The sequence below is a fragment of the Ectopseudomonas guguanensis genome (genome assembly GCF_900104265.1).
Taxonomy (GTDB): Bacteria; Pseudomonadota; Gammaproteobacteria; order Pseudomonadales; family Pseudomonadaceae; genus Aquipseudomonas; species Aquipseudomonas guguanensis.
This window is the reverse complement of sequence record NZ_FNJJ01000017.1, coordinates 57,672-112,384: the sequence shown is the minus strand read 5'-3', so window position 1 is coordinate 112,384 and position 54,713 is coordinate 57,672. Positions and strand designations below refer to the sequence as shown.

The following is a 54,713-nucleotide window of genomic DNA, read 5'->3' as shown; positions in this document are numbered from 1 at the left end:
AAGGCGCCGTGCGTATCGTTGGCACCAACGCCCTGCGCGAAGCGCGCAACCGCGCGGTATTCATCCGCCGCGCCGAGGAGATTCTCGGCCATCAGGTCGAGGTGATTTCCGGCCGCGAGGAAGCGCGCCTGATCTACCTCGGCGTCTCTCACAGCATCGCCGATACCCCAGGCAAGCGCCTGGTCGCCGATATCGGTGGCGGCAGCACCGAATTCATCATCGGTCAGCGTTTCGAGCCGCTGCTGCGCGAAAGCCTGCAGATGGGCTGCGTCAGCTTCACCCAGCGTTATTTCAAGGACGGCAAGATCACTCCGGCACGCTATGCCCAGGCCTACACCGCTGCCCGCCTGGAGCTGATGGGCATCGAGCAGGGGCTGCGTCGCCTGGGCTGGGAGGATGCCGTTGGCGCCTCGGGCACCATCAAGGCCATCGGCCTGGCGACCAAGGCTGCCGGCCTGGGCAATGGCGAGGTCACCGCCGAGGGCCTGGCGTGGCTCAAGCGCAAGCTGTTCAAGCTGGGCGAGGTGGAGAAGATCGACCTGGACGGCATCAAGCCGGATCGTCGCAGCATCTTCCCCGCCGGCCTGGCTATTCTCGAAGCCATTTTCGATGCCTGCGACATTCAGCGCATGAGCCATTCCGAAGGCGCGCTGCGTGAAGGCGTGCTGTATGACCTGCTCGGCCGCCACCAGCACGAGGACGTGCGCGAGCGCACCCTGGCAGCGTTCATGGAGCGCTATCACGTCGATACCGACCAGGCGGCACGGGTGGAGGCCAAGGCGCTGTCGGCGCTGGACAAGGTCGCAGCCGACTGGGGCCTTAACGACGACTGGCACCGAGAACTGCTGAGCTGGGGCGCCAAGGTGCACGAAGTGGGCCTGGACATCGCCCACTACCAGTATCACAAGCACGGCGCCTACCTGATCGAACACTCGGACCTGGCCGGCTTCTCGCGCCAGGACCAGCAGATGCTCGCGCTGCTGGTGCGCGGCCACCGGCGCAATATCCCCAGGGACAAGTTCGCCGAGTTCGGCGAGGAAGGCGTCAAGCTGATACGCCTGTGCGTGCTGCTGCGCTTCGCCATCCTCTTCCACCACATCCGCGGCACCCAGGACATGCCACAGGTGCAGTTCGCGGCCGGCGAAAACAGCCTGGAAATTCAGTTCCCCGATGGCTGGCTGGCAGCCAACCCGCTGACTCAGGCCGATTTCGAAGCCGAAGCGGAGTGGCTCAAGCGTATCGACCTGACCTTGAGCGTGCGTTGAGCGCCCGGTGCGCATGGCGCACCCTACGGCGCGGCTAGGCCTGTAGGGCGGGTGATGCGTAGGGCGGGTGAAACCCGCCACCCAACAAGACTGAAATAAGCCCGTTCTTCTTAGACGAGGGTGCGCGACCGCTGCGCCCTCAACCGTAAATGGGAGAAGGCCATCACTGCGGCACGCGCCCTTACACGCCCTCTCCCGCCCTTCGGGCACCCCGCTCCGCACCCTGGCCTGATCGCCAGCGATCAGGCGCTCATCGGCGCAGGAAGCGGTGCGTTGCAAATCTACAGCAGGCGGCCCTCTAAACCCTCTCCCGCCTTTCGGGCACCCTCTCCCGCAAGCGGGAGAGGGTCATCAGAGGGCTGCAAGCAGCCGCTTTTAACGAGCGACGACGACCGGGGCGGTGAGTTTTTCCAGCAGGCCGGACTGCGCGCTGCGCGGGTTCTGGTTGCCAGTCGGCTGCTGACGCACATAGCGACCATCGGGCTGCAGCACCCAGGCCTGGGTGTTGTCGGTCAGGTAGCTTTCCAGCTCCTTCTTCACCCGGGTAATGAGCTTCTTGCCCTCGACCGGGAAGCAGGTCTCCACACGCTTGTCGAGGTTGCGCTCCATCCAGTCGGCACTGGACAGGTAAATCTTCTCGTCACCCCCGTTGAGGAAGTAGAACACCCGCGTGTGCTCGAGGAAGCGGCCGATGATCGAGCGCACCTGGATGTTGTGCGACACCCCGGCGATGCCCGGACGCAGGCAGCACATGCCGCGCACCACGAGGTCGATCTTCACCCCGGTCTGGCTGGCCTTGTACAGCGCGCGGATCACCTTGGGATCGGTCAGCGAGTTGAACTTGGCGATGATCTGCGCCGGCTTGCCTTCGGCCGCCGCGGCGGTTTCCTTGGCGATCAGGTCAAGCAGGGTCTTCTTCAGGGTGAAGGGCGCATGCAGCAGCTTCTTCATGCGCAGGGTCTTGCCCATGCCGATCAGCTGGCTGAACAGCTTGGCCACGTCCTCGCCGAGCGCCACGTCGGCGGTGAGCAGGCTGTAGTCGGTGTACAGCTTGGCATTGCCGGCGTGGTAGTTGCCGGTGCCGAGGTGGGCGTAGCGGACGATCTCGCCGTTCTCGCGACGCAGGATCAGCATCATCTTGGCGTGGGTCTTGAAGCCGACCACACCGTAGATCACCACCGCGCCGGCCTGCTGCAGGCGGCTGGCCAGCTGCAGGTTGGACTCCTCGTCGAAACGCGCTCGCAGCTCGATCACCGCGGTGACTTCCTTGCCGTTTCGCGCCGCTTCCACCAGGGCATCGACGATCTCCGAGTTGGCCCCGGAGCGATACAGGGTCTGCTTGATCGCCAGCACGTGCGGGTCCTTGGCTGCCTGGCGCAGCAGGTCGACCACCGGCGTGAAGGACTCGAAGGGGTGCAGCAGCAGGATGTCCTGCTTGCTGACCACGTTGAAGATGTTCTCCGAATTCTGCAACAGCTTGGGGATCACCGGGGTGAAAGGCGCGTGCTGCAGCTCCGGGTGGTTGTCCAGGCCGGTGATGCTGAACAGGCGAGTGAGGTTGACCGGGCCATTGACCTGGTACAGCTCGCTCTCGGTCAGGCCGAATTGCTTGAGCAGGTGGTCGCGCAGGTGTTTCGGGCAGGTGTCGACCACTTCCAGGCGCACCGCATCGCCATAACGACGGCTGAACAGCTCGCCACGCAGCGCGCGCGCCAGGTCCTCGACGTCCTCGGTGTCCACCGACAGGTCGGCGTTACGGGTCAGGCGGAACTGGTAGCAGCCCTTGACCTTCATGCCCTGGAACAGGTCGTCGGCGTGGGCGTGGATCATCGACGAGAGGAACACGTAGTTGTCGCCGGGGCCGCCGACTTCCTCTGGCACCTTGATGATACGCGGTAGCAGGCGCGGCGCCGGGATGATGGCCAGGCCCGAGTCGCGACCGAAGGCGTCGATGCCTTCCAGCTCGACGATGAAGTTGAGGCTCTTGTTCACCAACAGCGGGAACGGGTGGGTCGGGTCGAGGCCGATGGGGGTGATGATCGGCGCGATCTCGTCGCGGAAATAGCGGCGCACCCAGGTCTTGAGCTTGGTGGTCCAGAACCGCCGACGAATGAAGTTGATGTTGTGCTTGGCCAGCGCCGGGAACAGGGTGTCGTTGAGGATGGCGTACTGCCGGTCCACCTGCTCGTGCACCAGCTCGCTGATGCGCGCCAGCGCCTGGTGCGGCTGCAGGCCGTCGGCGCCGGCCTGTTCACGGGCGAAGTTGATCTGCTTCTTCAGGCCGGCGACGCGGATCTCGAAGAACTCGTCGAGGTTGCTGGAGAAGATCAGCAGGAACTTCAGGCGTTCGAGCAAGGGATAGGACTCGTCCAGCGCCTGCTCCAGCACCCGGATATTGAACTGCAGCTGCGACAGTTCACGGTGGATGTACAGGCTGCTGTCATCCAGGCTGGGAATCGGAGCCGGCGGCGGGGTTTCCACCACTGGCGTCTCGGCGACCACCTCGGCCTGAGGCAGATCATTGTCGAGCACTTCGCTGTTGAGTCCTTCGCTGTTCATCGCTGGGTTCCTGAGGGCGTCATCGCCCTTGTTTTAGCAGTTCCGCCGCCCGTACGGCGAAATAGGTGAGGATGCCATCAGCGCCGGCACGTTTGAAGGCGGTGAGCGATTCCAGTATGACCGCCTCACTCAGCCAGCCGTTCTGGATCGCGGCCATGTGCATGGCGTACTCGCCACTGACCTGGTAGACGAATGTGGGCACCTTGTAGGCATCCTTCACCCGCCAGAGGATGTCCAGGTAGGGCATGCCAGGTTTGACCATGACCATGTCGGCGCCCTCGGCCAGGTCGGCCGCCACCTCGTGCAGCGCCTCGTTGCCGTTGGCCGGGTCCATCTGGTAGCCGAGCTTGTTGCCCTTGCCGAGGTTGGCTGCCGAGCCCACCGCATCGCGGAACGGGCCGTAGTAGGCGCTGGCGTACTTGGCCGAGTAGGCCATGATGCGCACGTTGACGTGCTCGGCCAGCTCCAGCGCCTCGCGGATCGCCTGCACACGGCCATCCATCATGTCCGAAGGCGCCACCACCTGCGCACCGGCCTCGGCATGCGACAGCGCCTGCTTGACCAGCGCATCGACGGTGATGTCGTTCTGCACGTAGCCGGACTCGTCGAGGATGCCGTCCTGACCATGAGTAGTGAACGGGTCGAGGGCCACATCACTGATCACCCCGAGCTCGGGGAATTTCGCCCGCAGGGCACGGATCGCGCGCTGGGCGATACCGTCCGGGTTCCAGGCTTCCGCGCCATCGAGAGACTTCTTCTCCAGCGGGGTGACCGGGAACAGCGCCAGCGCCGGAATGCCCAGCTCGACCCAGTGTTCGGCTTCCTTGAGCAGCAGGTCAATGGACAGGCGCTCGACACCCGGCATCGACGGCACGGCTTCGCGGCGGTTTTCGCCGTCGAGGACGAACACCGGCAGGATCAGATCATCGACGCTCAGGCGATTTTCGCGAACCAGACGGCGGGAGAAATCGTCGCGGCGGTTGCGACGCAGGCGGGTGGCGGGGAACAGACGATTGGCGGGGGTAACGCTCACGGCAGACTCCAGAGCCCGCACGGGCGGGCCAGTGTGACGGTTATAAGCGACCATTATGACCAAATGATGACGGTCACATGACCGCGTGCGACGGCGGGTCGCACAGCAGTCGCGCATTGTGGCATGGGCCGCCACCTTCCGGGTTCCTCGCGGTCGGAGTAGTCTTCAGCACCACATCATCGAGCGCACGGCATGCTCCAAGAGCTTATCCGCCAGTTTGGCTACCCGGCACTGATACTCGGCACCTTCCTCGAGGGTGAAGTATCCCTGCTGCTGGCCGCCTACATGGCCGTGCGCAACGTGCTGGAGATCGAATGGGTGGCGCTGTGCGCCTTCCTCGGCACCTTCGCCAGCGATCAGCTGTGGTACTACCTCGGCCGTCGTCATGGCCGCGCGCTGCTGGCGCGCAAACCACGCTGGCAACCGCTGGGCGAACGCGCCAGCGCGCTGATAAAGCGTTACCCGGACCTGTGGGTGCTGTGTTTCCGCTTCCTCTATGGTCTGCGCACGGTGATGCCGCTGACCATCGGCCTGTCCGGCTATTCCTGGCGCCGTTATCTGCTGCTCGACGCCATCGGCGCCGGCGTCTGGGCTGGCGGCATCAGCCTGCTGGCCTACAGCCTGGGCAATGCCATGGGCGGTTTGCTGGAAGAGTTGCGCAACTATCAGGTGATCCTGCTCGCGGCCGTGGTGCTGCTACTGTCCCTCGCCTGGCTAAACCGGTGGCGTCAGCGCCGGCGCGGCTGAACCGCGGGCCAGCCAGATGCCGAGCAGGCTGGCCAGGCTGTAAGCGACAAGCCAGGCCCAGGCACTGGCATCCAACCTCAGCATGCCCAGTTCACCGGCCAGCCAGAACGCCGGCAGGTTGCTCGCCAGGCGCAGGCACTCCATCTGCCAGGCATTGCTGCGGTTCTCCAGCCACAGGCCGATGCTGCAAAGACCCAGCGCCATCCATAGACAGGCCAGCAGCACCGCACCGATCGAAAGCACATCGCCCTGTGCCAGCAGCCATACGCCGGCCAGCAAGTAGCAGACGAACTGCAGTAGTGCATAGACCTGCGCGCCACGCCCCAGCGGCACCTCGAACTTGCGGAAGTTGCTCAGGTCCGCCTTGACCTGCGGATAGCGCGCGGCCACGTCGGCCGGACGCCACCCGGTGGGCATGAACCAGATGCGCAGGCGGTCCCACCAGGATCCGGCGCGCCGGGCATCGCTCCACAGCCCGGCGTAGACCTGCAGATTGGCCCACAGCGGATTCCAGCTGGCCAGCGGCACGGTCACGCCGAAGATCACCGGTTCCTCGTCCAGCTCCTCCTGAAAGGTGCCAAAAAGCCGGTCCCATACAATGAACACACCGCCGTAATTGCGATCCATGTAGATAGGATTCTGCGCATGGTGAACCCGATGATTGGACGGGGTGATGAACAGCCATTCGAACCAGCCCAGCTTTGGAATATGGCGGGTGTGCACCCAGAACTGGTAGAGCAGATTCAGCGCCGCCACCGTGAGAAACACCAGTGGCGGCACGCCGAGCACGGCCATCGGCAGGTAGAAGATCCAGCCGAAGATGAAGCCGGTGCTGGTCTGGCGCAAGGCGGTGGAGAGGTTGTAGTCCTCGCTCTGGTGATGCACCGCATGCGCGGCCCAGAGCACGTTGCGCTCATGGCCCAGGCGGTGGTTCCAGTAATAGCAGAAGTCGTAGAGGACGAAGGCGAAAACCCAGACCCAGAGGCTGCCTTCGGAGAGTTCGAACAGCGCCAGCTGCTCCCAGGCGAAGGCGTAGGTGAGCAGGCCGACCACCTTGGTGAGGATCCCGGTGGCCTGCGACAGCACGCCGGCACTGAGGCTGTTCAGGGCATCGGCCAGGCGATAGGTGCGCATGCCGCGCCAGCGGTCAGCGAGTAACTCCAGGCCGATCAGCAGGAAGAAGAAGGGCACTGCGTAGAGAACGTAATTCATGACCGCGCCATATCGTTGTACTTGTGTCGGGAATGAGCTGTTATTCATCCTATGCGCAGCTTCGCCAGGCTTCGCGGCGGCAGGTGACAGCCCGAGTGGCATTTGGCGACAACCCAGGAATCGGTAACACCCGCGCCCGCTTCAAGGTCGCGTCTTTCCTCACCAGGAGTCGAGCATGAGCAAGAAAGTGGCAGTGATTCTGTCCGGCTGTGGCGTCTACGACGGCGCCGAGATCCATGAAAGCGTGATCACCCTGCTGCGCCTCGATCAGCGCGGCGCAGTGGTGCAGTGCTTCGCTCCCAACGTGCCGCAGCTGCACGTGGTCGATCACTACAGCGGCGACGAGATGGACGAGACGCGCAACGTGCTGGTGGAATCGGCGCGCATAGCCCGCGGCAAGATCAAGGACGTGAAAGAGCTGCACGTGGCCGAGTTCGATGCGCTGATCCTGCCGGGCGGTTTCGGCGTGGCGAAGAACCTCTCCGACTTCGCCACCAGTGGCGCGAACTGCACCGTGCAGCCGGACGTGCTGGCCGCGTGCAAGGCCTTCGTCGACGCCGGCAAGCCGGTCGGCCTGATGTGCATCGCGCCGGCGCTGGCGGCGAAGATCTTCGGCGCCGGCGTGGTATGCACCATCGGCAGCGACCACGACACCGCCGCGGCCCTGACCCAGATGGGCGCCGAGCACCACGAGTGCGAGGTCAGCGACATCGTCGAGGATGAGCAACGCAAGCTGGTGACCACGCCCGCTTACATGCTCGCCCAGTCCATCGCCGAGGCGGCATCGGGCATCAACAAGATGGTCGACCGCGTACTGGAACTGACGCACCACTGACCCAGGTGGGCTGAAGCCCACCCTACGAAACTGAAGCCCACCCTACCGGCCGGAACCCTGGAGTTTGTAGGGTGGGCTTCAGCCCACGCTCATAGATACGGAAGCTGAAGCGCAACGCCGCCCGCCCCACCCTGCCAGCCAGCGCCTCTAAAGGGCGCTTCGGTCATTGGCCAGGGCAGTCCGGCCGCGCCGCTGGTCAAGCCGCTCGTGCTGCGGCAGCGTGGCGACAGGATTTTCCGGAGCCCCTGCCATGACCCAGCCCTTCGTCCTCAGCCCCGACCTGCAGCAGGCGGTGGCCAGCTTCTTCCAGCGCATCCCCTTCAATCAGGTGCTCGGCATCGAGCTCGACGAACTCAGCCCCGAGCGGGTGACCATGCACCTGCCGATGAAGCCCGAGCTGATCGGCAACTTCGTCCACGGCATCCTGCACGGCGGGGTGATTTCCTCGCTGCTCGACGTCTGTGGCGGCGCCATGGCGCTGATCGGCGCCTTCGCCAACCACCAGCACCTGCCTGCAGCCGAGCGCATGAGCAAGCTGTCCAGGCTCGGCACCATAGACCTGCGCATCGACTACCTGCGCCCTGGCCGCGGTCAGCGCTTCACCGCCACGGCCCTGCCGCTGCGCGCGGGCAACAAGGTGGCGGTGATTCGCATGGAGCTGCATAACGACGAAGGCGTGCTGGTGGCCGTGGGCACCGGTACCTATCTGTGTGGCTGACAGAGCGTTTGTCATCCCCGGATTTCATCCGGGCTACAGCACTGAACGGATGCCTCTGTAGGAGCGAGCTCTGCTCGCGAAGCGCCCAGCCTCAGGAAATTCGCGAGCAGAGCTCGCTCCTACGGTCATTGCCTAGTTAGCCTGCCGCTAGCGACTCAAGCGCGTAAGAATCCGATCCAGCGCATTGGCAAAGGCCTGGCGGTCCTTTTCCGAATAGGGCGCCTGGCCACCGCCGACCTGGCCCTGCTCACGCAAATCGGTAAACAGATTGCGCACCGCCAGGCGCTCGCCCATGTTGCGCTCGTCGAACTCGCGCCCGCGTGGGTCGAGCGCAGCCACGCCCTTCTTCACCAGGCGGTCGGCAAGCGGCACGTCACTGCAGATCACCAGTTCGCCGGGCACGGCATGCTCGACCAGATGATCGTCGGCCGCATCCGGCCCGCTGGGCACCACGACCAGTTTCACGCAGGCGAAATTCGGCCGCGCCACGGCCTGCCCGGCCACCAGCACCACCTCGAACCCCCGCTTGAGGGCGAACTTGACCACCTGATCCCGCGCCGCCCGAGGGCAGGCGTCGGCGTCGATCCATACGCGCATGCAGCAACTTCCGCAGAAAAAACCAGCGCCCAGTATGCCAGCGCGAACGCCTCAGGCGTTGTAGAACGGCTGGCAGCGCTCGCGCACCGCGCGCGACAGGTTGTCGTCGGCCAGTTCGATCAGGTCCAGCTCCACCTCGTCCGGCAGCAGCTCGGCAACCAGCGCCGCCAGGCGCCGCTGGCCACGCACGTCGGCACCGGAAATGGCCAGCAGCAGTCTTGGCTGCGGGCCGATGGCCGGGTCACGCAACGCCGCGAGAAAGGCCTCGCGTACTGCAAGCTGGGCACAGGCCGCAGACAGCGCCTGCTCCAGGGTGGGATGACGCAGAGCGGCCAACGCCAGATCAGGACTGTCGGCGTAATGAGTGGAATGGATCGAGGAAGACATGCGTGCACTCGGCAAAGGAATTGGAAGCAGCCTAGGTGCACTGAGACTCGCTGTCGTGGCAGCGGTTCACGCTATTGGATAACGGGGCGGTAAAACCGCCCCGCGTCACGCCTTCAAGCCTGCTCGGCCAGGCGTCGGCGCTCACCCAGCAGGCTGCGCCCGTACAGCAGCGCAATACCGGCCAGGGCCAGGCCCTGCGCCGCAAGACTCCAGGCGTCGGCGTGAATGCCCAGCCAGTCGAACTCGAAGAAGGCCACCGGGCGCGTGCCGAGCACGCCGGCTTCCTGCAGCGCGGCCACGCCATGGCCGGCGAAGACCACGGACAGCACGCACAGCAGCACCGCATTGATGCCGAAGAAGGTCGCCAGCGGCAGCTTGCGCGAGCCGCGCAGGATCACCCAGGCCAGGCCGAGCAAGAGCACCAGAGCAGCGGCAGCACCGGCCAGCACGGCACCGTGCCCGGCAGGGCCGGCCTGCAGCCAGAGGGTTTCGTAGAACAGGATGACTTCGAACAGCTCGCGATAGACCGAGAAGAACGCCAGCACGGCGAAGCCGAAACGTCCGCCGCCGCCCACCAGGCTGCTCTTGATGTAATCCTGCCAGGCCGCGGCATGGCGGCGGTCATGCATCCAAACGCCGACCCACAGCAGCACGACGCTGGCGAACAGCGCGGTGATACCTTCGAGCAGTTCGCGCTGGGCGCCGCTGACGTCGATCACGTAAGCCGCCACCGCCCAGGTGGCGACCCCGGCGAGCAGTGCCAGCCCCCAGCCGATGTGCACGCTGCGCACCGCCTGCTGCTGCCCGGTGTTGCGCAGGAAGGCGAGAATCGCCGCCAGCACGAGAATGGCTTCCAGGCCTTCACGCAGCAGAATCAGCAGGCTGGCGAAGAAACTCAGGCTACCGTCCATGGCGCCATCGGCGAGCAGCGCGGCGGACTTGTCCAGCTCGACCTTGGCCAGCTCGAGCGCCTGAGCCGCCTGCGCAACGCCGGCGCCATCCTGCAGCGCCTGCCGGTAGGCCATCAGGGCTCGCTCGGTGGTCTTGCGCTGCACCGCATCGAGGTTGTCGAGGGCGCTTTCGACCAACTCGAAACCTTCCAGATAGGCACCGACGGAAAGGTCATAGGCCTGCTCGCGGTCACCATCGCGGTAGGCCTGCAGGCTGCGCTCCAGGGTTTCCCGGGTGTAGCCGATCAGTTGCTGCGGGCCGCGCTGCTCCAGCACCGGATGCGCGCGCTGGGCGCGGAACGCGGCGACATCGCCCCCGGCAGCGGCGATCTCGGCAGGCGTGCGGCCGGCCAGTTCGCTCATGGCGAAAGGTGCCTGACCCTGCGCCGACGCAGCGGTGAAGCCAGCGATATAAACAGCCAGATCCCAGCGCTGACGGTCGTCGAGCTGGTCGGCGAAGGCTGGCATGTCGGTGCCCTCGATGCCCAGGCCGAGGGTGTTGTAGAGATCGTAAAGGCTCAGCCGATCCAGGCGCGCGGCGTCGCGCAGATTGGCTGGCGGCGGCTCCAGACCGATGCCGGCCGGCCCGTCGCCGAGGCCGCTATCGCCATGGCATACCGAGCAGTGCTGGGCGTAGAGCGGCGCACCACGCTCCGGGTCCGGAGTCAGCAGCGGCGTCAGCGACACCTGGTAAAGATCGGCCAGGCGCGCGCCCAGCTGCCGGGCAGCGCTGGAGACTTCCTCACCGGGCCTGCGCTGGGTAACGGCCTGGCGCAGCTCGGCCACGCCCTGCTCCAGCTCGGCACGCCCTGCCTGGGCCGGCAAGGCGACAATCAGCCCCTGCAGCACATCGAGAAATTCCAGCTGCTCCTGGTATTCGCCAGCGTCGACGACCTGGCCACCCGCGACGGTGGAAGGGTAGTCAGCGCCGATGTAGCCAATCAGTTGCAGCGCCTGGGCGGCGCCATCCAGCGGTTCGCCAACGGCAATAAAGCTGAGGCCGGCCAGCAACGGCAGCATCAGCCAGGAAAGGGGGAAACGAAAGCGGATCATTAATGCATCCCAAACGAGAATGGGTGGCATTAAATTGTTGCCGGCCTAACGACTCAGCACAAGAACAATCTGAAATATCTCGTAACATTCAGCCGAACGGAGCGGCGCCGCGACTGGCCTCGACCGACATCCGGTCGAGGCCGAACGAGCGTCAGACAGCGGCGCGCTTGACCGTGGCCAGCAGGCCGGCAGCGGCGGCGAACAACGCGGCGAAGCTGCGATTCATCACCCGCTGCTGGCGGGGCGTACGCAGCAGGCGCAGCACACGCGAGGCAAGGCCGGTGTAGCCGGCCATGACGATCAGGTCCACAGTGATCATGGTCACGCCCATCACCAGGTACTGCGCCACCAGCGGTGCATGCGGATCGATGAACTGCGGCAGTACCGCGAGCATGAAGACGATCGCCTTGGGGTTGCTGAAGTTGACCAGGAAACCGCGCAGCACCAGGGTCAGCGGACGGCCGATGGGACGTTCGGCGGCACCGCTGTCCAGATCGCTGGGCAGGGCGACCCATTGTTTGTAGGCGAGGAACACCAGGTAGGCCACACCGAACCACTTGATCAGGCTGAAGGCCAGGGCCGAGGTGGCCAGGATGGCACCCACACCCGCGGCGACGATGGCGATCTGCAGCGCCAGGCCGAGCTGCAGGCCGAGCGCGTTCCAGTAGCCGCGCCAGAAACCGTACTGCATGCCGGCGGACATCGAGGCCACGGCGCCGGCACCCGGCGACAGGCTGATGACCCAGCAGGCGACGAAGAAAGCGAGCCAGGTTTCCAATGCCATGATGCGTACCTCGAGAAGCTGAAATCAGGGGAGAGCGATACAGCCTACTCCTGCCCCCGCACTCAGCGCCAGCGGCGCACCGACTTCTGGAAGAACAGGCTGTTGGGCACCTGCAACAATGCGCCGGCGGCGTTTTCGTCGAGGTCCTGCAAGGTGGTGTAGAACAGGTTGATGGCGATCACCCGACCCTTCACGCCAGGCTTGTCGGCGCTGTCGATGACCTCGACGATGTCGCCCAGACGAAACGGGCCCATGGTGAAGATCAGCAGCGCGCAGAACATGTTCGACAGCACGCTCCAGATGGCGAAGAAGGCCACCGCGGCGACGGCGGTGAAACCGGTCAGCGCCGTCCACAGCACGGTCGCCGAAACGCCCAGGCGCTCCAGCACCATGAGCAGCGCGCTGCCCATGATCAGCCAGCGCACCAGGCCGCGCAGCGGCTGCAGCACTTCGGCCGGCAGCAGGCTGTAGCGCTCGCCGAGGCGGCTGATGGCGCGCGTGAGGATGCGCTGGGCGAGCCATGCCAGGAGGATGATCAGCAGCACCTGGCCGGTGCGAATCAGCGGGTCGCGCCAGGCCATCAACAGTTCAAGCTGTTCCATCACTCGGCCTCCTCCAGTTGCTGCTGCAAGGCCTCCAGGGTTTCCAGGGCCAGCAGCCAGGCTTCCTCCAGCTCGGCTTCACGCGCCTTGAGCTGCGCCTGTTCGGCCAGGCGCTGGCGCAGCTCTTCCTTGCGCGCGGACTCGTACAGGCCGCTGTCGCCCAACTGGCTTTCCACGGCGGCGAGCTTTTCCTGCACCTTGCCCAGTTCCTGCTCGAGCTTGTCGGCCTGTCTCTTGTGCGGCGCCAGCTGCTGGCGCAGCGCCGCGGCGGCCTGGCGCTGGGCGCGCTTGTCGGTTTTCTCGGCACCGGCGGCCGGCGCTGCGACCGGCTGCTGGCGGGCGCGGAAATCCACCAGCCAGCGCGCATAGTCGTCCAGATCGCCCTCGAACGGCTGGATGCGCCCGTCAGCCACCAGGAGGAATTCGTCGGTGGTGCTTTTCAGTAGATGACGGTCGTGGGAGACCACCAGCACCGCGCCGGAAAACTCCTGCAGGGCCATGGTCAGCGCCAGGCGCATTTCCAGGTCGAGGTGGTTGGTCGGCTCGTCCAACAGCAGCAGGTTGGGTTTCTGCCAGGCGATCAGCGCCAGGGCCAGGCGCGCCTTCTCGCCACCGGAGAAATTCAGCACCGGCTCGTCGCAGCGCTCGCCACGAAAATCGAAGCCGCCGATGAAATCACGCAGGGTCTGCTCGCGCTCGCTCGGCGCCAGGCGCTGCAAGTGCAGCAGCGGGCTGGCCTTGGGATCGAGGGCATCGAGCTGATGCTGGGCGAAATAGCCGATGGCCAGGTTCTCGCCACGCGCCAGCTCCCCGCCGAGCACGGCGAGATCGCCGGCCAGGGTCTTGATCAGGGTCGATTTGCCCGCGCCGTTCGGGCCGAGCAGGCCGATGCGCGCGCCGGGTGCCAGGCTCAGCTTGACCTTCTCCAGCACCGTCTTGTCGCCGTAACCCAGGCGCGCCTCGGACAGGTTCAGCAATGGGCTGGAGACCTTGTCCGCCTCGCGGAAAACGAAGTCGAAAGGCGAGTCGACATGCGCCGGCGCCAGCTCTTCCAGGCGCTCCAGCGCCTTGATGCGACTCTGTGCCTGGCGCGCCTTGGTCGCCTTGGCCTTGAAGCGGCGGATGAAGTCTTCCATGTGCGCACGCTGCGCCTGCTGCTTCTCGAAGGCCTGCTGCTGCTGCGCCAGGCGTTCGGCGCGGGTGCGCTCGAAGGCCGAGTAGCCGCCGCGGTACAGGGTCAGCTTCTGCTGCTCGAGGTGCGCCACGTGATCGACCACGGCGTCGAGGAAATCGCGGTCATGGGAGATCAGCAGCAGCGTGCCGGGATAGCCCTTGAGCCACTCCTCCAGCCAGAGGATGGCGTCGAGGTCGAGGTGGTTGGTCGGCTCGTCGAGCAGCAACAGCTCGGACGGGCACATCAGCGCCTGGGCCAGATTCAGGCGCATGCGCCAGCCACCGGAGAAGTCGCCGACGCGCCTGTCCATCTGCTCGCTGGTGAACCCCAGGCCGGCCAGCAGCTTGCGCGCCCGCGAATCGGCGCTGTAGCCCTGGGCGTTGTCCAGTTCGTTGTGCAAGCGGGCAATCGCGCTGCCGTCATGGGCGGCCTCGGCCCGGGCCAGCTCGGCCTGGATCGTGCGCAGGTGGGCGTCACCGTCGAGCACGTAGTCCACCGCCAGACGCTCGAGGTTATCGACCTCCTGGCGCATGTGGGCGATACGCCAGTCCGGCGGCAGCTGACAGTCGCCGGCGTCGGGGCCGAGCTCACCGCGCAGCAGGGCGAACAGGCTGGATTTGCCGGCGCCGTTGGCGCCGATCAGACCGACCTTCTGGCCGGCGTGCAGGGTCAGCTCGGCGCCTTCGAGCAGGCGTTGCGGACCACGCTGTAGAGTGAGGTTCTGGAGTCGGATCATAATGGCCGCGGAGTCTACCAAATCGCCCCGGAGGCCGCGTGCAGGATCTGTGGAGTTTCGCCCTCGAACTCTACGCCAGACCGGGCGTGGAACAGGCCTGCCTGGAGCTGCAGGACGCAGGCTGCGACGTCTGCCTGCTGTTGACCGGCGCCTGGCTGCAGGGCCGCGGCGTACGCTGCCTGGATGAACGCCTGCGCGCATTGACGGAAGTGGCCGGCCCCTGGCAACGCGAGGTGGTCTCGCCCTTGCGGCAGACGCGCCGTCACTGGCGCACGGCGGCAGGCCAGGATGCGCAACTCGCCGCCCTGCGCGAACAGATCAGGAAGCTGGAACTGCAGGCCGAGCGGGTGCTGCTCGAGCGACTACAGACGCTGGCCGAGAACTGGCCGGACGACGAGGTGCAAGGCGACTGGCTGCTTGCCCTGGCAGGCGATAACAGCGCCGCGCTGCAGGTGCTGCGCGGCGCCGCTCGTCTCGCTTAGGACGCGCTCGGAACAGCCGGTGCGGCAGCCCCGTTGCCGGCGGCAGGTGCGGCGGGCGCAGCCGGAGCAGCAGGTGCCGCGGCCGGCTTGGCGGCAGCGGGCTTGGCCGGAGCCTTCTTCACCGGCGCCTTGGCGGCGGCCGGTTTCTTCGCCGCGGCCGGCTTGCTGGCGGGTTTAGCGGCTGGCTTGGCTGCAGCTGGCTTGGCTGCCGGCTTGCTGGCCGGGGTTGCCGGCGCTTTCGCGGCGGCGGGCTTCGCTGCCGGCTTGGCGGCAGCGGGTTTGGCGGCAGCCTTGGTTGTGGCCGGCTTGGCCGCTGCAGACTTGCCGGCAGCGGGTTTGGCGGCGGGCTGGCTGGCCGGTTTGGCTGCAGCAGGCTTGGTCGCCGCCTTCTTCACCGGTGCCTTGGCCGCTGCGGGTTGCTTCGCTGCGGCCGGCTTGGCTGCCGGTGCTGCGGCCTTGGTTTCGCGCGCGTCAAGCGCCTTGCCGGCGGCTTCCTTCACCTTACCCACCCCCTGCGCCAGCTTCAGGCTCTCCTGAGCGTCACGCTTGAGCTGGGCGATATAACCACGGGTTTCGCTCTGGCGGGCCTTGAGCGCATCGAGCAGCTCTTCCAGCTCGGCGACTGCGTCCTTGGCCTTGGCCTGTGCCTTGGCCTTGCCGGCAACGGCGGCGTCCTGCAGCTTGCTGCGGGCCTTGTGCAGTTTTTCCTGAGCCTTGCCGCGCTGCTTCTCCAGCTTGGCGAGCAGTTTCTCGGCATCGATCAGCGCTTGCGAGCAGGCATTTTCGAGATGCTCGAGCAGGCTGGCAGACAGTTGATGGAGCAGGTGCAACGGGGTAGTCACGGACTTCTTCTTGGCCGACATGGCGCGCCTCCTGGCGGATGTGGATGCGCCCATACTAGACGCAGGCGAGGCGCCTCGCCATAGGCCTTTTGGCGATCACGGCACGGGCACCGCTCGCCTGGCATAATCGTAGGCATATCCATCGGGAGAGATCGTCATGAGCCGCGCCGTACTCGCCGCCCTCGCCATCTGTTGCAGCCTCGGCGTGCAGGCCGACCAGCATCAGCAGGACCTGGCTTACAGCCTCGGCGTACGCCTCGGCGAGCGCCTGCACGACGAGGTGCCCGACCTGCCGCTGAACGAACTGCTCGAAGGCTTGCGCCAGGCCTACGAGGGCAAACCGCTGCGGCTCGACGCCGGGCGTATCGAGCAACTGCTCGATGAGCACGAGGCGCGTATCGAGGCCTCGCCACAGCGCCAGGCCAAGGCCATCGAGGCCGAGCAGCGTTTTCTCGCCGCGGAAAGTCGCCGCCCTGGTGTCAGGGCGCTGACCAATGGCGTGCTGGTGACCGAGCTCAATCCCGGCAGCGGAGCCAAGCCCACTGCGCGCAGCCGGGTACAGGTGAGTTATCGCGGCGAGCTGGCCGACGGCAGCGTCTTCGACGAGAGCATTACACCGCAGTGGTTCCGCCTCGACAGCCTGATCGCCGGCTGGCGCAGTGCGCTGCTGCAGATGCCGAAGGGCGCGCACTGGCGCCTGGTGATCCCATCGGATCAGGCATACGGGGAAGAAGGCGCGGGCGACCTGATACCGCCCCACGCGCCTCTGGTGTTCGACCTGCGCCTGCTGGACGTGGCCAACTGAGCGCTGCCCTGATCCACAATGAAAAGCCCGGACTCAGATCCGGAATGCTGTTCACTTAAAAAAACGGTCTAGCTCGATCAGTCCCCTCGCCCCTCCGGGGAGAGGGTTAGGGCGGGCCGCGTTCGGCGAGGGGGGAACTGGCAGTTTTACGGAGTCTTCTGCCCTCTCCCCCAGCCCCTCTCCCATAAATGGGAGAGGGGAGCCAATCGTGTGCAACCTTAGTTGAACAGTTTTACGGACTCAGAACCGGGCTTTTTTGACATCGAGCGGTCAGAGCGCTTCGGCTGCCTGTTCCTGATGGGCGTTGTGCAGCACCTCGATCAGGCAGTCTTCCAGCTCGAAACGCTCGTGCAACAACTTCCCAAGGCGATTGAGCTCGGTCACCAGCGAGGCGTTGTCGCGGCAGTCACCGTTGTCGCAGCGGTCATTGAAGGCCAACGCGACCTCGGTGATGGCTTCGATGCGTGGGTAGATCTGCTTGGCCAGCTCCAGGCCGCGCTTGTCGTTGAAGGCCTTGGCCTCGCTGGTCAGCTGCTCGTAGACCTCGAAGTGGCCGGCCGAGACGTAGTCCACCAGCAACTCGCAGAAGCCCTGCACGGACTCGCAATTGATGGTCGGAGCCTGCGGCGCCTTGGTCAGGGCGGTGTAGGCCTGCACCAGCTCGCGACGCTCACCCAGCCAACGATCGATCAACTGGTGAACCCCACCCCAACGTTCCTGTGCGTTCCGACAACTCTCAAGCATGATGAACCTCGCTTCCCTTATCGATAATGCCGGTTATACATCCGCTCCCGAGACGTTTTGTAGCCTGCCATCCTTGACGCCCCTGCGGGCCATCGCCGCGACGTTAAGACATTCCCGCCGATTTTCCGTCAATCGCTGCCTGGTCTTGGGAAGGCAACCGCAAAATGGCGTTTTTCCGACGCTTTGTGCGAGCCAGATTATGCCCGCAGGCAAACACCATCAAGGCATCGCCACGAGAAAATTTCATACGAGCGTTTAATCGAGAAGCCACGAGCGGCGTGGCTTCGTGCAATTCGCATTCTCAGTTGCGACGCAGCAGCTGCAACAGGCAGAAACCGAGCATGCCAATGAAACCGAGCAGGCTCCACTCGGGAATGCTCATGCCGAACAGCGTCCACTTCACTTCGGCGCAATCGGCACTGCCCTGGAATACGAGGCGCACGATGTCCTGCATCGGCAGGGCCTGCATCATGAACTCCAGGCTCGGCAGGCAGGCTTCGAGCTGGTCGGCCGGTACGCTCTGCAACCAGATCTGCCGGCCTGCGGTGGCAGCACCAGCAGCCGCGAACAACAGGGCGAGAACAGCGTAGATACGCTGGCCGACACGCCCCGGGCCATGAATCGCGGCAACCAGGCAGACCACGCCGAACAGGATCACGCAGATGCGCTGCACCACGCACATCGGACAGGGCTCCAGACCGACGACGTGTTCCAGGTACAGCGCAGCCGCCATCAGCAGTACGCAGCCGATGAATGCCAGGAAAAACAGGGGACGCGGACTGGCCAATTGCATGGTGGCTCCGGGAGGGAAATCGAGGGCAGTACGGTAGAGGAAAGCGAGGGCGCCTTTCAAGGCGCCGCGTGGCTCGGCGCAGGGCGTTCATCATGCCGGAACGCCCCTCCGTCCGCCCGGCCAGCCTGCCGCGGCAATCGGCCGCAACCCTTCAGGTGCTCGCGCCCTGCGGTTGCGGCAGCGGTGGCAGCCCTTGATGCAGCAGGCCGAGGCTCTCCAGCAGCAGTTGGTTGCTGCGCTCGAGTTCGCCCAGTTGCGCCAGCAGGCGCGCCAGTTCGGCACAGGTTTCCGGGTGGCGCTCGAGCTTCAAGCTGGTTTCGAAGTAGTCACGCGCCTTGCCCCACAGCTGGTTCTGCAGGCACAGGCGGCCCAGGGTCAGCAACAGGGCCGGGTCCTGCGGATGCTGCTTGAGCCAGAGTTCGGCGGTCTGCAACTGACGCGCCGGGTCGGCGCCGCGCAGCACGCCATAGAAGCGCGCCAGGCGGCTGTCGTAGCTGCGCTTGAGACTGCCGCGCAGCACTTCCTCGGCCTCCTCCTGAGCGCCCAGACGGCGCAGCTGCTCGACATAGGTGGCGATCAGCTCGGGCTCCTGGCGCAGCGGCGCGGACAGCTGCTGCCAGGCTTGCGTCAGCGGCTGCAGCGCCGTTTCGCCCTGACCCTGACCGGCAAGGCCGGCATCGGCGAGACGGCCGCGCCAGGTTTCGCGCTCCAGCTCGTCGAGCTCTGCGGCGGGCAGTGCCTTCTCCTTGCGCAGCTCAGGCAGCAGGCCGAGCAGGGCCGACCAGTCCTGGCGCTGCAGATACAGGCGCTGCAACTGCCTCAGCACCAGGTGGTGCCCGGGATGCCGCTGACGCATGGCCTGCAGGGTTTCCAGCGCCGCGTCGCTGTCGCCACGGCTGCGCTGCAGCTCGGCGTGGGTCAGGGCGATCGCCAGTTCGGCCTGTGGCTGCCTGTTCAGCGCACGCTCGAGCAATGCGTCGCTCTGTTCGTGCTCGCCCAGCTTGTTCGCCGCGCGGGCGGCGCCCAGGTAATACATCAACGGCTGGCTGTCGGCCTCGGCGGCACGAGTCAACTGGCGCTGGGCACGCGCCCAGCGGCCTTCGGCCAGATCCAGCATGCCCTGCTCGGAAGCCTGCCGCACACGACGAGTGCGGTGCAGACGCGACCAGGGGTTGGCCAGACGCGTCGAGCTGAGCAGCAGGCGCAAAGTCCACTTGATCAGGTAGTAGAGCACCACCACGACCACCAGCAGGCCAAGGAACGCCCACAGGCCAGACTGATAACGGAAACCCTTGTAGGCGAACAGCACGTAGCCGCGGTCAGCCTCGATGGCCAGGCTGAGCAGGTAAAGCCCGGCGGCGATGGCCAGAAACAACAGAAGCCAGAGCAGGCGTTTCATTGCGCCTCCCCGGCCGCGGCGGCCCCCTGCCGGCGTTGCGCCTGCTTGCGTTGCAGGTAAGCCTGCAGCGCATCGATCGACTCGCTCAGATCCGGCACCTTGACCTCGACGCTGGCATCGGCCAGTTCGCCGAAGCGCTGGCGCAGGGCGCGGCTGTCCGGGTTGTCCAGATTGAAATGTGCGTCGAGGATTTCCTCGGCCTGCTTCAGCGATTGCTTGTACACACCGGTCTGGCCATGCAGCGCGGCCCACTGCGCCTGTTCCAGCGCCAGCGACAGGCTCAGGCGCACCTGCGACAGGCTCTGCCCGGACAGCAGGGGTCGCACGTTGCGATCGGCATCGAATTCGATGCGGAAGTAATCGGAGAGCTTCTTCGCCCACTCACTCCACCAGGCGCTGCCATCGCCCTCGGCGGCCAGCTCGGAGAGCACGTCGCCCTGGCCTTCGAAGGTCGGCGCCAGCGGGTTGAGGGTGGCGGCCTGCTCGCGCAGGGCGCCCAGTTGCAGGAACAGACCGACGCGATCCGGCCGCGCCGTGGTGCGCAGCGCTTCCAGGCTGCGACTGAGCTGTTCGCGAGCGGCGAAGGCGGCAGGATCGTCCTGGTCACGCAGGATATCGTCAGCCGCCAGCACCAGCGCCTCGGCCGTGGCCACGTCCTGCAGGGCAGACAGGCGCAGGGTGGCCAGGCGCAGCAGGTGCTCGGCTTCATCCAGGCGCCAGTCCTGGCGGCTGCCATCGAGCACGCTTTCCAGGCGCTGGCTCATGCGCTGCTGGTCGCTCTGCAGGTTGGCCAGCAGACGGCGGCGCTCGTCCAGCTCGGCGGCACTGGGCAGGGCGGACAGGCGCGAGTCCAGACGCTGGGCCAGCTCGTCGACCTTCTTCGCACTGTCGTCACGGGTACGCTGCAGATCCTCGGCCTGCTGCTGATCCCTGCGCTGCATGTCCTGCAGCTGCCAGAGACTCCAGCCGCCGGCAGCGGCACCCGCCAGGCCGATCAGCAGAGCGAAGGCGGCAAGCCCGGTCGCGGCGCCATTACGCGATGGCTTGACGGGAGAAGGTGCGGGGTTGGGTGTCACGGCTTCGCCGGCCGTTTGTTCTTCTGGCGTCTTCGGGGTGGATGCTTCGCTCACGTATCCGTCCTTTTAGAGGGCGGCAGCCGGAAACTGCTCCAGGGCTGCCTGCAAGGCCGCGGCACTGGCGCCGCGACAGTCCACAACGATCTGCGCACCCGCTGCGCGTGCCTGTTCGGCGACACGCGGGCTGGGTACGAACAAGGGTAGCCGAGCCAACGCCGGCCAGTCATCGCCAGCCAGCCGCAGCAGATGTTCGAAACCCTGTCCACTGCTGACAACCAGGCCGTTAAGGCGTTCCGCTCGCACGCACCGGCCAAGCTCGCCCGGCGCGTACTGCGGCAGAGCGCGGCGATACAGTGGCAGATAGTCGACCGCCACGCCTTGGCCGCGCAAGCGCTCGGCAAGGAATTCTCGGCCACCTTCGCCACGCAGGATCAGCACCCGCGGTGCAGAAGCTGCAGCAAGCGCCTGGTGCAGCGCAGGCAGGGCCAGCAGCGCTTCGCTGTCATCGCCCGAGTCGGGGAAGTGAACGCGCAGCCCCTGCTCGGCGAGCACCGCGGCGGTGGCAGCACCGACACTGAACCAGGGCAGATCGGGCGTCGGTGTCGCATATCGCGCCAGCAGTTGCAGGCCAATGCGCGCGGCCGGCTTGCTGACCACGATCACCGCGCAGTAACGCTGCAGCTCGGCGAAGGTGCTGCGCTGTTCGGCGGTCTCGGCCAGCGCCTCGATGGCCAGCAGCGGCATGCAGTGGCTGGCCACACCCTGCGCGGCCAGGGTCTGCGCCAGCGCCGCACAGTCCTCGGCAGGACGCGTCAGCAACAGGCGCCAGGCGCTCAAGGGTGGCCGGCCTCGCCGTACACGGCCTTGAGAATGGCGTCGGCGCCCTGCGCCAGCAGCGCCTCGGCCACGCGCACGCCCAGGGCCTCGGCATCGCTGCTGGCGGCGCGCTCCTCGGCGCGTAGCAGCAGGCCGCCGTCGGGCTGGCCGACCAGGCCACGCAGCCACAGCTGGTCACCTTCGAGCAGCGCGTAGCAGGCGATAGGCACCTGGCAACCGCCATTGAGGTGCTTGTTCAATGCGCGCTCGGCAGTCACCCGCAGGGCTGTCTCGTGATGGTGCAGGGGCGCCAGCAGCGCATGCACGTCGCTGTCGGCACTGCGGCACTCGATGCCCACGGCGCCCTGGCCGCCGGCGGGCAGGCTGTCTTCGGCGCTGATCGAACTGCGGATGCGATCCTCGAACCCCAGGCGGATCAGTCCGGCAGCGGCGAGGATGATGGCGTCGTACTCGCCGGCATCGAGCTTGGCCAGACGGGTGTTGACGTTGCCGCGCAGGAACTGGATTTTCAGATCGGGGCGGCGCGCCAGCAGCTGGGCCTGGCGACGCAGGCTGGAGGTGCCGACCACGCTGCCGGCTGGCAGTGCGTCGAGGCTGTCGTAGGTGTTGGAGACGAAGGCGTCGCGCGGGTCTTCGCGCTCGCAGATGCAGTACAGGCCCAGGCCCTCGGGGAAGTCCATCGGCACGTCCTTCATCGAGTGCACGGCGATGTCGGCCTCGTTCTCCAGCAGGGCGGTTTCCAGTTCCTTGACGAACAGCCCCTTGCCGCCGATCTTCGCCAGCGGCGCATCGAGCAGCTTGTCGCCGCGGCTGACCATGGGCACCAGGCTGACCTTGAGCCCGGGATGGGCCTGCTCCAGACGGGCTTTGACATACTCGGCCTGCCAAAGGGCCAGGGCGCTCTTGCGGGTGGCGATGCGGATTTCGCGGGACATGGGGCAGTTCCAGAAAACGGATTGCCGCGAATGATAACAGCAGCTTCAGGCTTCAGGCTTCAGGCTTCAGGCTTCAGGCTTCAGGCTTCAGGCTTCAGGCTTCAGGCTTCAGGCTTCAGGCTTCAGGCTTCAGGCTTCAGGCCAGTCAGTGTGCAAGGCGGCGCAGAACCCGCGTCAAAAGCTTTTCGCTTTCAACCTGCAGCTTGAAGCTTGCGGCCGCTCTCAAAGGCTCTGCATCAACTTGCGCACACCGGCCACGTGGCGACGGCTGACCACCAGCGAATCGCCATCCAGCCCTTTCAGGAACAGCTGGAAATGCCCAAGCGGCGTGCGCTGCAGGCGCTCGATACGCTCGCGCGCCACCAGCGCATTACGGTGGATGCGCACGAAGCGGTCGCCGAATTCGTCCTCCAGTGCCTTGAGCGGTTCGTCCAGCAGCACTTCACCACCCGCATGGCGCAGGGTCACGTACTTGTGATCGGCGATGAAATACACCACGTGGTCCAGCGGGATCAGCTCGATGCCCTTGCGCGTGCGCGCGCTGATGTGGCTTCGCGGGCCGCCGCCGGTTTCCGCGGCCGGCCGGGTCAGGGCTGCCAGCTGCACACGATTGGGCCGCTCGGCCTTCTTCAACGCCTCGCTGAGGCTTTCCGGGCGCACAGGCTTGACCAGATAGCCAACGGCACTGACCTGGAACGCCTCCAGGGCGAATTCGTCGTGCGCCGTGCAGAAGATCACCGCCGGCGGCGCTTCGCGCTCGCAGAGTTTCGCGGCGACCTGCAGGCCGTCGAGGCCGGGCATGCGGATATCCAGCAGGACCACATCCGGCTTGAGGCTATCGATCAGGGTCAGGGCTTCCTCGCCGTTGCTGGCGGCGGGCTCCAGGACCCGGTAACCCTCGAGCTCACCGACCATGCGGCTGAGGCGCTCGCGGGCAAGGGGTTCGTCATCGACGATCAGGACATTCATATTGCTCTGGCTTCCTGCGTGAGTCTCGCACAAGGATAGCGTAGACAGCTGTAATGACGGCCGTCACGGCGCTCCACGCTGAGACTCGCGCGCGGCCCAAAAAGTGCCGCCAGACGCGCATCGATATTACTCAGCGCTTGGTGCGTTCCCCGCGACGGGTGCTGTTCGCCCCGCTCTTCATACGGATTGCTGACACACAAGCTGAACACACCATCCTGGTAATCCGCTTCGACCCGCACCAGACCACCTTCGATGCGTGGCTGGATGCCATAGATCAGCGCATTCTCCAACAGAGGCTGCAGGGTCAGCTGGGGAATCGGCAGATCCTCCGGCACGCCATCGACCTCCCACTGCAACTGTAGTCGCTCACCGAGCCGATAGTGCTCGATCGACAGATATCGTTTCGCCAGCTCCAGTTCCTCCTTCCACGGCACCAGCGTGCCGGGTTTGGCCAGGCTGGCACGAAACAGATCGGACAGATCCAGCACTGCCTGCTCGGCCTTGTACGGGTCGAGCGTGACCAGACTGGCGATGCTGTTGAGGCTGTTGAACAGAAAATGCGGGCGAATCCGCGCCTGCAACGATTCGATGCGGGCGCGCAGTTCGGCCTGCTCCTGCCGGCGCCATTGGCTCTGCAGATAGAAATAGCGTAGCAGCAGTGCGGACATGATCAGGCTGATCAGGGCATGGCGCAGGTAAAGATTCACCTCGCCACTGCGTGGCAGCGGCCCGCCCAGGTCGTAGTAGTCGGCCACCGCCGTGCAGCTCAGGGTCAGCAGCACCACCAGGGCGCAGCACAGGCAGCCCGCCAGGGCCGGGCGCAGACGGGCCAGCAGCGGCCGCAGGCGGCACAGCACGGCGGCCGAAAGCAGCACGATCCACTGCACGAACAGCGAGGTCAGGGCCAGGCGCACCCAGTCGAAACCCGGCGTCATCGGCTCGGCGAGTACCAGCACCAGTACCAGCAACTCGGCCAGCAGCACCATGCTCAGCAGCGCTTCGGGCTGGCACAGTTCCGGGACGAAGAAGTCGTCGATAGCGGCGTTGTGTTTGTTCTTGGCAAGCGATTGTGTGTGCATCGACGCAGTTTCCGTGTCGCCCTGCGAGCCGGCAAGCCAGACGGCTCCAGCCGGACAAAATAAAGCACCGAAATGCCGTCTTCGCGACGAAAATGTGAAGCAGCCGACAACGCCGCCGGCCGCGCGTCAGCGAACACGGCCCGGCGAAACGCTCGTCGACCCTGTTATTATCGACGCACTTTGTCCGCCATGCCGACCGCCGATGCGGTCTGCCCGATCCAGAGCCCGAACCATGAGCAGCGAAAAAACCAATCAGTCCTGGGGCGGCCGCTTCAGCGAGCCCGTCGACGCCTTCGTCGCCCGCTTCACCGCCTCGGTGGAATTCGACAAGCGCCTGTACCGCCACGACATCATGGGCTCGATCGCCCACGCCAGCATGCTGGCCAAGGTCGGCGTGCTCACCGACGCCGAGCGTGACGCCATCGAAGGCGGCCTCAGGCAGATCCAGGGCGAGATCGAGGCCGGCACCTTCGACTGGCGCGTCGATCTGGAAGACGTGCACATGAACATCGAGGCGCGCCTGACCGACCGCATCGGCGTCACCGGCAAGAAGCTGCACACCGGCCGCTCGCGCAACGACCAGGTGGCCACAGACATCCGCCTGTGGCTGCGTGACGAAATCGACCTGATCCTGGCCGAGATCACCCGCCTGCAGCAGGGCCTGCTGGGCCTGGCCGAGGCCGAGGCGGACACCATCATGCCCGGCTTCACCCACCTGCAGACCGCCCAGCCGGTGACCTTCGGCCATCACCTGCTGGCCTGGTTCGAGATGCTCTCGCGCGACTACGAGCGCCTGGTCGACTGCCGCAAGCGCACCAACCGCATGCCGTTGGGCTCGGCGGCGCTGGCCGGCACCACCTACCCGATCCAGCGCGAGATCACCGCCGAGCTGCTGGGCTTCGACGCCGTCGGCGGCAACTCGCTGGACGGCGTGTCGGATCGCGACTTCGCCATCGAATTCTGCGCCGCCGCCTCGCTGGCGATGATGCATCTGTCGCGCTTCTCCGAAGAGCTGGTGCTGTGGACCAGCGCGCAGTTCCAGTTCATCGACCTGCCGGATCGCTTCTGCACCGGCAGCTCGATCATGCCGCAGAAGAAGAACCCGGACGTACCCGAGCTGGTGCGTGGCAAGAGCGGCCGCGTGTTCGGCGCCCTGACCGGTCTGCTGACCCTGATGAAGGGCCAGCCGCTGGCCTACAACAAGGACAACCAGGAAGACAAGGAACCGCTGTTCGACGCCGCCGATACCCTGCGCGACAGCCTGCGCGCCTTCGCCGACATGGTGCCGGCGATCAGGCCCAAGCGCGAGATCATGCGCGAGGCGGCGCTGCGCGGCTTCTCCACCGCCACCGACCTGGCCGACTACCTGGTGCGCAAGGGCCTGCCGTTCCGCGACTGCCACGAGATCGTCGGTCACGCGGTGAAGTACGGCGTGCAGAGCGGCAAGGACCTGGCCGAGATGAGCCTCGACGAGCTGCGTCAGTTCAGCGACCAGATCGAGCAGGACGTGTTCGCCGTGCTGACCCTGGAAGGCTCGGTGAATGCCCGCGACCATATCGGCGGCACCGCACCGGCTCAGGTGCGCGCGGCGGTAGTGCGCGGTCGCGAGCTTCTCGCCAGCCGCTAAGCGGCGGCCAGGAGAAACCCGGGAAAAGGAGTTCCCATGGCAGAACTGTTGCTGCGCAGCTTGGCGCTACTCGCCGAGATCGTGCTTGAAATCATCATCGGCTACGTCTTCTACACCACCGGCTGGCTGGCACTACGTCTTTTGACGCTGGACCGCTACCCGAATCTGCCGTTGCGCGTGGCCGACCCGATGGGTTCGCGCAGCGCCTGGGTCGCCGCGCTCGGTTTCCTCTGCCTGGTTGGCCTGCCATTGACGTGGCTGACCGTCACTTACAGCTGAACACTGCCACGAGACATTCCATGCCTTTAAACATCCGCCCCGCCACCCCCGACGACGCCGAACTGATCCTGCGCTTCATCACCGATCTGGCCATCTATGAAAAGGCCGAGCACGAGGTGAAGACCGATGCCGCCGGCATCCGCGACAGCCTGTTCGGCGAGGGCAGCACCACCCACGGCCTCATCTGTGAGCATGACGGCCATCCCATCGGCTACGCGGTGTATTTCTTCAACTACTCCACCTGGCTGGGCAAGCACGGCCTGTACCTGGAAGATCTGTATGTCAGCCCCGAGGCACGCGGCCTGGGGGCGGGCAAGGCGCTGCTGCGTCACCTGGCTCAGCTGGCGGTGGCACGTGGCTGTGGCCGCTTCGAATGGTCGGTGCTGGACTGGAACACCCCGGCCATCGAGTTCTATGAATCCTTTGGTGCCCGCCCGCAGAGCGAGTGGACCATCTACCGCCTGACCGGCCAGGCGCTGCTGGACTTTGCCGCTGGCTGAGCGGACGAGCGCCTGGCTGCGCTAACAACCCTGGCCTAAGGTTACTGAGCACCCCCTACCCCCCGGATCATCATGCGCACCCTACTTGCACTGCTCGCCTTTGTCGCCCCGGTACTCACTGCTGCGACTCCGGCCACCATTCCCGCCAATGCGTCCTGGCACATGCAGCTCGATGGCAAGCTGCAGATGCCGAATCGCCTGGTCTACGACATCGATCTGTACGACACGCCGAAACAAACCATCACCAACCTCAAGGCGGGTGGTCGGATCGTGATCTGTTATTTCAGTGCCGGTACCTGGGAAGACTGGCGCGAAGATGCCCAGGCCTATCCCAAGGAGGCCCTGGGCAAGGCATTACCTGACTGGGCCGGGGAGCGCTGGCTCGACTATCGCCGCGACGACGTGCGCCAATTGCTCTCCAAACGTCTGGATCTGGCCGTAGACAAAGGCTGCGATGGTGTCGACCCGGACAATGTGGACGGCTACAGCAATGACAACGGCCTTGGCCTGACGCAGGCCCAGCAAATAGACTTCAATCGCTGGCTGGCCAGCGAAGCGCACAAACGTGACCTGAGCATCGGTCTGAAGAACGCTGTCGAACTGCTGCCCGAGCTTGGCGATCACTTCGACTTTGCCATCAACGAGAGCTGCTACCGCTATAACGAATGTGCCGGCTACAGCCATATGCGCAGTCAGGGCAAGCCGATTTTCATCGCCGAGTACCGCTCCTTCAACAAAGACCTTTGCAAGCGAGCCGCGAACTCCGGCTTCCGCCTGCAGTTCTTCAAGCTTAGCCTGAAGGGCGTCGGCGAGCCCTGCGACTGAACATTCACGAGAAACGAGCAATCATGAGCCAGAACCCCGACCAGGAAGACGAAGACTTCGCCGAAGCCACGCTGATCCAGGCCATCGAGAATCAGCTGGAAAGCGGCGAACCGGCTGCCGCCAAGGCGGTGTACAACAAGCTGACGCTGGTCGGCTATGAGCGCGAGGAGATTCTCGAGCTGATGGCGCTGGTACTGGCTCATGAAGTCGACGCCATGCTGCGCGAGGACCGTCCGTTCGATGGCGCCTGGTACGAGCAGGCCTTGCGTGCACTGCCCGAGCTACCGGCAGAGGCAGCGGACGACGACCAGTAGGCGGCCGTTCGCCGGGCAAGCCGCGGCACATCCTCTACACTGAGCCAGAGCCATAACAACAAGCCGGAGTCGCCATGAAGTCATTCACTGCCGAACTGATCGACGAGCTGGAAATCCTCGCCCTGTACAACCTGGACAATCATCAGGAAGGGCTGAAGGTGCACAACAACGCCTCGTTCAAGGCCCAGGGCGCCATCACCCGCCTGTACGAGAAGGGCCTGGTCAGCCAGGCCGACGGCGGCTACCTGACCAGCCTGGGCATCGATGCCGCCGAACATGCGCAAGCCCTGCTGACCATCCTCTCGACCCGCCAGACCACCCCCGCTTAATCCGCAACGCCCGTCGGCCGCCCTTAAAGGGGCGGGTTCGGCGGGCGATATAGCGTCCAGGCACTGCACTGGCGAGCACGCCGCTGATAGGCTTGCCTCATCCCCGGTAGAGTTCGAGCATGACGCGCACGCTGGAAATACGCCCCGATATCGATGACGGCATCGACCGCAAGGTGCTGACGCAGCTGCGCGCGCGCTTTCTGCAGATCAACCAGGGCCGCCTGCTGCGCGCCGTGGAGGCGCTGTCCACGCGCCAGCAACTGGTGCTCAAGCTGTTGCCGCTGCTGTTGCACGTCAACCATCCGCTGCTGCCGGGTTACGTCTCGGCCAGCACGCCCGCAGGCCTCAGCGGTTTCGAACCGGACGACGAGAGCCTTGCCGAAGTGCAGCGTCTGACCCGCTCCTTCGTCTACAAGCCACGCCGCGGCCAGGGTGCCGCGCCGCTGCACGGGCTGTTCCTGATGGGCAGTCTGGGCACCGTGGCGCAGGCCGAGCAGAGCGACATGGACCTCTGGCTGTGCCACGCCCCGAACCTCACCGCCCAGCAATTGCAGGACCTGCGCAAGAAGTGCGATCAGCTGGAAAGCTGGGCCGCCACCCAGGGTGCCGAGGTGCATGTGTTCCTGGTCGACCCGCAGCGCTTCACCCAGGGCGCCCGCGAGGCGCAGCTGACCTCCGACGACTGCGGCACTACCCAGCACTACTTGCTGCTCGACGAGTTCTACCGCACCGCCATCTGGCTCGGCGGACGCACGCCGATCTGGTGGCTGGTGCCGGTTTACGAGGAGCCGCGCTACCAGGATTACTGCCGCACCCTGTTGAGCAAGCGTTTCGTGCGCGCCGAGGACGTGCTCGATCTGGGTCATCTGGCGCGCATTCCGCCGGAGGAGTTCATCGGCGCGGGCATGTGGCAGCTGTACAAGGGCATCGAGTCGCCGTACAAGTCCGCGCTCAAGCTGCTGCTCACCGAGGTCTACGCCAGCGAGCACCCGAAGGTCGAATGCCTGGCGCTGCGCTTCAAGCAGGCGGTGTTCGAAGGCCGTCTGGACCTCGACGAACTGGACCCCTACATCGTCGTCTACCGCCGCCTGGAGGAATACCTCAGCGCCCGTGGCGACCTGGAACGGCTCGAGCTGATCCGCCGTTGCCTGTACCTGAAGGTGAACAAGAAGATCAGCCGCCCGCCGACCCGCGGCCGCGCCAAGAGCTGGCAGCGCCTGCTGCTCGAGCGCCTGACCGCCGAGTGGGGCTGGCACGCGCGCCAGCTCAGCGTGCTCGACAGCCGCAGCCAGTGGAAGGTACGCCAGGTCGCGGCCGAGCGCCGCGTGCTGGTCAACGAGCTGACCTACAGCTACCGCTTCCTCTCGCAGTTCGCCCGTAGCGCCCAGGCCGGCAGCTCGCTGAACAATCGCGACCTCAACGTACTGGGCAGGCGCCTGTATGCCGCCTTCGAGCGCAAGGCGGGCAAGGTGGAGTTCATCAACCCCGGTATCGCTCCGGACCTGGCCGAGGACACCCTGACCCTGGTCCAGTACCCCAGCCCCGAAGCGCCGAACGAATACCTCTGGGCCCTGTTCAACGGCAGCGTGGGGGCTCAGGAGTGGGGCGACTTCACGCCGCTGAAGCGCTCGCGCGAACTGATCGAACTGCTCGCCTGGTGCCATCGCAACGGCGTGATCGACAGCAGCACGCGCCTGTCGCTGCACCCGGGCGCCAGCGACCTCACCGAATACGAGCTGTCCAACCTGATCGGCAGCCTGCAGCAGACTTTCCCCCTGCCCCTGAAGGCGGTGGAGGAAGCCGCCCTGCTGCGCGCCAGCGTGCCTGGCCAGGTCCTGCTGCTGGTCAACGTCGGTGTCGACCCGCTCAGGCAGCACAGCCAGATGAACGTGCACATGACCACCGGGCGCACCGATGCGCTGGGCTATTCCGGGGTACGCGAGAACCTGGTGCTGACCCTCGATCAGGTCGTGCTCAACAGCTGGAACGAGCTGCAGGTCAGCCGCTATGACGGCCAGGACGCCCTGCTCGACTGTCTGCGTGACCTGCTCAACAGCCTGCCGGCGGGCGGCCCGCAGCCCAAGGTGGTGGTGCGCTGCTATTGCCGCAACCGCGCCCAGCCCATCGCCGAACGGGTCGAGGAGCTGCTGCGCGACCTGCTCGAAATCTATGCCGACGGGCGCCAGTCGCGCTACCTGGTGCAGGTGCGCCAGCACTATCACGTGCTGCAGCTCACGCCCGGCCAGGTCAGCCATACCGCCCTGGGCGACCTGCCCGCACTGCTCGCTCACCTGGGCGCCGAGCAGGCGCTCTACAGTCCGCTGCGCCTGGATCGCCATGCCCTGGAGGGCGACGACCTGGCGCTGATCCTGCCCATGGGCCGGCCGCAATGCATCCAGGTGTTCTACCGCCTGCACGAGACCAGCGGCGAGGCCGAGCTGACCCTGCTTGACGAGAACAATGCCCTGTGGCGCCGGCGCCTGCCGTTTCGCGACGAGCAGAGCCTGCTCACGCCCCTGCAGCGCTTCCTGCAGTCGCTGCTGTATCGGCGCAACGCCATGCTGCCGCTCGATGGCAGCGACAACCAGCCGCCCCTGGAAATTCTCTACTACCAGTTGCTGCCGGCTGCACCGCTGCGCGCCCAGCGCCTGGAACGCAGGCCGGCCCCCGAGTCGCAGGTCAGCCACCCGTTCTATGACGTGCAGGCCATCGTCGAGCCGGGCGACGGGCGCCAGCGCCATGTCACGCTGTACTGCAACCACCGCGAGTTCTCCGAACTGGAGTACGGCCGCGAGCTGTATCGCGCCGTGGCCCAGCACATCCTCGCCCAGCGCGCCGGCGGCGAACGCTACCCCTGCTACATCACCGACCTCGATCTCTCCGCCGTGCTCGCCGGCCAGCAGGCGCAAACCGTGCATTACCTGCGCTACAAGAACGAGCTGGAAGATGCTCTCAATGCCGCGCTGCAGCAGGCCTAGCCACGCTGCTTTCGCCGGCTAGCTAGCCGCGCATCGGCGACTGCGGATTGTTCAGCGCGTAGAGATAGCAGTCGCCCATGCTGTGATTGTCGACCACCCCGGCGTAGCTGGCGGTGAAGGTCACCGCCAGCCCCAGATGCTGATACAGCCAGCCGTCGCTGTCCGCCGGCGGCACCTCGGGGACCAGGTCGCTGTCGTTGACCAGCCGATAGGTCGGCACGGCCAGCGCGTTGTAATAGTTGGCGAAGGCCGGCGAGGCCAGGCGCGGGCTGGCGAAGTTGTAGTGCTGCAGCGCCAGGAAGGGCCAGCGCCGGCGCAGGTCCGGCACCGCCAGGCTGCTCAGTGCACAGCCCAGGCTGTGGCCACAGACCCAGAGCGCGGCCTGCGGCTGCAGGCCCTCCAGCGCCAGCAGCGCCTGGTCGCGCAGCGAGGTATAGAGTTTGAGGAAGCCGTCGTGCACCAGGCCGCCGCCGCCCTGCCAGGGGTAGGCACGCTGATCCAGGTCGAGGTCGTCGAGCCAGTCCTGCACCGACTCCGTGCCGCGGAACACCAGATAGCAGTCGCCCTGCGCATCGCGCGCGGCGAAGCCGAACGGCTCCGACTCGTCGAGCACGTACTACTCGCTGAGAATGCTCCAGATCGGCGCCGACAGCTGCAGACCGGTCTGCTGCGGCGGTTGCCAGTGGAAGTGCCGGGGGTCGCGCGGGCGCTGCTGCGCCAGCCACTGCGCGTATTGATCGTAGGCGAGCATCACCAGCTCGGCACAGCGCAGGGCACGCGCCAGCTGGTAGGTGGGCGGGAAGTACAGGGGTAGACTGGACATGGCGAGGCTTCCTTGCCGAAGGCTGGAAACCTCACTCTAGTCCAGACGCAGCAGCGCGTCAGCGGTCGTATTCGCCTGCCGCTTCCGGCTGGTACTCGACGGCCAGCAGAGTCAGCTTGAGCTGCTTGCCGCCCGGCACCGGCCAGTCGATGTGCTGACCGACCGACAGGCCGAGCAGTGCACTGCCCACCGGCGCGAGAATGCTCACTGTGCCTTCGCCACCGGCATCCTGCGGGTAGACCAGGGTCAGGTGATAGTCCTTGCCACTGCTCTCCTCGCGGCAGTGCACGCGCGAATTCATGGTCACCACACCAGCCGGCACCTCGTCGTGCCCCACCACGTCGGCGCGATCCAGCTCAGCCTGCAGCGCCTGGGCGCCAGGACCGAACTCGTCCAGGCTGTCGAGCAGGCGCTCCAGACGCTGCAGATCGAGGCGAGTAATGGTGATGGTCGGTGAACTGTTCATGATGCCGGGCGGACTCCTTGCGTAAACCGTAAAAAAGCAAAACCCCGCCCGAAGGCGGGGTTCAGCTGAATTTTCTGTCGACCCTAACACAGCCGGACAAATAAACAAGACCGCCGGGTCAGTGCGCCCGTTTGCGCTCGCGCAACCGCTGCTCGGCGGCCTGGCAGATCAAGCGGCGCCGCGCGTTATCGGCCGCGCCCCAGTCGAGAATCTCCTGCAGGGTACGACCGCAACCGAGGCATTGCTCATGCTCGTCGAGGCAACACTGGCGCCGGCACGGCGAAGCCAGCGGCGCCACGTTCGGCTCAGAGCTCATCGAACTCCAGCTCGGCACCCGACTGCTCGAGCGTGATGCGTACCAGCATTTCACCCAGCTGTTCGTCGCTGGTATCGCAGATCCAGCGGCCGTCGGCCTCGTCGTAGTCGAAGTGGAAGCCACCGGAGCGCGCGGCCAGCCACAGCTGGCGAATCGGCTCCTGACGGCTGAAGATCAGCTGGCTGCCATTATCGAAACGCACCGTCAGCACACCGGCGCTGTTTTCCAGATCGACGTCCAGACCGCTGTCGTCGAAGATGTCCTCCACCGCCTGCTGGGTGGCATCGACCAGGTCGTGAAAGCGGGCTTCGCTCAGGCTCATCGGGGTGTCCTCACTAGATGCAGCGACTGCAGAAAAATTAGGCGAAAACGCAAGACCAGGCTAGCGGCCTAGGCGCAAAGGTGGCGACGGTACTCGCCCGGACTCGTTCCCGTCCAGCGACGAAATGCGCGCGCCAGCGAACCCGGCTCGCTGAAACCGACCAGAAAGGCGATTTCCGCCAGCTCCAGTGCGGGATCTCGCAGGTAGTGCAGCACCAGCTGCTGGCGGGTTTCGTCGACCAATTGGCTGAACGACAGCCCGCCCTCACGCAAGCGCCGTTGCAAGGTCCTCGGGCTCAGCGCCAGGGCAGCGGCGATGGCCTCCAGATCAGGCCCCTGCTCCGGCAACTGGCGCGCCAGCTCCAGGCGCGCGCGATCGAGCACGCTGTTGCCCTGATTGAGCTCGGCCAGCAGGCGATCGGCGTAGGCATCGAGCATGCCACGCACCTGGGCGTCAGCCTGGTTCAGCGGCGCCGCGAGCAAACGTTTGGGAAAGATCAGGGCATTGTCGGGTTGCTCGAACAGCACCGGGCAGCGAAAGATGCGCGCATGTTCCGAGGTATCCGCCGGCGCCGGATGCTGGAAGCGCACCTCGGTCGGCGCGATATCCAGGCCGCTGATCCAGCGTCCGAAACTGACCCAGCCGGCCAGGGTTTCTTCACTCAGCTGGCGCTGCTGCTGCGCCAACAACGGCTGCCAGCTGTGGGCGACCAGCGCCTCGCTGTCGGGCCGAGCGGGCTCGTCGTCGAGCACGACCAGCCCCAGGTTGCCAACCAGCGAGGCATAGCGCGCCTGGCGGTGCAGCGCGTCGGCCAGGGTTGCGCAGCTCATGATCAGGTAACCGAGCACGCCGTAATAACCCGGCCGCACCGATTCACCCAGATGCAGGCCCAGATTAGGGTCACCGGTCAGGCGCACGCCTTCGCCCAGCAGCGTCAGGTAGGCACTGGCCGCGATACGCTGATCGCGCTGGCTCAGGGCTTCAGGGCTGAGCTGGGCATGGGCGAGCAGCGCGTCGGCCGCCACCCCGTGGCGCTGCAGGTGTTCGATCAAGCCTTGCAGGTAGGCCACCGAGACCGAGCCGGCCAGAATCGCGGGATTGTCCATCGAGGCTCCTCGTTACTCGCCGCATGCTAACCCAAGCCGGCACGAATGCCTTCGGCACACACGCCAGATGCAGACGCAAATCGAGCCAGCGCCCCGCCAGGCGGGCGCCGGGCGCATAGGCAAGGTGGCAGGGGGTCGGTATACTCCGGCGCAATTCACGCTTATTTTCAAGGACTGTCCCATGAAGCGACTGACCCTCGCGCTCCTCGCCGCCGTTTGCCTGCTGGCTGGCTGCGGTCAGAAAGGCCCGCTGTATCTGCCGGGCGACGACAACGCCGGCAACAGCCGAGACCGTTTCGAACTCTGACAGGAGCTGCCCCATGGAAGCCTTCAACTACCGCGACGGCGAGCTGTTCGCGGAAGGCGTTGCCTTGTCCGCGCTGGCCCAGCGCTTCGGCACGCCCACCTACGTCTATTCCCGCGCCCATATCGAAGGGCAGTACCGCGCCTATGCCGATGCCCTGGCCGGCATGCCGCACCTGGTCTGCTTCGCGGTCAAGGCCAACTCCAACATCGGCGTGCTGAACGTGCTGGCACGCCTCGGCGCCGGCTTCGACATCGTTTCCAGCGGTGAGCTGGAGCGCGTACTGGCCGCCGGTGGCGAGCCGAGTCGCATCGTCTTCTCCGGCGTTGGCAAGAGCCGCGACGACATGCGCCGCGCGCTGGAAGTCGGCGTGCACTGCTTCAACGTCGAGTCCAACGTCGAGCTGGAGCGCCTGCAGAAGGTCGCTGCCGAGCTTGGCGTCAAAGCGCCCGTCTCGCTGCGGGTCAATCCGGACGTGGACGCCGGCACCCACCCGTATATTTCCACCGGCCTCAAGGAAAACAAGTTCGGCATCGACATCGAGCAGGCCGAGGCGGTCTATGCCCGCGCTGCCGAGCTGCCGAACCTGGAAGTGATCGGCGTCGACTGCCATATCGGTTCGCAGTTGACCACTCTCGAACCCTTCCTCGATGCCCTGGATCGCCTGTTGCTGCTGGTCGACAAACTGGCCGCACGCGGTATCACCATCAAGCATCTGGATCTCGGTGGTGGCCTTGGCGTGCAGTACCGCGACGAGCAGCCGCCGATGGCCGGCGACTACATCACCGCCGTGCGCAAACGCCTGCAAGGTCGAGACCTGGGCCTGGTGTTCGAACCGGGCCGCTTCATCGTCGCCAACGCCGGCGTACTGCTGACTCAGGTGGAATACCTCAAGCACACCGAGCACAAGGACTTCGCCATTGTCGATGCGGCGATGAACGACCTGATCCGCCCCGCCCTGTATCAGGCATGGATGGACGTGTCGCCGGTGCAGCCGCGTGAAGGCGAGTCGCGTAACTACGACCTGGTCGGACCGATCTGCGAGACCGGCGACTTCCTGGCCAAGGATCGTCAGCTGGTGCTGGCCGAGGGTGACCTGCTGGCCGTGCGTTCGGCGGGCGCCTATGGCTTCGTCATGAGCTCCAACTACAACACCCGCGGCCGCGCCGCCGAGGTGCTGGTAGATGGCGAGCAGGCTTATGAAGTGCGTCGTCGCGAGACAGTCCAAGAGCTCTATGCCGGCGAAAGCCTGCTGCCGGCCTGAGGGCGACGTCATGCTATTGCGCTTTACCAAGATGCACGGCCTGGGCAATGACTTCATGGTCCTCGACCTGATCAGTCAGCACGCCCACGTGCAACCCAAGCATGCCAAACAATGGGGCGACCGCCACATCGGTGTCGGTTTCGACCAACTGCTGATCGTCGAGCCGCCGAGTCACCCGGATGTCGACTTCCGTTACCGCATCTTCAACTCCGACGGCTCGGAAGTTGAGCAGTGCGGCAACGGCGCGCGCTGCTTCGCCCGCTTCGTGCTGGACAAGCGCCTGACCACCAAGAAGGTCATTCGCGTCGAGACCAAGAGCGGCATCATCGAGCTGCGCGTGCAGAACGATGGCCAGGTCTGCGTCAACATGGGCGCACCGCGCCTGCAGCCGGAACAGGTGCCGTTCCAGGCCGAACAGGCCGCGCTGAGCTATCGCGTCGAGGTCGAGGGTCAGAGCGTCGAACTGGCTGCGCTGTCGATGGGCAACCCGCATGCCGTGCTGCGCGTCGACAGCGTCGACGACGCCCCGGTGCACACGCTCGGACCGAAGCTGGAACATCACCCGCGCTTCCCGCAGCGGGTCAACGTCGGCTTCCTGCAGGTGCTGGACCGCAAGCATGCGCGCCTTCGCGTCTGGGAGCGCGGCGCCGGGGAAACCCAGGCCTGCGGCACAGGCGCCTGCGCCGCTGCGGTCGCGGCGATTCGCCAGGGCTGGATGGATTCGCCCGTGCAACTGGAACTGCCGGGCGGCAAACTGTCCATCGAATGGGCAGGCGAAGGTCAGCCGGTTATGATGACCGGGCCCGCTGCCCGCGTATACGAAGGACAGGTTCGCCTATGACCGACCAGCAGGATTCGCCCAAACCGCTCGATTCGGAAACGGTCGCGGCCTATCTACGCCTGCACCCGGAGTTCTTCATCGACCATGAGGAGCTGATTCCCGAACTGCGCATTCCGCACCAGCCCGGCAATGCCGTGTCGCTGGTCGAACGCCAGGTCAAGCTGCTGCGCGAGCGCAACATCGAGATGCGCCATCGCCTCGGCCAGCTGATGGACGTGGCCCGCGACAACGACCGTCTGTTCGACAAGACCCGTCGCCTGGTGCTCGATCTACTCGATGCCGGCAGCCTCGAGGAAGTGGTCGGCGTGGTCGAAGACAGCCTGCGCCACGAGTTCCAGGTGCCCTTCGTCGGCCTGATCCTGTTCAGCGACAACAAGCTGCCGGTCGGCCGCTCGGTCAGCTCGGCCGAGGCGCATCAACAGGTCGGCGGCCTGCTCAGTGGCGGCAAGACCATCTGCGGCGTGCTGCGCCCGCACGAGCTGGAATTCCTGTTCGGCAAGGAAGACGCGGCGCAGGTCGGTTCCGCCGCCGTGGTCAGTCTCAACCATCAGGGGCTGCATGGCATTCTCGCCATCGGCAGCGCCGATCCGCAGCATTACAAGAGCTCGCTCGGCACCCTGTTCCTCGGCTATATCGCCGAAGTCCTGGCGCGCGTGCTGCCCAGCTTCGCCACACCGCTGCGCTCGGTACGTTAAAAGCGGCGGCAGGCCGCAGGCTACAAGCGGCAGGCCAGAACCGGAGAGGCATCGCAGATATGACGCTTGTGCCTGAAGCCTGCAGCCCGAAGCTTGAAGCCGCCGTATCCGCCTACCTCGAACACCTGCGCCGCGAGCGCCAGGTGTCGGTGCATACCCTCGACGGCTACCGCCATGACCTCGGCAAGCTGCAGGCATTCTGCGAAGCCGAAGGGCTGAGCGACTGGGCCGAGCTGGACACCCGCAACCTGCGCCGCCTGGTCGCCCGCCTGCATCAGCAGGGCCTGTCCAGCCGTAGCCTGGCGCGGCTGCTCTCGGCCACCCGCGGCCTCTATCAATACCTGCTGCGCGAGGGTCTGTGCCGCCACGATCCGGCCACCGGCCTCAGCCCGCCGAAACGCGAACGCCGCCTGCCGCGCACGCTGGACGCCGACCGCAGCGCGCAACTGCTAGACGGTGCGGTGGAGGACGACTTCATCGCCCGCCGCGACCAGGCCATGCTCGAGCTGTTCTATTCCTCGGGGCTGCGCCTGTCGGAACTGGTCGGCCTCGATCTCGACGGCCTGGACCTGCCGGCCGGCCTGGTGCGCGTGCGCGGCAAGGGCAACAAGGTGCGCGAGCTGCCGGTCGGCAGCCTGGCACGCCAGGCGCTGGAGCAATGGCTGCCCCTGCGCAAGCTGGCAGGCCCCAACGACGGCGCGGTGTTCATCAGCCAGCAGGGCCGCCGCCTCGGGCCGCGCGCGGTGCAGCTGCGCGTGCGCCAGGCCGGCGTACGCGAGCTGGGCCAGCACCTGCATCCGCACATGCTGCGCCACAGCTTCGCCAGTCATATGCTGGAATCCTCGCAGGATCTGCGCGCCGTGCAGGAGTTGCTCGGCCACGCCGACATTGCCACCACGCAGATCTACACCCACCTGGACTTCCAGCACCTGGCCAGTGTCTATGACCAGGCCCATCCCAGGGCCAAACGCAAAGGCGGTTCCGAATGAGCATCGAACTGATCACCTTCGACCTCGACGACACCCTGTGGGACGTCACCCCGGTGATGCAGGACGCCGAAGCGGCGCTGCGCAACTGGCTGGCCCTGCACGCGCCACGCCTGGGCGCAGTACCGGTCGAGCATCTGTGGGCGGTGCGCAGTCGCCTGCTCGAAGCGGAACCGATGCTCAAGCATCGTCTCAGCGAGCTGCGTCGACGCATCCTGTTCCACGCCCTGGAAGATGCCGGATACCCGCACGGCGAAGCGCAGACGCTGGCCGAAGCCGGATTCCAGGTATTTCTCAGCGCCCGTCATCAGGTCGAGCTGTTCGCCGAAGTGCACCCGACCCTGGAAGCCCTGGCCGAGCGCTTCATGCTCGGAGTGATCACCAATGGCAATGCCGATGTGCGCCGCCTAGGACTGTCGGAATACTTCCGCTTTGCCCTGTGCGCCGAAGAGCTGGGCATCGGCAAGCCCGACCCGAAGCCCTTCCGCGAAGCCCTAAGCCGCGCCGGCGGCGTGGCCGCCGAGCGCGCCGTGCATGTCGGCGACCACCCCAACGACGATATTGCCGGCGCACAGGCCGCCGGCATGCGGGCGATCTGGTTCAACCCGCAAGGGCGCAGCTGGGAAGGCGAAACCACGCCGGATGCGCAGATCGCCAGCCTGGCCGAGCTGCCGGCATTGCTGGGCAGCTGGACGCGCTGACTGCCGTAGGGTGCGCCGTGCGCACCACAAACAAGATCGGTGCGCACGGCGCCCCCCGCACCACTGAACACAAAAAACCCGCCACAGGGGCGGGTTCCTTGCAGCGAGCCGTCCTCAGATGGGGCGGCTGCCGTATTTGCTGTCGGGCTTCTTGGGTGGGTCGGCGACCACGTTGGGTTCCACCTCCTGCACCTTGCCGCCACGGGCGAGAAACTCCTCCATGGCACGAGCCAGGGCGTCGCGCTCCTTCTGCTTGGCTTCGATGCTGGGCATCTCGTCGACTTCGACGGCCTTGGCCTTGCTCTTCTTGCCGGTGGCTACGATCTCGCCGTCGCCTTCGTCGTCGCCGCTGTCGCCGTCATCGGCAGCAGCCAGCTCCTCACCCTCGTCCTCGTCAGCCCCTTCCAGGTCGTCTTGTTCCAGGTCTTCGTCGCTCATGTTCAACCTCATGACTTGCGAAAAGCAGGTTAGTTATAGCCCAGCCGCGCAGTCTGCACTGCGCGGCCGGAAAAAATTCAAATAGCCTCCCCGAACAGGGTCGCCACCACCCGCCGGCTACCGCCATGATCACGGTGCTCGCCGAGGTAGATCCCCTGCCAGGTGCCCAACGCCAAGCGTCCATCCTGTATCGGCAGCTGCAGCTGAAAGCCCAGCAGGCTGCCCTTGAAGTGCGCCGGCAGATCGTCCGGCCCCTCGTAATCGTGCTCGTAGCCCGTCTCACCCTGCGGCACCAGGCGGTTGAAGAAGCGCTCGAAATCGCGACGCACCGCGGGGTCGGCATTCTCGTTCACCGTCAGCGATGCCGAGGTGTGCTGCAGCCACAGATGCAAAAGACCGATACGCACTTGCGTCAGTTCCGGCAATAATTCCAGCACTTCCTCGGTCACCAGATGGAAACCGCGACTGCGCGGACGCAGGCTGATGATGCGTTGCTGCCACATCCCAGGTTCACTCCCGTTGGCTCCAGCGCGCGCATTCTAGCGCGGCGCCAGAAAAAACAAAGGGCGCCCGAAGGCGCCCTTGTCGATTTACCGGCGTATCACTTGTTGGTGAATTCCGGGTAGGCCTCCATACCGCACTCGGCGATATCCACACCCTCGTACTCTTCCTCTTCGCTGACGCGCAGACCGATCACCGCCTTGATGATGCTCCAGACGATCAGGCTGGCCACGAAGACCCAGGCGAAGATGCTGGCGATACCCAGCAGCTGAGCGCCCAGGGTGGCGTCGCTGTTGGTCAGGCAGACCGCCAGCAGACCCCAGACACCGACCACGCCGTGCACGGAGATGGCACCGACCGGATCGTCGATCTTGACCTTGTCCAGGCCGAGGATGGAGAACACCACCAGCACGCCGCCGACACCGCCGATCAGGGTGGCCTGCAGGGCGCTCGGGGTCAGCGGTTCGGCGGTGATGGCCACCAGGCCGGCCAGGGCACCGTTGAGCGCCATGGTCAGGTCGGCCTTGCCGAACAGGATGCGTGCCACGATCAGCGCGGCGATCAGACCGCCGGCGGCAGCCATGTTGGTGTTGACGAACACCTGGGCCACGGCGTTGGCGTCTTCGATGGTGCTCATCTTCAGCTGCGAGCCGCCGTTGAAGCCGAACCAGCCCATCCACAGGATGAAGGTACCCAGGGTCGCCAGCGGCAGGTTGCAGCCTGGAATGGCGTTGACCTGACCGTTGGAGCCGTACTTGCCCTTGCGCGCACCGAGCAGCAGGACACCGGCCAGCGCAGCGGAGGCACCGGCCATGTGCACCACGCCCGAGCCGGCGAAGTCGAGGAAGCCGGCTTCGTTGAGGAAGCCCGAACCCCATTTCCAGAAGCCCTGTACCGGGTAGATGAAGCCGGTCATGACCACGGCGAAGGCGAGGAAGGCCCACAGCTTCATGCGCTCGGCAACGGCACCGGAGACGATCGACATGCAGGTCGCAGCGAACACCACCTGGAAGAAGAAGTCCGAACGAGCCGAGTAGTAGGGCGCGTCGTCGCCACCGGCCAGCACGGCCTCGGCGCTGTTCTCGTCACCGATCAGGAAGCCCAGGCTCGGCAGGATGCCGCCTTCCGGGCTGGAGTACATGATGTGGTAGCCGATCACCAGGTACATGACGCTGGCCACGGCGTACAGCGCGACGTTCTTGGTCAGAATCTCGGTGGTGTTCTTGGCGCGCACCAGGCCGGATTCGAGCATGGCGAAGCCCGCCGCCATCCACATCACCAGGGCACCACAGATCAGAAAGTAGAAGGTATCGAAGCCGTACTGCAATGCAGTCAATGCTGTGTTATCCATTTTTCACCTCTTGCCGGCGCTATTGTTGTGCGCTGTTCGGTTGAAACGTCCAGGTTGGCGCCGGACGCGTTCCGCATGCTTTACAGGTCGTTGCCACGCTCGTTGTGAATCACCGGAACCCCTGCGCCGTGGGGCGTCCAGGCATTCCCATCACTAGGCCGAGCGCGAGACCCGAAGAGGTCTGGCACAACAGAGCGGCGAAGGCATCGCCGGCTCCGGCATTCGCCCCCGAAAACAGCACATGGCCAGAATTCGAGGACAAAAGGGCTTCTAGCCCTGCGAAAGTTCGCAGAGTCATGGGTTTACTCCTGGGGCGTGGGGTTCGGAGGCGGTTTAGATCGCGTCGGTATCGGTTTCGCCGGTACGGATACGAATCGCCTGTTCCAGGTTGACGACGAAGATCTTGCCGTCACCGATCTTGCCGGTGTTGGCGGCCTTGGTGATGGCCTCGATCACGCGGTCCAGCTGGTCGTCAGCGATGGCCACGTCGATCTTCACCTTGGGCAGGAAGTCGACCACGTACTCGGCACCGCGATACAGCTCGGTATGGCCTTTCTGGCGGCCGAAGCCCTTGACCTCGGTGACGGTAATGCCCTGCACGCCGATCTCCGACAGCGACTCGCGCACGTCGTCCAGCTTGAACGGCTTGATGATGGCAGTGACTAGCTTCATGAAACTCTCTCCCGTGTAAGGTGGACTTGCCCCAGGAATTACGAACCCGGCTCAAGTCTAAGCGCAGTGTCTGGCTTTTGTAATGCACCGACCGTTCCAGCCTGGCCTGGCCGATACCCACCAACCGCTCCCGACGAAGCACTCCCCGCCTCGTCTGCCACACCGGTACTGCATCGGTGCATGCGTCGCTGGGGTCTAAGCAGAAAGCTTGCCAGCTCCCATAAAAGCGCTTTCTTTCAGGCTCTTACCAGCACCAGGCTGCCTCACTCGAGGCACGAGGTGGAATCCATCGCACAATATTGGTGCAGCAGCACGGCGCAACATGCTCAAAAATCGTGCAGCCAATGCCCGAACGCCCCGCCTGCAGTGGCGTGCTACACTGCCGACCATCTGTTTACGGAACCTCATCATGCTGCCGCCCAAAGCCCTGCTCGACGCCCTCAGTAGCCACGCCTCGCGCCTGTTCAGCGGCGACAGCCCGTTGCCGCGTGCGGAACTGGAAGCCCAGTTCAAAGCCCTGCTGCAAAGCGGCTTCAGCAAACTCGATCTGGTCAGCCGGGAAGAGTTCGACAGTCAGATGGTGGTACTGGCCCGCACCCGCGCCCGCCTCGAAGCGCTGGAAGCCAAGGTCGCCGAACTGGAAGCCAAGCTCACTGCCGCAGACTAAGGTTATGTTGTAGGAGCGGCTTCAGCCGCGAACAGGCTTCGCGGCTGAAGCCGCTCCTACAGCAGGCCGTTGAAAAACGTAGGCGAGGCCGGCAAGACAATACCGATGGCGGCCCCGCAAAAACGGCCGAAAAAGCGCAGTTTACGTGCTGTAAATGAGCATTTTGAGGCCGTTTTTAACGCAGTATTGCCAACGCAGGTAGTTTTTCAACAGCCTGATAGGCACTGCACCCCACCTGATCAAGGAGCGATCATGTCCCTGGCCATCGTCCACAGCCGCGCCCAGGTCGGCGTCGAAGCACCGGCCGTCACCGTCGAGGCGCATCTGGCCAACGGCCTGCCCTCACTGACGCTGGTGGGCCTGCCGGAGACCGCGGTCAAGGAGAGCAAGGATCGCGTGCGCAGCGCCATTCTCAATGCCGCCTTCGAGTTCCCCAGCAAGCGCATCACCCTGAACCTGGCGCCCGCCGATCTGCCGAAGGACGGCGGCCGCTTCGATCTTGCCATCGCCCTGGGCATTCTCGCCGCCAGCGGTCAGATTCCGGTCCAGTCGCTCGATGAATACGAATGCCTCGGCGAGCTGGCGCTGTCCGGCGCGGTACGCCCGGTACAGGGCGTATTGCCGGCGGCATTGGCAGCGCGCGAAGCCGGACGCACCCTGTTGGTGCCACAGGCCAACGCCGAGGAAGCCAGCCTCGCGTCCGGACTGAAGGTCATCGCCGTCGAGCATCTGCTGCAGATCGCCGCGCACCTCAACGGCAGCGCTGCGCTCGAGCCATACCAGGCCCAGGGGCTGCTGCGCCAGAGTCTGCCGTATCCGGACCTGGCCGAAGTGCAGGGCCAGCTGGCCGCCAAGCGCGCCCTGCTGGTCGCCGCCGCTGGCGCGCACAACCTGCTGCTCAGCGGCCCGCCCGGCACCGGCAAGACCCTGCTGGCCAGCCGCCTGCCCGGTCTGTTGCCGCCACTGGACGAGAGCGAGGCGCTGCAGGTCGCCGCGATCCATTCGGTGGCCAGCCATACGCCGCTGCAGCACTGGCCGCAGCGCCCCTTCCGCACGCCGCACCATAGCGCTTCCGGGCCGGCCCTGGTCGGCGGCGGCAGTCGCCCGCAGCCTGGGGAAATCACCCTGGCGCATCAGGGCGTGCTGTTTCTGGACGAGCTGCCGGAGTTCGACAGAAAGGTGCTGGAGGTGCTGCGCGAACCCTTGGAGAGCGGGCATATCGTCATTGCCCGCGCGCGCGACAAGGTGCGCTTTCCCGCGCGCTTCCAGCTGGTGGCGGCGATGAACCCCTGCCCCTGCGGCTACCTGGGCGATGCGAGCAACCGCTGCCGCTGCACCCCGGAGCAGATCCAGCGCTACCGCGCCAAGCTGTCCGGACCATTGCTCGACCGCATCGATCTGCACCTGACCGTGGCGCGCGAAAGCACGGCACTGGAGATGCCGGCGCAGGATGGCGAAAGCACCGCGGAGGCGGCGGCCAAGGTGGCACGGGCGCGCGAGTTGCAGCTGCAGCGCCAGGGCGTGGCCAATGCCTTTCTCGACCTGCCGGGACTGCGCCGGCACTGCGCCCTGAACGAGACGGATCGGCACTGGCTGGAAAATGCCTGCGAACGCCTCGGCCTGTCGCTGCGCGCTGCGCACCGGGTGCTCAAGGTGGCGCGCACCCTGGCCGATCTGGCCGAGCAACGACAGATCAGCCGAGAACATCTGGCCGAGGCGCTGCAATACAGACCGGGGATGGGTTGAGCGCTTGCCGGTGCGCACGGCGCACCCTACGGGATGGATCGCGCTCGAACCCGTAGGGTGTCGCGGGGCCGCCTAGGCCGTGCGCACCAGGGAACCAGACCGCAGCTTTACAGCCGCTCCACTTCCGGCAAGCGCATCGCCGCCACCTCTGCCAGCAGGTAGTCGCGCAGCCTTTGCAGGCGCGCCTGGGCGCGGTGCGCTCTCGGCCATACCAGATAGTAGCTGGCCCCGCTGAACACCGCGGTCGGCCAGGGCAGACCGAGCCGGCCGGCATTGACGTCCTCGGCCACCATCAGCAGGTCACCGATGGACACTCCATAGCCGCGCGCCGCGGCGACTATGCCCAGTTCGAGCATGTCGAACAGCTGGCCGGTCTTCAGCGGTACCTGCTCGTTCAGCCCGGTGACCTGTAGCCAGCGCCGCCAGTCGCGGCGATCCGGCGTCGGGTGCAACTGCTCGGCGGCCTGCAGACGCGCCAGCGACCAGGCACCAGCTTCGGCATCGGCCGCCGCGCATACCGGGATCAGCCATTCCTCGAACAGCAGCACGCTTTCCCACTCGTCCGGGAACTGGCCGTCGGACAGCAGCACGGCGCAGTCGAAGGGCTCGTGGCGAAAGTCCACCTTGTCGACATCCATCCAGGCGCTGGTCAGTTGCACCTCGCTGTCGGGATTGGCCAGGCGAAAGTGCGACAGGCGCGCCAGCAGCCAGCGCATGGTCAGGGTCGAGGGCGCCTTCAGACGCAGTACCTGATCGTCGGCACGCAGGGCGGCGCTGGCCCGCTCCAGCGCATCGAAGCCATCGCTCAGCCCCGGCAGCAGCGCGCGCCCCGGATCGGTCAGTTGCAGGCTGCGGCCATGCCGCTCGAACAGGCGGCAGGCGAAGTAGTCCTCCAGCGTGCGGATATGCCGACTCACCGCACTCTGGGTGATCGCCAGCTCCTCGGCGGCACGGGTGAAGGAGGCATGGCGGGCGGCAGCCTCGAAGGCGCGCAGCGCGTAGAGCGGCGGCAGACGACGGGTCACCGGCTGATACCATGAGTTTTAGTCATGCCTCGCATGGCTTTTTTCCTTTTGTGGCTCTCCGACCAAAACCACAGAATAGCTGTCATCACGCATTCTCCGACAGTCCGGGGATGCCTATCCTGCCGAAGTTTTACTCATCATGAAGAATGCCCTTGGCCACGAGCTCGGTGCGCTGCTGCGCCTGGCCGGCCCGCTGATCTCTGCCCAGTTGGCCCACGCGCTGATGATCTTCACCGACACGCTGATGATGGCCATGCTCGGTCCCAAGCAGTTGGCCGGCGGTGCGCTGGGCGCGACCTGCTACTTCATCTTCTCGATCTTCTGCACCGGGGTGATCGCTGCCGTGGGCAGCCTGGTCGCCATCCGCCATGGCGCCGGCGACCCGCAAGGCGTCACCCGCCTGCTGCAGAACGGTCTGTGGCTGGCGCTGCTGCTGGGCATGGTCAGCGCGCTGTGCCTCAACGGCCTCGGTCCGCTGCTGCCGCACCTGGGCCAGGCGCCCGATGCCGCGGGCCTGGCCATGGAGTTCCTGCGCCCGCTATCGCTGGCTCTGCCCGGCTACCTGTGCTTCATGGCCTTGCGCGGCTTCACCAGTGCCATTGGCCATCCCGGCCCGGTCATGGCCATCAGCATCGCCGGCACCGCGGCCAACTTCGTCATCAACTATGCGCTGATCAAGGGCTGGTTCGGCCTGCCCAGCCTGGGTCTGGGCGGCATCGGCATGACCACCGCGCTGGTCAGCAGCGGCATGGCCCTGGCCCTGGCGCTGTATATCCTGCTTGCGCCGCACTATCGCCTGTACGGCTTGCGCAGCGGCCTGGGTCGCCCACAGCGCGCGCAGATGCGCGACCTGCTGCGCCTGGGCCTGCCCATCGGCGGCACCTACGCCGCCGAGCAGGGGCTGTTCACCTTCGCCACCCTGTGCATGGGCGCCCTGGGCAGCGTGCAGCTGGCGGCGCACCAGATCGCCATGCAGACGGTGGCACTGGCCTTCATCGTGCCGCAGGGGCTGTCCTACGCGGTAACCTTCCGCGTCGGCCTGCACTACGGCGCCGAGCGACTGCACCTGTCGCGCCTGGCCGGGCATCTGGGCATGAGCCTGGGCGCAGCGCTGATGCTGTTGTTCGCCCTGCTGTTCTGGCTGCTGCCGGAAGCGATCATCGGCCTGTTCCTCGACCGCCACGATCCGGCCTTCGCCGATATCGTCACCCTGGCGGTGAGCCTGCTGGCGATCGCCGCCTGGTTCGAGCTGTTCGACGGTCTGCAGAGCATCGCCATGGGCGCGATTCGCGGGCTCAACGACGGCCGCACGACACTGGTGATCGGCCTGACCGGCTACTGGTGCGTGGGCGCGCCGCTGGCCTGGCTGCTGGCCTTTGCCCTAGGCTGGGGCGCACAGGGGGTCTGGTGGGGGCTGGCGGCAGGTCTTGCAGTGACGGCCACCGGCCTGGTGCTGGGCTTTCAATGGAAGACCGCGCGCCTGCAGCGGCCGAAAGCTGTCGAGGGCGAGGTCTGCCTGTCGTAGCCCGGGTGCAATCCGGGGGCGTGTGCATTCCCCGGATTGCATCCGGGCTACGGGTTACGATCCGCCGAGCAGCGGCTGGCGCATGCCGAACACCAGAAAGCGCGCCAGCTCGGCCAGCGGCACGGCCTTGCTGATCAGGTAGCCCTGAACCTGGTCGCAACCGAACTGGCGCAGCATGTCCAATTGCTCGATGTTTTCCACCCCTTCGGCCACCACCTCCAGATTGAGGTTGTGCGCCAGGTTGATCATCGCCCGCACCAGCTGGCGGTTCTCGGCGCGCTCACCCATGCCGCCGACGAAACTGCGGTCGATCTTCAGCAGGGTGATCGGCAGGTTGTTGAGGTGGACGAAGGAGGAGAAACCGGTGCCGAAATCATCCAGCGAGAAACGCACGCCAAGCCGCCCCAGTTCCAGCATGGTCTGCTGTACCTGATCGCTGCGGCGCATCACCGCGGTTTCGGTCAGCTCGAACTCCAGCCACTGCGCATCGACCCCACGTTCTTCGATCAGGCGGCCGAGCGTGGGCAGCAACTGGCTATCCTGGAACTGGCGGAACGACAGGTTGATGGCCATGTGCAGGGCCGGCAGGCCACGCCCGCGCAGCCACTGCATGTCGCGCAGGGCGCGAGAAATGACCCAGTAGCCGAGCGGCACGATCAGCCCGGTTTCCTCGGCCAGCGGCACGAATTCGTTGGGCGAGAGCAGCCCGCGCTCGCTGTGCTGCCAGCGCACCAGCGCCTCCAGGCCGACGATGCGCCCACTCTTCAGGCACAGCCGCGGCTGGTAGTGCAGCTCCAGCTCGTCACGACGCAGGGCGCGACGCAGCTCGCTCTCCAGATCGGCCTGGCTGCGTGCGCTGCGGTTGAGGCGTTCGTCATAGACATGGAACACGCAGCCCTGCTGGCTCTTGGCCTGCTGCATGGCGATATGCGCGTGCCACAGCAAGGGGTCGGCACCTTCCCCGGCACGGGCATGGGCCAGCCCCAGGCTGCAACCGATCAGCAGGCTCTCGCCGTCGACCCAGTAGGGCTCGCCCAGCACTTCGGTAACGCGCTCGGCCAGGCGCTCGACGCGCTGCGGGTCGCGGCGTGCATCGAGCAGCAGGGCGAACTCGTCGCTGCCCAGGCGCGCCAGCTGATCGCAGGGTTGCAGCACGCTCTTCAGCCGCCCCACCACCTGCAGGATCAGGCGATCACCGGCCTGATAGCCGAGGGCATCGTTGGCGTGGCGGAAGTTGTCCAGGTCGAGATGGCCCAGCACCAGGCCACGACCGCCACACTCGGCCAGGCGCGCGGCAAGCAGCGTCTGGAAACCCTGGCGGTTGGCGATACCGGTCAAAGGATCCTGCTCGGCCAGGCGTTGCAGGGTGTGCCTGAGACTGCCCTGCTCGCGCGCGTAGCGCAGGCAGCGGCGCAACACGTCGAGGCTGAGGCTGCTACGCACCAGCCAGTCGCTGACGCCGCTCGGCTCCTCGGCGGGCTCCTCTTCGAGCAGCAGCACCATCGGCAGCGGGCATTCGCCGGCCTCGGGCATGCGCTCCGGCGTGGCCAGCAGCAGGCCGCTGGCATGATCATCGAAGAGGTTGCTGGCCGCTTCCCAGGACGGTGCGGTGATCAACGGAGAGTAGCTGCCAAGGGCGCCCAGGTGCTCGCGCAACAATTCGGCCCAGGCAGGCGAATCCGCCAGCAGAACCAGGCGCATGGGTTCGACGAGCGTGGACAAGCGACCTCCCCCAATGATCGAGAATGATGGCGAATCGTGTCGCCTGAACGCGTCTTAACCGACGTCTAATCAATCACATCCGGGTGAAAGTGAACGCACATCCTGAGGTATAGCCAAAAAACCGGCAAGTAGCACCAGAGTACTGCATCCACTCGGATAACCCAGCGCGCCACGATTCAATTCCGTGCGCCAGGCCACAGTTCCGGACGGTCGCAGCACAACCCGCCAGGCCTGTTAAAATGCGCGGCCCTTTTCCTGTGATCGATCCCATGTCCCGACTGAACCCCCGGCAACAAGAGGCCGTGAACTACGTCGGCGGCCCACTCCTGGTGCTCGCCGGTGCCGGTTCCGGCAAGACCAGCGTGATCACGCGCAAGATCGCCCATCTGGTGCAGAACTGCGGCATCCGCGCCCAGCACATCGTCGCCATGACCTTCACCAACAAGGCCGCGCGCGAGATGAAGGAGCGTGTCGGCACCCTGCTCAAGGGCAGCGAGGCGCGCGGCCTGACCGTGTCCACCTTCCACAACCTGGGCATGAACATCATCCGCAAGGAATACGCGCGCCTGGGCTACAAGCCCGGTTTCTCGATCTTCGACGATGGCGACATCAAGGCGCTGCTCACCGACATCATGCAGAAGGAATATTCCGGCGACGACGGTGCCGACGAGGTCAAGAACTACATCGACAGCTGGAAGAACGACCTGATCCTGCCCGACGAGGCACTGGCGAACGCGCGCAATCCGAAGGAGCAGACCGCCGCCATCGTCTACCTGCACTACCAGCGCACGCTCAAGGCGTACAACGCGGTGGACTTCAACGACCTGATCCTGCTGCCGGTCAAGCTCTTCCAGGAGCACGCCGACATCCTCGAGAAGTGGCAGAACCGCATCCGCTACCTGCTGGTGGACGAATACCAGGACACCAACGCCAGCCAGTACCTGCTGGTCAAGCTGCTGGTGGGCATGCGCAACCAGTTCACCGTGGTCGGCGACGACGACCAGTCGATCTACGCCTGGCGCGGCGCACGCCCGGAAAACCTGATGCTGCTCAAAGAGGATTACCCCTCGCTGAAGGTGGTGATGCTGGAGCAGAACTACCGCTCCACCAGCCGCATCCTCAAATGCGCCAACGTACTGATCGCCAACAACCCGCACGTGTTCGAGAAGCAGCTGTGGTCGGAGATGGGCCATGGCGACGAGATCCGCGTGATCCGCACCCGCAACGAAGACGCCGAGTGCGAGCGGGTGGCGCTGGAAATCCTCACCGAGCACCTGCGCACCCAGCGCCCCTACAGCGACTTCGCCATCCTCTACCGCGGCAACTACCAGGCCAAGCTGATGGAGCTGAAGCTGCAGCACCACCAGATTCCCTATCGCCTCTCCGGCGGCACCAGCTTCTTCGCCCGCCAGGAGGTGAAGGACCTGATGAGCTACTTCCGCCTGCTGGTCAACCCGGACGACGACAACGCCTTCCTGCGCGTGATCAACGTGCCGCGCCGCGAGATCGGCTCGACCACCCTAGAAAAGCTCGGCAACTACGCCAGCGAGCGCAAGATCAGCATGTACGCGGCGGCCGGCGAGATGGGCCTCGGCGAACACCTCGACGCCCGTTTCACCGAGCGCCTGCAGCGCTTCACCCGCTGGATGGACCGCGTGCGCCAGGAGTGCGCGCAGAACGACCCGATCGCCGCCATCCGCAGCATGGTCATGGACATCGACTACGAGAACTGGCTGCGCCAGAACGCCTCCAGCGACAAGGTGGCCGACGCGCGCATGGGCAACGTCTGGTTCCTCGTCGACGCGCTGAAGAACACCCTGGAGCGCGACGAAGACGGCGACATGACCATCGAGGACGCCATCGGCAAACTGGTGCTGCGCGACATGCTCGAGCGCCAGCAGGAGGAGGAAGAAGGCGCCGAGGGCGTGCAGATGATGACCATGCACGCCTCCAAGGGCCTGGAGTTTCCCTCGGTGTACATCATCGGCTTCGAGGAGGAGATCCTCCCGCACCGTTCCAGCATCGAGGCCGATACCATCGAGGAGGAGCGGCGCCTGGCCTATGTCGGCATCACCCGCGCCAAGCGCAACCTGGCGCTGACCTATGCCGCCAAGCGCAAGCAGTACGGCGAGGTGATCGACTGCTCGCCGAGCCGCTTCCTTGATGAGCTGCCGCAGGAAGATCTGGTCTGGGAAGGCCTGGAAGAGGCCCCCGTGGAGGTCAAGACTGCGCGCGGCAACGACGCCCTGGCCAACATGCGCGCCATGCTCAAGCGCTGAGGTCATGGCTGACTGGTGTATGGTCGGTTATTCGGTGGGCTGAAGCCCACCCTACAGACTGTAGGGTCGGGGTGGTTGGTGGGCTAAAGCCCACCCTACGCCTGAGCGGAGTAGCGGGGTAGGGTGGGCTTCAGCCCACCACGTCGATGCCACTGGCACCCTCGTCATATTTGCCAGTCAGAAAGAAGACATCGCTCAGAAACAGGGGCTGAAACCATGCGCACATTCACGCTCGACCTCGACGCCCTGATTCAGTTGATCAACGGCCGCGACCAGCAGGAGCACTGGCTGGATCTGGAAAGCGGCAGTGTCCTGAGCCTGTCGCCAGAGGATCACTACAGCGAACAGCGCCAGCAGATCGAACTCGATCCGCACCGTTACAGCCAGGTGCCCCAGCTCGACATGGCGCAGCGCCTCGCCATGCGCGAGGCCTTCCTGTTCACCCTCGACGATCTGCACGCCCACCCGCTGCTCAGCGCCGCGCTGACCAGCCGCAAACCGCTGCGCGCCTTCGATTACGAGATCGAAGCCTTTGCGCCGATTCGCCAGCAGTGGCAGGCCTACGAGCTCAAGCAACTGCGCGAGTACGCCCTCAACTGGCTCTACGAACTGGGCATCGAGCCTGCGCCGGACAAGCTGCCGCTGGATACCCGCGGCATCCCCAGGGACATTCTCAGACGGCTGACCAAGAGCGCCTGAGCGTGCGATGCCAAGGTCCTGACCATGCCCCGGATTGCATCCGGGCTACCCCTGGCGGGCGCCAGTATCCTGCCTGAGCGGTCAACCGTCTGCGACTGTCGGGCAGGCGTCGGTTTCACTACACAATGCAGGTGGTTTTGAGCGAAAATCCGCCGCTTTCAGCTGGCCGGGGAAGCGCCATGGAATCCTTGAAACAGAAGATACTCAGCGACGGCATTGTCCTTTCCGATCAGGTGCTGAAGGTCGACGCCTTCCTCAACCACCAGATCGATCCGGCGCTGATGCAGCAGATCGGTCACGAATTCGCCCAGCGCTTCGCCGGCCAGGGCATCACCAAGATCGTCACCATCGAGGCCTCCGGCATCGCCCCGGCGGTGATGGCGGGCCTGGAACTGGGCATTCCGGTGATCTTCGCGCGCAAGTTCCAGTCGCTGACGCTCAAGGACGACCTGCTGATTTCCAAGGTGTTCTCCTTCACCAAGCAGACCGAAAGCACTATCGCCATTTCCGCCCGTCATCTGACTGCTGCCGACAAGGTACTGGTGATCGACGACTTCCTCGCCAACGGCCACGCCGCCAAGGCGTTGATCGACCTGATCCAGCAGGCCGGCGCCCAGGTGGCCGGCATCGGCATCGTCATCGAGAAATCCTTCCAGGAAGGCCGCAACCTGCTGCAAAGCGAAGGCTATCGCGTCGAATCGCTGGCCCGTGTCGCGGCCCTGGAAAACGGTCAGGTGCGCTTCCTCGACTAAGGTCCGCTGGTTGCCTGCAGGCCCGCCAGCAGCAAACGCTGGTAGAGGGCCTCGCGCACGCCGCTCGGCGCTTCCAGGCTCATGCGCCGCAGGTGCTCGGAATAGGCGCCCGGCTCCGGCGCATCGAGCGTAGCCTTGCCCAGCTCCAGCACCTCGCTCAGGCGCAACTTGCTCTTGAGCCAGCCCAGCGCTCTCGCCAGGTCCTGCTCCACCGCGCTGAAATCGCTGCCCAGCGGGTATTCGGCAAACAGTCCGGCGTGCTGCTCACGTATCAGGTGCAGACGTTCGGGCAGGTTGTTGGCGAAGCGCTGATCGAGGCGAAAATCCGCCGGCAGCTTGCCCGCCTGCTGCGCCTGCTCGATCAGCCCGTTCTGAAAGCGCGAGTCGCTGATGTTGAGCAGCGCCTCGATCACCTGAGCATCGGTCTTGCCGCGCAGATCGGCGATGCCGTACTCGGTCACCACGATATCGCGCAGATGGCGAGGAATGGTGGCGTGGCCATATTCCCAGACGATGTTGGAGCTGACCTCGCCGCCCGACTCGCGCCAGCTGCGCAGCAGCAGGATCGAACGCGCACCCTCCAGCGCATGGGCCTGGGCGACGAAGTTGTACTGGCCACCCACGCCGCTGAGCACCCGACCGTTTTCCAGCTGGTCGGCGACGCCTGCACCGAGCAGGGTCATGGTGAAGACCGTATTGATGAAGCGCGCGTCGCGGCGCTGCAGACGCTTGAGTTCTTCCTGGCCGTACAGCTCGTTGATGTAGCGGATGCCGGTCATGGCGAAGCGCTGTCGCTCGGCTTCATCCAGTTCGCGCAGGCGCCGATAGAACGCCTCCGGCCCGAGGAAGAAACCGCCATGCAGCACCACGCCGCCCTGCGCGCGGCCGAGCCAGGGCTGCAGGCGTGCCTGGGTGTCCGGATCACGCAGATCGGCCGGCGCCCGGTTGCCATCGGGCAGATACAGCCAGCCCTCCTCCAGCTGTAAGTCGCCATGCAGCAGGCCGCTGTCGCGCAGCCAGCGCAGATCGTCCGGCTGCAGCGTTGCCGACAACCCGGCGTCGAGCAGCGCCTGCACGCTGCGCGGGCGCCCGTGATCATCCAGCGCACCGCCGAGCGCAAGGCGCTGCAGACGCAGCTCCGGGTAGACCGCACGGCGCAGCAGGCCGGCCTCGGCCAGCGCCAGCAAACCGCTGACGAACATCTCGCTACAGCCATACAGGCCCTGCTCGAGCGCGGCCAGACCGCCATTGGCGGCGATTTCCGCGGCCCAGCCGTCGCCATCGCGCAGCGCCTGCAACACGGCACGATAACGGTCGTTGTCCTGCTGCCTGGCGATCAGGGCCGCGGCCAGGGCATCGCCCATCGCGCCAATGCCGATCTGCAGGGTGCCGCCATCGCGCACCAGGGCGCTGGCCAGCAGGCCGATGCAGTGGTCCTGCAGCGTTACCGGCATGTTCGGCGTGGAGAACAGCGTGGTCCGCTCATCCTCGACGATGTGGATATCGAAGGTGTCGCGCGGCACCTGGGCGTCACCGACCATATAGGGCAGGTCGTGGTGAACCTGGGCGACGCTGAGCACGGTTTCGCCCGCCGCGCGGCGCCGCTGCAGCAAGGGCAGCAGGTCGAGGGTCACATCCGGGTTGCAGCTCAGGCTGAAGTACTCGGGCTGCGCGGGGTCGGCGGCGACCAGCTGGGCGACCAGATTCAGGCCCTTGGCATTGAGGTCGCGGGCGACATGGCTGTAGTTGCTGCTGATGTAGTCCTGTTGCGCCGGTTCGCATGCGAGCAGGCTGCCCGGCTGGAAGAAGAACTGCTCGACGCGCACGTTGGCCGGCAGGTTGCCGGCGTGCAGATCGGCAAGAAACTGCAACTCGGGATAATCGCCGTAGACCCGGTCGACGAACGGCTCGAGAAAACGTCGCTGCAGATCCTGGTCGGCACGTGGACGCGCCAGGCACAGCGCGGTGTAGATGGTCAGCTGCCGCTCGGGCAGATCCCGCACGCGCTCATACAGCGCATTGACCCAGCGATTGGGTTTGCCCAGGC

56 protein-coding genes (2 of these 56 cut by a window edge) are annotated in these 54,713 nt (G+C 65.7%); 25 read left to right on the top strand and 31 right to left on the bottom strand.

Features of this window, described 5'->3' with window-relative positions:
- Positions 1–1,265: the 3' portion of an exopolyphosphatase gene (gene ppx, locus BLS61_RS21785; RefSeq protein ID WP_090434624.1), read on the top strand. It extends 238 nt beyond the left edge of the window; only the last 1,265 of its 1,503 coding nucleotides appear in the window; the start codon falls outside the window, past its left edge; its stop codon occupies positions 1,263–1,265.
- Between the two features lie 375 nt (positions 1,266–1,640).
- On the opposite strand, the gene ppk1 is transcribed toward ppx, so the two are convergent.
- A complete protein-coding gene (gene ppk1 / locus BLS61_RS21780) occupies positions 1,641–3,824 on the bottom strand; it encodes a polyphosphate kinase 1 (protein WP_090434623.1) in 2,184 nt (727 codons plus the stop codon).
- 19 nt (positions 3,825–3,843) lie between these two features.
- Entirely contained in the window at positions 3,844–4,857 is a 1,014-nt protein-coding gene (gene hemB / locus BLS61_RS21775) for a porphobilinogen synthase (protein WP_090434620.1), read from the bottom strand.
- A gap of 192 nt (positions 4,858–5,049) precedes the next feature.
- Here hemB and BLS61_RS21770 point away from each other — a divergent pair, with 192 nt between their 5' ends.
- Complete coding sequence (locus BLS61_RS21770) at positions 5,050–5,604, top strand: DedA family protein (protein ID WP_090434617.1); 555 nt, start codon at positions 5,050–5,052, stop codon at positions 5,602–5,604.
- Here BLS61_RS21770 and BLS61_RS21765 read toward each other — a convergent pair.
- A complete protein-coding gene (locus BLS61_RS21765; protein WP_090434614.1) occupies positions 5,572–6,816 on the bottom strand; it encodes a sterol desaturase family protein in 1,245 nt (414 codons plus the stop codon). The genes BLS61_RS21770 and BLS61_RS21765 overlap by 33 nt on opposite strands.
- A 175-nt stretch (positions 6,817–6,991) precedes the next feature.
- Between BLS61_RS21765 and elbB the strand changes: the two genes are divergently transcribed.
- Entirely contained in the window at positions 6,992–7,651 is a 660-nt protein-coding gene (gene elbB, locus BLS61_RS21760) for an isoprenoid biosynthesis glyoxalase ElbB (protein WP_090434611.1), read from the top strand.
- Between the two features lie 250 nt (positions 7,652–7,901).
- Positions 7,902–8,369: a thioesterase family protein gene (locus tag BLS61_RS21755; protein WP_090434607.1), complete on the top strand. Its 468-nt coding sequence runs from the start codon at positions 7,902–7,904 to the stop codon at positions 8,367–8,369.
- Positions 8,370–8,516: 147 nt separating this feature from the next.
- Here the strand turns inward: BLS61_RS21755 and BLS61_RS21750 are convergent, their stop codons facing one another.
- From BLS61_RS21750 to BLS61_RS21725, 6 genes are all read right to left on the bottom strand, one after another.
- On the bottom strand, positions 8,517–8,966 hold the full coding sequence (locus tag BLS61_RS21750; protein WP_061237351.1) for a YaiI/YqxD family protein: 450 nt from the start codon (positions 8,964–8,966) through the stop codon (positions 8,517–8,519).
- A gap of 51 nt (positions 8,967–9,017) precedes the next feature.
- On the bottom strand, positions 9,018–9,353 hold the full coding sequence (locus tag BLS61_RS21745; protein ID WP_090434604.1) for an enhanced serine sensitivity protein SseB C-terminal domain-containing protein: 336 nt from the start codon (positions 9,351–9,353) through the stop codon (positions 9,018–9,020).
- 113 nt (positions 9,354–9,466) lie between these two features.
- The gene (locus BLS61_RS21740) at positions 9,467–11,356 is read right to left on the bottom strand and encodes a cytochrome c/FTR1 family iron permease (RefSeq protein ID WP_090434601.1); all 1,890 of its coding nucleotides are present in this window, start codon (positions 11,354–11,356) and stop codon (positions 9,467–9,469) included.
- A 151-nt stretch (positions 11,357–11,507) separates the two neighbouring features.
- Positions 11,508–12,140: a LysE family transporter gene (locus tag BLS61_RS21735; RefSeq protein WP_090434598.1), complete on the bottom strand. Its 633-nt coding sequence runs from the start codon at positions 12,138–12,140 to the stop codon at positions 11,508–11,510.
- 62 nt (positions 12,141–12,202) lie between these two features.
- A complete protein-coding gene (locus tag BLS61_RS21730; protein WP_090434596.1) occupies positions 12,203–12,742 on the bottom strand; it encodes a mechanosensitive ion channel family protein in 540 nt (179 codons plus the stop codon).
- The gene (locus tag BLS61_RS21725) at positions 12,742–14,652 is read right to left on the bottom strand and encodes an ATP-binding cassette domain-containing protein (RefSeq protein ID WP_090434593.1); all 1,911 of its coding nucleotides are present in this window, start codon (positions 14,650–14,652) and stop codon (positions 12,742–12,744) included. Before BLS61_RS21725 ends, BLS61_RS21730 begins: the two co-directional genes overlap by 1 nt.
- 38 nt (positions 14,653–14,690) lie before the next feature.
- On the opposite strand from BLS61_RS21725, the gene BLS61_RS21720 reads away from it, so the two are divergent.
- Entirely contained in the window at positions 14,691–15,134 is a 444-nt protein-coding gene (locus BLS61_RS21720) for a TIGR02444 family protein (protein WP_090434589.1), read from the top strand.
- On the opposite strand, the gene BLS61_RS21715 is transcribed toward BLS61_RS21720, so the two are convergent.
- Positions 15,131–15,997 carry an AlgP family protein gene (locus BLS61_RS21715; protein WP_090434586.1) on the bottom strand — a complete coding sequence of 289 codons (867 nt, stop codon included), beginning with the start codon at positions 15,995–15,997 and terminating at the stop codon, positions 15,131–15,133. The genes BLS61_RS21720 and BLS61_RS21715 overlap by 4 nt on opposite strands.
- 136 nt (positions 15,998–16,133) lie before the next feature.
- On the opposite strand from BLS61_RS21715, the gene BLS61_RS21710 reads away from it, so the two are divergent.
- On the top strand, positions 16,134–16,781 hold the full coding sequence (locus BLS61_RS21710) for an FKBP-type peptidyl-prolyl cis-trans isomerase (RefSeq protein ID WP_090434582.1): 648 nt from the start codon (positions 16,134–16,136) through the stop codon (positions 16,779–16,781).
- 270 nt (positions 16,782–17,051) lie between these two features.
- Here BLS61_RS21710 and rsd read toward each other — a convergent pair whose 3' ends face one another.
- The 8 genes from rsd to BLS61_RS21670 form a co-directional block, all read right to left on the bottom strand.
- Positions 17,052–17,525, bottom strand: coding sequence for a sigma D regulator (gene rsd, locus BLS61_RS21705; RefSeq protein ID WP_090434579.1), 474 nt, complete (start codon positions 17,523–17,525; stop codon positions 17,052–17,054).
- 301 nt (positions 17,526–17,826) lie between these two features.
- The gene (locus BLS61_RS21700; RefSeq protein ID WP_090434576.1) at positions 17,827–18,318 is read right to left on the bottom strand and encodes a disulfide bond formation protein B; all 492 of its coding nucleotides are present in this window, start codon (positions 18,316–18,318) and stop codon (positions 17,827–17,829) included.
- A gap of 151 nt (positions 18,319–18,469) precedes the next feature.
- Complete coding sequence (locus tag BLS61_RS21695; RefSeq protein WP_090434572.1) at positions 18,470–19,717, bottom strand: heme biosynthesis HemY N-terminal domain-containing protein; 1,248 nt, start codon at positions 19,715–19,717, stop codon at positions 18,470–18,472.
- A complete protein-coding gene (locus BLS61_RS21690) occupies positions 19,714–20,847 on the bottom strand; it encodes a uroporphyrinogen-III C-methyltransferase (RefSeq protein WP_090434569.1) in 1,134 nt (377 codons plus the stop codon). Before BLS61_RS21690 ends, BLS61_RS21695 begins: the two co-directional genes overlap by 4 nt.
- A gap of 12 nt (positions 20,848–20,859) precedes the next feature.
- Positions 20,860–21,630: a uroporphyrinogen-III synthase gene (locus tag BLS61_RS21685; RefSeq protein ID WP_090434566.1), complete on the bottom strand. Its 771-nt coding sequence runs from the start codon at positions 21,628–21,630 to the stop codon at positions 20,860–20,862.
- Complete coding sequence (gene hemC, locus BLS61_RS21680) at positions 21,627–22,565, bottom strand: hydroxymethylbilane synthase (RefSeq protein WP_090434563.1); 939 nt, start codon at positions 22,563–22,565, stop codon at positions 21,627–21,629. Before hemC ends, BLS61_RS21685 begins: the two co-directional genes overlap by 4 nt.
- A gap of 222 nt (positions 22,566–22,787) precedes the next feature.
- Entirely contained in the window at positions 22,788–23,534 is a 747-nt protein-coding gene (locus BLS61_RS21675; RefSeq protein WP_090434560.1) for a LytR/AlgR family response regulator transcription factor, read from the bottom strand.
- Positions 23,531–24,613 (bottom strand): sensor histidine kinase, encoded by a 1,083-nt coding sequence (locus tag BLS61_RS21670; RefSeq protein ID WP_090434556.1) that lies wholly within the window; start codon positions 24,611–24,613, stop codon positions 23,531–23,533. The genes BLS61_RS21675 and BLS61_RS21670 overlap by 4 nt, the downstream gene beginning before the upstream one ends.
- 232 nt (positions 24,614–24,845) lie before the next feature.
- Here BLS61_RS21670 and argH point away from each other — a divergent pair, with 232 nt between their 5' ends.
- The 7 genes from argH to BLS61_RS21635 all read left to right on the top strand — a co-directional run bounded on the left by argH (position 24,846) and on the right by BLS61_RS21635 (position 31,465).
- Entirely contained in the window at positions 24,846–26,240 is a 1,395-nt protein-coding gene (gene argH, locus BLS61_RS21665) for an argininosuccinate lyase (RefSeq protein WP_090434553.1), read from the top strand.
- Between the two features lie 36 nt (positions 26,241–26,276).
- Positions 26,277–26,519 (top strand): hypothetical protein, encoded by a 243-nt coding sequence (locus BLS61_RS21660; protein WP_090434550.1) that lies wholly within the window; start codon positions 26,277–26,279, stop codon positions 26,517–26,519.
- Positions 26,520–26,539: 20 nt separating this feature from the next.
- A complete protein-coding gene (locus BLS61_RS21655) occupies positions 26,540–27,019 on the top strand; it encodes a GNAT family N-acetyltransferase (protein WP_090434547.1) in 480 nt (159 codons plus the stop codon).
- A 72-nt stretch (positions 27,020–27,091) separates the two neighbouring features.
- Positions 27,092–27,844, top strand: coding sequence for an endo alpha-1,4 polygalactosaminidase (locus tag BLS61_RS21650; RefSeq protein WP_244157993.1), 753 nt, complete (start codon positions 27,092–27,094; stop codon positions 27,842–27,844).
- Between the two features lie 23 nt (positions 27,845–27,867).
- Positions 27,868–28,158: a hypothetical protein gene (locus BLS61_RS21645; RefSeq protein ID WP_090434544.1), complete on the top strand. Its 291-nt coding sequence runs from the start codon at positions 27,868–27,870 to the stop codon at positions 28,156–28,158.
- A 74-nt stretch (positions 28,159–28,232) separates the two neighbouring features.
- Positions 28,233–28,487 (top strand): TIGR02647 family protein, encoded by a 255-nt coding sequence (locus BLS61_RS21640; protein WP_003242392.1) that lies wholly within the window; start codon positions 28,233–28,235, stop codon positions 28,485–28,487.
- A gap of 119 nt (positions 28,488–28,606) precedes the next feature.
- Entirely contained in the window at positions 28,607–31,465 is a 2,859-nt protein-coding gene (locus BLS61_RS21635; RefSeq protein WP_090434540.1) for a class I adenylate cyclase, read from the top strand.
- Between the two features lie 22 nt (positions 31,466–31,487).
- Here the strand turns inward: BLS61_RS21635 and BLS61_RS21630 are convergent, their stop codons facing one another.
- The 6 genes from BLS61_RS21630 to BLS61_RS21610 form a co-directional block, all read right to left on the bottom strand.
- Positions 31,488–32,078 (bottom strand): lipase family protein, encoded by a 591-nt coding sequence (locus BLS61_RS21630; protein ID WP_244157992.1) that lies wholly within the window; start codon positions 32,076–32,078, stop codon positions 31,488–31,490.
- A gap of 3 nt (positions 32,079–32,081) precedes the next feature.
- The gene (locus BLS61_RS23945) at positions 32,082–32,288 is read right to left on the bottom strand and encodes a hypothetical protein (RefSeq protein WP_244157991.1); all 207 of its coding nucleotides are present in this window, start codon (positions 32,286–32,288) and stop codon (positions 32,082–32,084) included.
- 58 nt (positions 32,289–32,346) lie between these two features.
- Positions 32,347–32,754 carry a nucleoside diphosphate kinase regulator gene (gene rnk, locus BLS61_RS21625; protein WP_090434537.1) on the bottom strand — a complete coding sequence of 136 codons (408 nt, stop codon included), beginning with the start codon at positions 32,752–32,754 and terminating at the stop codon, positions 32,347–32,349.
- Between the two features lie 118 nt (positions 32,755–32,872).
- Positions 32,873–33,070 (bottom strand): DUF1289 domain-containing protein, encoded by a 198-nt coding sequence (locus BLS61_RS21620; protein ID WP_017678305.1) that lies wholly within the window; start codon positions 33,068–33,070, stop codon positions 32,873–32,875.
- Complete coding sequence (gene cyaY / locus BLS61_RS21615) at positions 33,060–33,392, bottom strand: iron donor protein CyaY (protein ID WP_017678304.1); 333 nt, start codon at positions 33,390–33,392, stop codon at positions 33,060–33,062. Before cyaY ends, BLS61_RS21620 begins: the two co-directional genes overlap by 11 nt.
- Positions 33,393–33,460: 68 nt before the next feature.
- Positions 33,461–34,498: an AraC family transcriptional regulator gene (locus BLS61_RS21610; protein WP_090434535.1), complete on the bottom strand. Its 1,038-nt coding sequence runs from the start codon at positions 34,496–34,498 to the stop codon at positions 33,461–33,463.
- 181 nt (positions 34,499–34,679) lie between these two features.
- On the opposite strand from BLS61_RS21610, the gene lptM reads away from it, so the two are divergent.
- The 6 genes from lptM to BLS61_RS21580 are packed head-to-tail and all read left to right on the top strand — an operon-like array spanning position 34,680 to position 39,289.
- Positions 34,680–34,805 (top strand): LPS translocon maturation chaperone LptM, encoded by a 126-nt coding sequence (gene lptM / locus BLS61_RS21605; RefSeq protein ID WP_017361215.1) that lies wholly within the window; start codon positions 34,680–34,682, stop codon positions 34,803–34,805.
- A gap of 13 nt (positions 34,806–34,818) precedes the next feature.
- On the top strand, positions 34,819–36,066 hold the full coding sequence (gene lysA / locus BLS61_RS21600) for a diaminopimelate decarboxylase (RefSeq protein ID WP_090434532.1): 1,248 nt from the start codon (positions 34,819–34,821) through the stop codon (positions 36,064–36,066).
- Positions 36,067–36,076: 10 nt separating this feature from the next.
- Entirely contained in the window at positions 36,077–36,907 is an 831-nt protein-coding gene (dapF, locus tag BLS61_RS21595; protein WP_090434673.1) for a diaminopimelate epimerase, read from the top strand.
- Positions 36,904–37,602, top strand: coding sequence for a DUF484 family protein (locus tag BLS61_RS21590; protein ID WP_090434529.1), 699 nt, complete (start codon positions 36,904–36,906; stop codon positions 37,600–37,602). Before dapF ends, BLS61_RS21590 begins: the two co-directional genes overlap by 4 nt.
- A 59-nt stretch (positions 37,603–37,661) precedes the next feature.
- Positions 37,662–38,591 carry a tyrosine recombinase XerC gene (xerC, locus tag BLS61_RS21585; protein ID WP_090434526.1) on the top strand — a complete coding sequence of 310 codons (930 nt, stop codon included), beginning with the start codon at positions 37,662–37,664 and terminating at the stop codon, positions 38,589–38,591.
- Positions 38,588–39,289 (top strand): HAD family hydrolase, encoded by a 702-nt coding sequence (locus tag BLS61_RS21580; RefSeq protein ID WP_090434523.1) that lies wholly within the window; start codon positions 38,588–38,590, stop codon positions 39,287–39,289. The genes xerC and BLS61_RS21580 overlap by 4 nt, the downstream gene beginning before the upstream one ends.
- 114 nt (positions 39,290–39,403) lie before the next feature.
- Here the strand turns inward: BLS61_RS21580 and sutA are convergent, their stop codons facing one another.
- The 4 genes from sutA to glnK form a co-directional block, all read right to left on the bottom strand.
- Positions 39,404–39,727, bottom strand: coding sequence for a transcriptional regulator SutA (gene sutA / locus BLS61_RS21575; RefSeq protein ID WP_090434520.1), 324 nt, complete (start codon positions 39,725–39,727; stop codon positions 39,404–39,406).
- A 77-nt stretch (positions 39,728–39,804) separates the two neighbouring features.
- The gene (locus BLS61_RS21570; RefSeq protein ID WP_090434517.1) at positions 39,805–40,230 is read right to left on the bottom strand and encodes a secondary thiamine-phosphate synthase enzyme YjbQ; all 426 of its coding nucleotides are present in this window, start codon (positions 40,228–40,230) and stop codon (positions 39,805–39,807) included.
- A gap of 98 nt (positions 40,231–40,328) precedes the next feature.
- A complete protein-coding gene (locus tag BLS61_RS21565; protein ID WP_090434514.1) occupies positions 40,329–41,579 on the bottom strand; it encodes an ammonium transporter in 1,251 nt (416 codons plus the stop codon).
- A gap of 333 nt (positions 41,580–41,912) precedes the next feature.
- Positions 41,913–42,251 carry a P-II family nitrogen regulator gene (gene glnK / locus BLS61_RS21555; RefSeq protein ID WP_003096476.1) on the bottom strand — a complete coding sequence of 113 codons (339 nt, stop codon included), beginning with the start codon at positions 42,249–42,251 and terminating at the stop codon, positions 41,913–41,915.
- A gap of 409 nt (positions 42,252–42,660) precedes the next feature.
- Between glnK and BLS61_RS21550 the strand changes: the two genes are divergently transcribed.
- On the top strand, positions 42,661–42,918 hold the full coding sequence (locus tag BLS61_RS21550; RefSeq protein WP_090434508.1) for an accessory factor UbiK family protein: 258 nt from the start codon (positions 42,661–42,663) through the stop codon (positions 42,916–42,918).
- Positions 42,919–43,170: 252 nt separating this feature from the next.
- Positions 43,171–44,664 (top strand): YifB family Mg chelatase-like AAA ATPase, encoded by a 1,494-nt coding sequence (locus tag BLS61_RS21545; protein ID WP_090434504.1) that lies wholly within the window; start codon positions 43,171–43,173, stop codon positions 44,662–44,664.
- 107 nt (positions 44,665–44,771) lie between these two features.
- Here BLS61_RS21545 and BLS61_RS21540 read toward each other — a convergent pair whose 3' ends face one another.
- Positions 44,772–45,689 (bottom strand): LysR substrate-binding domain-containing protein, encoded by a 918-nt coding sequence (locus BLS61_RS21540; RefSeq protein WP_090434501.1) that lies wholly within the window; start codon positions 45,687–45,689, stop codon positions 44,772–44,774.
- Positions 45,690–45,828: 139 nt separating this feature from the next.
- Here BLS61_RS21540 and BLS61_RS21535 point away from each other — a divergent pair, with 139 nt between their 5' ends.
- Entirely contained in the window at positions 45,829–47,214 is a 1,386-nt protein-coding gene (locus BLS61_RS21535) for a NorM family multidrug efflux MATE transporter (protein WP_090434498.1), read from the top strand.
- A 54-nt stretch (positions 47,215–47,268) separates the two neighbouring features.
- On the opposite strand, the gene BLS61_RS21530 is transcribed toward BLS61_RS21535, so the two are convergent.
- Complete coding sequence (locus tag BLS61_RS21530; RefSeq protein ID WP_090434495.1) at positions 47,269–48,915, bottom strand: putative bifunctional diguanylate cyclase/phosphodiesterase; 1,647 nt, start codon at positions 48,913–48,915, stop codon at positions 47,269–47,271.
- A 290-nt stretch (positions 48,916–49,205) separates the two neighbouring features.
- Here BLS61_RS21530 and rep point away from each other — a divergent pair, with 290 nt between their 5' ends.
- The 3 genes from rep to BLS61_RS21515 all read left to right on the top strand — a co-directional run bounded on the left by rep (position 49,206) and on the right by BLS61_RS21515 (position 52,666).
- Positions 49,206–51,215 carry a DNA helicase Rep gene (gene rep / locus BLS61_RS21525; protein WP_090434492.1) on the top strand — a complete coding sequence of 670 codons (2,010 nt, stop codon included), beginning with the start codon at positions 49,206–49,208 and terminating at the stop codon, positions 51,213–51,215.
- Between the two features lie 216 nt (positions 51,216–51,431).
- A complete protein-coding gene (locus BLS61_RS21520) occupies positions 51,432–51,914 on the top strand; it encodes a UPF0158 family protein (RefSeq protein ID WP_090434488.1) in 483 nt (160 codons plus the stop codon).
- Positions 51,915–52,093: 179 nt separating this feature from the next.
- Positions 52,094–52,666 carry a xanthine phosphoribosyltransferase gene (locus BLS61_RS21515; RefSeq protein ID WP_090434485.1) on the top strand — a complete coding sequence of 191 codons (573 nt, stop codon included), beginning with the start codon at positions 52,094–52,096 and terminating at the stop codon, positions 52,664–52,666.
- On the opposite strand, the gene BLS61_RS21510 is transcribed toward BLS61_RS21515, so the two are convergent.
- Positions 52,663–54,713, bottom strand: the 3' portion of a protein-coding gene (locus BLS61_RS21510) for an acetyl-CoA hydrolase/transferase C-terminal domain-containing protein (RefSeq protein WP_090434482.1). 85 nt of this gene lie beyond the right edge of the window; 2,051 of the gene's 2,136 nt are visible here — the last part of the coding sequence; its start codon lies beyond the right edge, outside the window — the gene reads right to left on this strand; its stop codon occupies positions 52,663–52,665. The genes BLS61_RS21515 and BLS61_RS21510 overlap by 4 nt on opposite strands.

What these genes read in the sequence shown, in the direction of transcription:
- BLS61_RS21710 (WP_090434582.1), top strand. Translation starts at nt 16,134, where the DNA reads ATGAGCCGCGCCGTACTCGCCGCCCTCGCCATCTGTTGCAGCCTCGGC.
- BLS61_RS21750 (WP_061237351.1), bottom strand. Translation starts at nt 8,966, where the DNA reads ATGCGCGTATGGATCGACGCCGACGCCTGCCCTCGGGCGGCGCGGGAT.
- rsd (WP_090434579.1), bottom strand. Translation starts at nt 17,525, where the DNA reads ATGCTTGAGAGTTGTCGGAACGCACAGGAACGTTGGGGTGGGGTTCAC.
- elbB (WP_090434611.1), top strand. Translation starts at nt 6,992, where the DNA reads ATGAGCAAGAAAGTGGCAGTGATTCTGTCCGGCTGTGGCGTCTACGAC.
- lysA (WP_090434532.1), top strand. Translation starts at nt 34,819, where the DNA reads ATGGAAGCCTTCAACTACCGCGACGGCGAGCTGTTCGCGGAAGGCGTT.
- BLS61_RS21695 (WP_090434572.1), bottom strand. Translation starts at nt 19,717, where the DNA reads ATGAAACGCCTGCTCTGGCTTCTGTTGTTTCTGGCCATCGCCGCCGGG.
- BLS61_RS21580 (WP_090434523.1), top strand. Translation starts at nt 38,588, where the DNA reads ATGAGCATCGAACTGATCACCTTCGACCTCGACGACACCCTGTGGGAC.
- BLS61_RS21765 (WP_090434614.1), bottom strand. Translation starts at nt 6,816, where the DNA reads ATGAATTACGTTCTCTACGCAGTGCCCTTCTTCTTCCTGCTGATCGGC.
- BLS61_RS21655 (WP_090434547.1), top strand. Translation starts at nt 26,540, where the DNA reads ATGCCTTTAAACATCCGCCCCGCCACCCCCGACGACGCCGAACTGATC.
- hemC (WP_090434563.1), bottom strand. Translation starts at nt 22,565, where the DNA reads ATGTCCCGCGAAATCCGCATCGCCACCCGCAAGAGCGCCCTGGCCCTT.
- ppk1 (WP_090434623.1), bottom strand. Translation starts at nt 3,824, where the DNA reads ATGAACAGCGAAGGACTCAACAGCGAAGTGCTCGACAATGATCTGCCT.
- sutA (WP_090434520.1), bottom strand. Translation starts at nt 39,727, where the DNA reads ATGAGCGACGAAGACCTGGAACAAGACGACCTGGAAGGGGCTGACGAG.
- cyaY (WP_017678304.1), bottom strand. Translation starts at nt 33,392, where the DNA reads ATGAGCCTGAGCGAAGCCCGCTTTCACGACCTGGTCGATGCCACCCAG.
- xerC (WP_090434526.1), top strand. Translation starts at nt 37,662, where the DNA reads ATGACGCTTGTGCCTGAAGCCTGCAGCCCGAAGCTTGAAGCCGCCGTA.
- BLS61_RS21770 (WP_090434617.1), top strand. Translation starts at nt 5,050, where the DNA reads ATGCTCCAAGAGCTTATCCGCCAGTTTGGCTACCCGGCACTGATACTC.
- BLS61_RS21565 (WP_090434514.1), bottom strand. Translation starts at nt 41,579, where the DNA reads ATGGATAACACAGCATTGACTGCATTGCAGTACGGCTTCGATACCTTC.
- rep (WP_090434492.1), top strand. Translation starts at nt 49,206, where the DNA reads ATGTCCCGACTGAACCCCCGGCAACAAGAGGCCGTGAACTACGTCGGC.
- BLS61_RS21550 (WP_090434508.1), top strand. Translation starts at nt 42,661, where the DNA reads ATGCTGCCGCCCAAAGCCCTGCTCGACGCCCTCAGTAGCCACGCCTCG.
- BLS61_RS21700 (WP_090434576.1), bottom strand. Translation starts at nt 18,318, where the DNA reads ATGCAATTGGCCAGTCCGCGTCCCCTGTTTTTCCTGGCATTCATCGGC.
- BLS61_RS21620 (WP_017678305.1), bottom strand. Translation starts at nt 33,070, where the DNA reads ATGAGCTCTGAGCCGAACGTGGCGCCGCTGGCTTCGCCGTGCCGGCGC.
- BLS61_RS21610 (WP_090434535.1), bottom strand. Translation starts at nt 34,498, where the DNA reads ATGGACAATCCCGCGATTCTGGCCGGCTCGGTCTCGGTGGCCTACCTG.
- BLS61_RS21530 (WP_090434495.1), bottom strand. Translation starts at nt 48,915, where the DNA reads ATGCGCCTGGTTCTGCTGGCGGATTCGCCTGCCTGGGCCGAATTGTTG.
- BLS61_RS21740 (WP_090434601.1), bottom strand. Translation starts at nt 11,356, where the DNA reads ATGATCCGCTTTCGTTTCCCCCTTTCCTGGCTGATGCTGCCGTTGCTG.
- BLS61_RS21520 (WP_090434488.1), top strand. Translation starts at nt 51,432, where the DNA reads ATGCGCACATTCACGCTCGACCTCGACGCCCTGATTCAGTTGATCAAC.
- BLS61_RS21590 (WP_090434529.1), top strand. Translation starts at nt 36,904, where the DNA reads ATGACCGACCAGCAGGATTCGCCCAAACCGCTCGATTCGGAAACGGTC.
- glnK (WP_003096476.1), bottom strand. Translation starts at nt 42,251, where the DNA reads ATGAAGCTAGTCACTGCCATCATCAAGCCGTTCAAGCTGGACGACGTG.
- BLS61_RS21545 (WP_090434504.1), top strand. Translation starts at nt 43,171, where the DNA reads ATGTCCCTGGCCATCGTCCACAGCCGCGCCCAGGTCGGCGTCGAAGCA.
- BLS61_RS21650 (WP_244157993.1), top strand. Translation starts at nt 27,092, where the DNA reads ATGCGCACCCTACTTGCACTGCTCGCCTTTGTCGCCCCGGTACTCACT.
- rnk (WP_090434537.1), bottom strand. Translation starts at nt 32,754, where the DNA reads ATGAACAGTTCACCGACCATCACCATTACTCGCCTCGATCTGCAGCGT.
- BLS61_RS21645 (WP_090434544.1), top strand. Translation starts at nt 27,868, where the DNA reads ATGAGCCAGAACCCCGACCAGGAAGACGAAGACTTCGCCGAAGCCACG.
- BLS61_RS21640 (WP_003242392.1), top strand. Translation starts at nt 28,233, where the DNA reads ATGAAGTCATTCACTGCCGAACTGATCGACGAGCTGGAAATCCTCGCC.
- BLS61_RS21670 (WP_090434556.1), bottom strand. Translation starts at nt 24,613, where the DNA reads ATGCACACACAATCGCTTGCCAAGAACAAACACAACGCCGCTATCGAC.
- BLS61_RS21660 (WP_090434550.1), top strand. Translation starts at nt 26,277, where the DNA reads ATGGCAGAACTGTTGCTGCGCAGCTTGGCGCTACTCGCCGAGATCGTG.
- BLS61_RS21715 (WP_090434586.1), bottom strand. Translation starts at nt 15,997, where the DNA reads ATGTCGGCCAAGAAGAAGTCCGTGACTACCCCGTTGCACCTGCTCCAT.
- BLS61_RS21675 (WP_090434560.1), bottom strand. Translation starts at nt 23,534, where the DNA reads ATGAATGTCCTGATCGTCGATGACGAACCCCTTGCCCGCGAGCGCCTC.
- BLS61_RS21745 (WP_090434604.1), bottom strand. Translation starts at nt 9,353, where the DNA reads ATGTCTTCCTCGATCCATTCCACTCATTACGCCGACAGTCCTGATCTG.
- BLS61_RS21755 (WP_090434607.1), top strand. Translation starts at nt 7,902, where the DNA reads ATGACCCAGCCCTTCGTCCTCAGCCCCGACCTGCAGCAGGCGGTGGCC.
- BLS61_RS21515 (WP_090434485.1), top strand. Translation starts at nt 52,094, where the DNA reads ATGGAATCCTTGAAACAGAAGATACTCAGCGACGGCATTGTCCTTTCC.
- lptM (WP_017361215.1), top strand. Translation starts at nt 34,680, where the DNA reads ATGAAGCGACTGACCCTCGCGCTCCTCGCCGCCGTTTGCCTGCTGGCT.
- argH (WP_090434553.1), top strand. Translation starts at nt 24,846, where the DNA reads ATGAGCAGCGAAAAAACCAATCAGTCCTGGGGCGGCCGCTTCAGCGAG.
- BLS61_RS21635 (WP_090434540.1), top strand. Translation starts at nt 28,607, where the DNA reads ATGACGCGCACGCTGGAAATACGCCCCGATATCGATGACGGCATCGAC.
- BLS61_RS21570 (WP_090434517.1), bottom strand. Translation starts at nt 40,230, where the DNA reads ATGTGGCAGCAACGCATCATCAGCCTGCGTCCGCGCAGTCGCGGTTTC.
- BLS61_RS21535 (WP_090434498.1), top strand. Translation starts at nt 45,829, where the DNA reads ATGAAGAATGCCCTTGGCCACGAGCTCGGTGCGCTGCTGCGCCTGGCC.
- BLS61_RS21725 (WP_090434593.1), bottom strand. Translation starts at nt 14,652, where the DNA reads ATGATCCGACTCCAGAACCTCACTCTACAGCGTGGTCCGCAACGCCTG.
- BLS61_RS21730 (WP_090434596.1), bottom strand. Translation starts at nt 12,742, where the DNA reads ATGGAACAGCTTGAACTGTTGATGGCCTGGCGCGACCCGCTGATTCGC.
- BLS61_RS23945 (WP_244157991.1), bottom strand. Translation starts at nt 32,288, where the DNA reads ATGTCCAGTCTACCCCTGTACTTCCCGCCCACCTACCAGCTGGCGCGT.
- dapF (WP_090434673.1), top strand. Translation starts at nt 36,077, where the DNA reads ATGCTATTGCGCTTTACCAAGATGCACGGCCTGGGCAATGACTTCATG.
- BLS61_RS21735 (WP_090434598.1), bottom strand. Translation starts at nt 12,140, where the DNA reads ATGGCATTGGAAACCTGGCTCGCTTTCTTCGTCGCCTGCTGGGTCATC.